The organism is Achromobacter sp. 413638 (genome assembly GCF_043119405.1).
Lineage (GTDB): Bacteria > Pseudomonadota > Gammaproteobacteria > Burkholderiales > Burkholderiaceae_B > Achromobacter.
The window spans coordinates 1-54,175 of sequence record NZ_JBICCO010000030.1 but is presented as its reverse complement, the minus strand read 5'-3'; the positions used below and the strand labels follow the sequence as shown (position 1 = coordinate 54,175).

The window sequence follows — 54,175 nt, the reverse complement described above, 5'->3', positions numbered from 1 at the left end:
ACATCGACTCGGGCTTCGGCTTATTGCAGGGCGAAGTGGCATTTCTCACCGCCACGCTCATCGTCATCGACATGACGATCGCTGGCCTGTATTGGGCCATGAGCCACGCCACCGGCCAGGGCGACGACGTGATCGCCAAGCTGCTGCGCAAGGTGCTCTGTGTCGGCGCGTTCGCCTACATCATCGGCAACTTCAACTGGCTGGCGAGCATCGTGTTCCGCTCGTTCGCCGGCTTGGGAATTACCGCTACCGGCTCGGCCATCACGATGGAGAACTTCCTTCAGCCGGGCCGGCTGGCGAAGACCGGCATCGACGCAGCCGCGCCGATTCTGGAACAGATCGGGGACATGGCTGGGTTCCCCGAGGTGTTCGTGAACATCGACCCTATCGTGGTTCTGTTCATCGCCTGGCTGGTGGTGATCCTCTGCTTCTTCGTGCTGGCCGTACAGCTTTTCATCACGCTGATCGAGTTCAAACTGACTACGCTCGCCGGCTTCGTCTTGATCCCGTTTGCACTCTGGAACAAGACCTCGTTCCTCGCGGAAAAGGTGCTAGGCAACGTGGTGTCGTCAGGCATCAAGGTCTTGGTGCTGGCCGTCATCGTCGGCATCGGTTCAGGCCTGTTCGCCGAGTTCCAGGTGCATCCCGACGAACCATCCATCGACCACGCGCTGGTCGTGATGCTGGCCTCGCTCGCGCTGCTGGCGCTGGGCATTTTCGGCCCCGGTATCGCCACCGGCCTGGTGTCCGGTGCGCCACAGCTTGGTGCGGGCGCGATGGCTGGTGCTGCGGTCGGGGCTGTCGGCACCGGCGTTGCCATCGGCGCCGCCGTAACGGGCGTGGGCGGCGCCGTCATGGCCGGGGCACGAATGGCCCCGGCGGCCGCAAAGCTGGCCGGTGCCGGTGCGCGTGCCGCGACTTCGGCGGCCGGCAGTGCCCGATCGGCGTTCCAGGCCGGTTCCGCTGCGGCCGGCGGCGGTGCCAAGGGCGCGGCGGCTGGCCTCGGCAATGTCGCCAAGACTGGCGCACAAGCCGCAGGCCGCAGCGTCACCTCTGGTGCTTCCGCTGTTGGGCAGAAGGTGGCCGACTCCTTCCGCGCTGGCTGGAACGGCACAGAAGCCGGCAGCGACGGTGCTGGCCCCGGCCAGACCGCAGACGGCACCGCAGGCTCGCAGAAGCAAGAGCAACCGGCCTGGGCCAAGCGGATGCACCGCCGCCAGCAGGCTACCCATGCCGCGACCACTGCCGCCCACACGCTGCGCGGCGGCGACGGCGGCGGCTCCGGGCAAGGCCCGAGCCTGCGGGATTCCGATACCTAACCTTCAAGGAGAACACCCATGCGATTCAAACGACCGCAGGTGCGCTACGCCGATACGCCGCAGCCTGCCACCCCGTATCAAGCCGCCGCCCAGGTGTGGGACGACCGTATCGGCTCCGCCCGCGTGCAGGCGAAGAATTGGCGCCTGATGGCCTTCGGCTGCCTAGTGCTCGCGCTGTTGATGGCCGGCGGCCTGGTGTGGCGCTCGGCGCAGTCCATCGTGACGCCCTATGTCATCGAGGTCGATCAAGCCGGGCAGGTGCGCGCCGTGGGAGAGGCCGCCACGCCGTACCGGCCCGGCGACGCGCAGATCGCGCACCACCTGGCGCGCTTCGTGACGCTGGTTCGCTCGCTGTCCATCGACCCCATCGTGGTGCGGCAGAACTGGCTCGATGCCTACGACTACACCACCGACAAGGGCGCGGCGGTGCTCAACGACTACGCCCGCACCAATGACCCATTCGCCCGCATCGGCAAGGAATCGGTAACGGTGCAAATCACCAGCGTGGTTCGCGCGAGCGACACGTCTTTCAACGTGCGCTGGACAGAGCAGCGCTATGTCAACGGTGCGCCCGCCGGCACCGAACGCTGGAACGCCGTGCTTTCGACCGTCCTGCAAACCCCGCGTACTGAACAGCGCCTGCTCAAGAACCCATTGGGTATCTACGTCAACGGCCTGTCATGGAGCCGCGAACTGGATTCTTCCGAAGGAGCCAAACCATGAAACTTCGTTTCCGCCTTTACGTTGTTCCTTTGACGCTGCTGGCCCTCGCGGGCTGCGCCTCGCAGGGGAAGCCGCCGCCATCCATCTCGCTCGACGAGACGGTGCTGGCCCAGCCGTTGCCCGAACCGCCCAAGCCCGTCGAAGTCGTCGCCGTCCCTGAACCGCTGGCGCTGCCGGCGCAGTTGAAGCCCCTGCCGGAACTCGATGAGGCCCCCGTTGCGCCGGAGCCGGCCGACGAAAAGGTGCGCGTTTCCCGTGCCAATGCAGAAGCGCGTATCGCGCCTACCCGTGAGGGCTACGTCAACGCGATTCAGGTGTGGCCGTTCACCGATGGCGCGCTTTATCAGGTCTATGCGTCGCCGGGGCGCGTGACGGTGGTTTCGCTTCAACCGGGCGAGGAACTGGTAACGGTCGCCGCCGGCGATACCGTGCGCTGGATCGTGGGCGACACGTCCAGCGGCGGCGGGGCCGATCTGCGCGTCAATGTGCTGGTCAAGCCTATCCGCTCCGGTCTGAAAACCAATCTCGTCATCACCACCAGTCGGCGCACCTACCTGCTGGAGCTGACCTCGACCGAGAGGGCATGGATGGCGTCGGTGTCCTGGGACTATCCGAAAGACCGAATGCTCGCGTTGCAGCGCCAGGCGCAGGCAGCGCAGGCAACAACGCCTGTCGATACGGGCCTGTCGCTGGACAAGATCCGCTTCCGCTACGCGGTATCGGGCAGCAACCCGCCGTGGAAGCCTCTGCGCGCCTTCGATGATGGAGAGAAGGTCTATATCCAGTTCCCGCCGGGCATCGCCCAGGGCGAGCTGCCGCCGCTGTTTGTCATCGGCGCGCAGGGCGACGGGCAACTGGTGAACTACCGTTTTCGCTCGCCGTACTACGTCGTGGATCGCCTGTTCGGCGCGGCCGAACTGCGGCTGGGCGGCGATGGCGGCGACGTGGTGCGGATCGAGCGCACCGATGGTGTTGCACGGAGGAACTGACCATGAGCCAGGATGACACTCCCGACCTTGCCGCGCCGCAGGCGGACAAGGTGGCGCCGGAGGCAGTGGCGCTGCGCGCCCAGCCGCGTCCAGTCACACGCCTGAACCGGCGCTCGCTGGCCATCCTTGCCGGCGTCCTAGCGGTCGCCGTGCTCGGCGCGCTGATGTGGTCGCTGCAACCTCATCGACGCAGCACAGGCGAGCAGACCGAGCTTTACAACGTCGATCGCGTGTCAAAGTCGGAAGGACTGGATGCGCTGCCGACGGACTATTCCAAGCTGCCGCCGGCGTTGCTGCCTGCCGTTCCCGAACTAGGGCCACCGCTGCCGGGCGATCTTGGCCCGGCTATCGTGAAGTCGCAGCAACCGGCGACGGCTGCCTACGCGGCCCCCGGTCACGACCCGAACGATGCCCTGCGAAAAGAAGCCGAGGCGGCCGCGGCCTCGTCCGTGTTCTTCCGCTCGGGTGGGCAGAATGCGGCGCCGGTAGCGCAGACACAGGTGGCCGCTGCGCCGGGCTTCGCCGCCAATGCGGCGTTTGACCCGCTGGCGGCCGGGCCGGCCTCCACGGCGGCCCAACCTGCTGACCCGACAGCGGTGCAAAACCGGCAAGACCAGAAAGAGGCTTTCATGAAAGCTGGCCCCACTGAAACCCGTAATTCCGGCAATCTGACTCTGCCAATTTCGCCGTATCAGGTTATGGCCGGAACAGTGGTCGCAGGTGCCTTGGTGACGGGCATCAAGTCGGACTTGCCCGGCGACGTGATCGCCACGGTGACGGAGCCGGTCTATGACACAGCCACCGGGCGCTTCCTGCTGATTCCGCAGGGTTCGCGCATCCTGGGCAAATACAACAGCCAGGTCAGCTACGGGCAGAGCCGCGTTCAAGTCGTCTGGAACCGGATCATCCTGCCGGACACGTCTTCGCTCACGCTCGACAACCTGGCCGGCACCGACCCAGCCGGCTATGCCGGGCTGGAGGACGATGTGGACTACCACTGGGGCCGCATCTTTGCCGGTGCGGCACTCACCACGCTGCTGGGCGTCGGTGCCGAGCTGGCCGCGCCGGAGAACCGGCAGGATGGTGATCGCGTCATCATCGCTGGGCGCGACAGCGCGCAGGACAGCATCAATCAGGTCGGCCAGGAGATGACCCGGCGCAACCTCAACATCCAGCCGACCTTAACGCAACGGCCGGGCCTGCCGGTTCGCATCATCGTCAACCGGGATCTGGTGCTGCGGCCGTACCAGCCGCTGTTCTTCAACCGGGGGACTTCACGATGAGCACGACCAAGAAGCTGCGGCTCGGCCCGCTGCCGAAGACCGAGAGCACCAAGCTGACTTTCGTTTGCCCGACCAGCTTGAAAGTCGACCTCGACCGCTACGCCGCGCTACACGCGCAGGCGTATGGCGAGGCCGTTGATGCGGCGACGCTGATCCCGCATATGCTGGAAGCGTTCATGGCGGGGGATCGAGGATTCAGGAAGGGCACGGCGACCCGCAGCACACCACCGAAGCCGCCATGATTGCACCGCATGCTATTCAACGGCATCCATCGAACGCGCAGCCCAGGCTGCGCGTTCTTCATTCTGGATGCCGCCGAGCCTGTTGGGCTATGATGATGCGACAGGCCCGCCGTTCCTCGGCAATCCAGCACTACACAGTGCGATGCGGCTTTCTCTCCCAACGCTCCTATGTCGCTCCTAGCCGACAACGCCGCTCTTCTTCTAAGCGGCCCCGAAAGGAGCTAACCTACTGTCCCATATACGGTTTCAAGTCCTTCTTGATTTGCGCGAAAGAATTGACACCGGCACTTTTTTGCCTGCGATTTGCGTGCCTTCGGCCCAAGAGGGGGGGGCGAGGCCCCGGCCCGTGCAGGCCGGGATCGCGGGTCGCTCAGCGCGCGCCGGCGACCGCCTTGACGCATTCGCCCACCAGCGCCGGGCCGCGATAGATCAGGCCGGTGTAGAGCTGCACCGCGTCGGCGCCGGCCTGCATCTTTTCCTGGGCCGCTTTGCCGGACAGCACGCCGCCCACGCCGATGATGGCCATGCGGCTTCCCAACTGTTCCTTCAGGCGCCGGATCACCGCCAGCGACAGCTCGTGCACGGGCGCACCCGACAGGCCGCCCGCTTCCTCGGCGTGGGCCATGCCCGCGACCGCATCGCGCGACAGCGTGGTGTTGGTGGCGATGACGCCATCGATGCCGTGGCGCGGCAGCGTGTCGGCGATGGCGTCGATCTGCTCCTGGGTCAGGTCCGGGGCGATCTTCACGGCCATCGGCACGCGGCGCTGATGCTGGTCCTCGAGCGCCTTGCGCTTGTCGGCCAGCTGGGCCAGCAGCGCTGACAGCTCGTCGCCGCCCTGCAGCGCGCGCAGGTTCTTGGTGTTGGGCGAGGAAATATTGACCGTCACGTAGTCGGCGTGCGGATACACGCCTGCCAGGCCGATCAGGTAATCGTCGGCGGCGCGCTCGATGGGCGTGTCGGCGTTCTTGCCGATGTTCAGCCCCAGGATGCCGCCCTGTTTGCGCCACTGGCTGCGCTGTACGTTGGCGAGAAAGGCGTCCAGGCCCTGGTTGTTGAAGCCCAGCCGGTTGATCAGCGCATTGGCGCGCGGCAGGCGGAACATGCGCGGCTTGGGGTTGCCGGGCTGCGCGCGCGGGGTCACGGTGCCGATCTCGATGAAGCCGAAACCCAGGTTGCCGAGCGCGTCGATGTAGGCGCCGTTCTTGTCCAGCCCCGCGGCCAGGCCGATGGGATTGGCCAGCCGCATGCCCATCAGCGTGGTCGGCGCCTGCGGCTGCGCGTGCAGCAGCTTGCGCGTGGCACCGCACTCATAGGCGCGTTGCAGCCCGGACAAGGTGACTTCGTGGGCGGTTTCCGCGTCCATGGCAAACAGCGCCGGGCGGGCCAGGGGATAGGCGTGGAAGAGGATAGACATGAGGCGGGATTGTAATTTGTCTTGAGGCGGCCCGTCCGCCGCCGCCGCTCAGGCCGTCGGCGCCGGCGGGCCGTCCCGCCATTGCCCGTCCACCAGGAACTGCGCGGGGTGGAAGCTGGCCTTGTAGGACATCTTGCGGCTTTCGGCGATCCAGTAGCCCAGGTACAGCCAGGGCAGGTTGAGCGTGCGGCACTGCTCGATCTGCCAAAGGATGCTGTAGGTGCCGAGGCTGCCGGGCACGTCCGGATCGTAGAAGGTGTAGACCGAGGACAGGCCATCGTCCAGCACGTCGATGATGGACACCATCACCAGCGCGCCCGCGGGATCGCGGAATTCCACCAGCCGCGTGTTGACGCGGCTGGTGAGCAGGAACTGTGCATACTGGGTGCGGCTGTCCTCGTCCATGCCGCCGCCGGGATGGCGGCCCTGCTGGTAGCGCGTGTACAGGCGGTAATGCTCGGGCGACCAGGCCAGCTCGGCCACGAAGGACTGCAGCGGCTGGTGGTCGCGCCAGGCGCGGCGCTGGCTGCGGTTGGGTGCGAAGGCCGCGGCGTCCACGCGCACCGGCACACAGGCCTGGCAGTTGTCGCAATGGGGACGGTAGGTGAACAGGCCGCTGCGGCGAAAGCCCTGCTCGACGAGCTGGGAATACGTGCCGGCGTTGATCAGGTGGCCGGGCGCAGCCACTTGCGACCGGGCCTGGCGACCCGGCAGATAGCTGCAAGGGTAGGGAGCGGTCGCGTAGAACTGCAGCGTGGAGAAGGGTAATTCTTTTAGCTGGCTCATGGGATGCCCGGGATGCGCGGGCGGGCCCGCGTGGGACGGCTACATATTAACGCTTAAGCGGCGGATTCCGGCTCGTCCTTGCGGGCGAGCGGATGCAGCATGCCGGCGCTGTCCAGCCAGCCGGGCGTCCAGGCCAGCGACGGCTGCGCGGTGGCGGCGCGCACGTGTTGCAGGAACTTCGAACGCGCGATCGGGCGGGCGCCCAGGCTGGCCAGGTGGCGGGTCTGCTGCTGGCAGTCGATCAGCGCCACGCCTTGCGCCGTCAGGTGTCGCACCAGGTAGGCCAGGGCGATCTTGGAGGCGTCGGTGCTGCGGGTGAACATGGATTCGCCGTAGAACATGCGCCCCAGGCTGATCCCGTACAGGCCGCCGGCCAGTTCGCCGTCGATCCAGGTTTCGATGCTGTGTACGACGCCGGCCTGATGCCAGGCCAGGTAGGCTTCCTGCATCGCGGCGGTGATCCAGGTGCCGGGCTGCCCGTCGCGCGGCGCCGCGCATTGGCGCATGACCTCGGCGAAGGCCGTGTCCACGCGCACCTGCACGCGCGGCGTGGCCGCGTGCTCGTCGCGCGCGATCTGGCGCAGCAGCTTGCGCAGCGAGTGCGAGGGAGAGAAATGCGCGCACTCCAGCACCATGCGCGGATCCGGACTCCACCACAGCACGGGCTCGCCTTCCGAGTACCAGGGGAAGATGCCGCTGGAATAGGCCTGGGTCAGGCGCTGCACCGACAGGTCGGCGCCGGCCGCGAGCAGGCCGTCCGGTTCCGTCAGCGCGAACTCCGCGGGCGGAAACGGCGTGTCTGCGGCGAGCCAGGGCAGCTTCAACGGTGCGATTCTAGGGTGTAGTGATGCGGGCCGAAGGCGCCATGCTTGCGGTCTTCGAAGTAGCGGCGCAGGGTGCTGGACACCGTGCGGAAGGCCAGATCGTCCCAGGGGATCTCGGCCTCGTCGTAGTAGCGCGCTTCCAGGCTCTCGGGGCCGGGATCCAGCTCGGGGCCCAGCGCCTGCGCCAGGTAGAACACATGCACCTGCTCGATCTGCGGCACGTCGATGATGGTGTAGATCTCGCCCAGTTCGATGCGGGCGCCGGATTCTTCCAGCGTTTCGCGCGCCGCGCCCTGCGCGGTGCTTTCGCCCAATTCCATGAAGCCCGCCGGCAGCGTCCAGGTGTTGTAGCGCGGTTCGATCGCGCGCCGGCACAGCAGCACGCGGTTTTCCCAGACCGGAACCGTGCCGACCACCAGCCGGGGGTTCTGGTAGTGGATCGCGCCGCAATGGTCGCAGATGTCGCGCTCGCGGTTGTCGCCTTCGGGCACGCGGCGGTTCACGGGCGAACCGCATTGGCTGCAGAAGCGCGCCCGGCGCGGCGCGGGGAAATACTCGATGGGCGATTTTGCGGTCATGGACAGGATTCTACCGGCTGCGGCGCTTCGCTGCGCCGGGGGCGGGCATCGGGCGGGGCGCGGCGAAACGCGCCTCCAGGTGCTCGACGAAGGAGCGGACTTTTGGGGACAGAAAGCGGCGGTGCGGATACACGGCATACATGGCGATGGAGGTGTTCGTGTAGTCCGTCAGGATCTCGGTGAGGCGGCCGGCGCGCACGTCCTCGCCAACCAGGAACTCCGGTTGCAGGATGACGCCATGCCCGGCCAGCGCGGCGGTGCGCAGCACGTCGCCGTTGTTGGCCCGCAGCGCCGCGTTCACGCGCAGCAGCCTCACCTGTCCGTCCTTCTCGAAATGCCATTCGTTGCCGGTGCTGGCGTAGGCGTAGTGCAGGCAGCGGTGAAGCTTCAGGTCCTCGGGCGTGGCCGGCGTGCTATGCCGGCGCAGGTAGTCGGGCGAGGCGCAGACCAGCAGTCGCTGCGGCGCCAGTGGCCGCGCCACCAGCGAGGAGTCCTGCAATGGGCCGATGCGCACGGCCACGTCGTAGCCGTCTTCCACCAGGTCCACCACGCGGTCGTTCAGGTCCAGGTCGATGACCACGTCCGGGTACTGCTGCAGGTATTCGGCGATGGCCGGCCCCAGGTGCAGGATGCCGAAGGACACGGGGGCGCTGATGCGCAGCCGGCCGCTGGGGCGCTGGCCTTCGGCCTGCAGGGCCTGCTCCAGGTCCGCCACCTCGGCCAGTATCGGGCGCACGCGTTCATAGAAGGCGCGTCCGGCGTCCGTCATGCTGAGCTTGCGGGTAGTGCGGTTGAGCAGCCGCACGCCGTACTTTTGTTCCAGATAGGCGATCTGGCGCGTCACCACGGAGCGGGCCTGGCCCATCTTGTCCGCGGCGGCGGCGAAGGAGCCCAGTTCCACGACCTTGGCGTAGGTCTGCATGGCGGTATGCGTATCCAAGATTGTTTCCTTTTTGGGAACAATAATTTGCGATTTTGCATGTTTATCTTTGTTTTAGGAATCGCAAAAATGGCGCCCATCAAGAATCTTCCCGTCCTGGGCGATTCATGTTCCAGACAAGGAGAACGCAATGATCGATAACCGTACCGCGCCCTATGCGGCGCTGCTGCTGCGCGTGGCGCTGGGCGTCATGTTCCTGGCCCACGGCCTGACCAAGCTGCTGGTGTACACGCTGCCGGGCACGGCGCAGTTCTTCGCCAAGATCGGTTTCGCCGGCTGGCTGGCCTATCCCGTGACCATCTTCGAAGTCGCCGCGGGCGTGCTGCTGATCCTGGGCGTGTGGCCGCGCTGGGTCGCCGCCATCGCGGTGGTGCAGCTGTTCGTCGCGTCGACCGTGCATTTCGGCAATGGCTGGGGGTTCGGCAATACGGGCGGCGGTTGGGAGTACCCGATTTTCCTGACCGTGGTGGCGGCCGTGCTGGCGCTGCTGGGTGACGGCAAGTTCGCGCTCAAGCCGGGCCAGCGAGGCTGAGCGTCAGGCGCGGCTGTGCCCGTGAGAGAGGCGCATCCGGGGTGGCGGCGGGCTGGCTGCCGTTCACCCTGGATCGCCGCCTTGGTCTCAGGCGCAACTGGCTCCAAACGGGCCGCTTTGATCATCGGCGGCAAGATGGTCGATCAGTCCTTGGGACAGGCCGATATCACGCAGGTTGATCATGTGGGGTGGCCTCCGGGTGCTCATGCGGTTGCCGCTACGGGAGCGGCGGGTTCGAAACCGAGGATCCGCGGCAGGTCCGCTCGCGCCGCCATGCGCAGCGGCGCCCGACCATAAGCCGCGCATTCAACCATCAGGGGCGGCTGTCCAGGTGTCAGTTCGGCCAGGGCGTCCAGCAGCATGGCGCCGTCTTGCGCGCGCAATTGGTCCAGCAGCGCCGGCAGATCACGGTCCAGCACGATGCCGGGGCCAGCGGGCGTCACGGCATACAGGCTGCCCGCGTCGTCCAGCCACCAGGCGCTGACCGCCGTGACTGGCTGGTTCGTGTGCGTCAGCAGGGCCCGGCCCGCGTCGTCCAGGCGCAGCACATAAGGCGCCGCGTCCAGCCGCAGGTAGACGCGTTGCGGCCCGTTCTGGAAGAACCAGCGGCCGGCGTCGTCATGCGCGTAGTTGCGGCCGATGAAATCCAGGATCTGGGGATTGGTGATGGATTCGCCGGGGCCGCCCTGCGCGGACAGTCCCTGCGGGTGAAAGCGCCAGCGGCCGCGCGCGTCCAGCGACAGCCAGCCGTGCGCCGCCGGCACGTCGGGCCAGCGGGCGATGGCGTCTTTCACCGATTGATCCATCTCAGGGCCTGATCACGATGGGGGGCGGGTTGATCACGATCGCGGGCGAGACCGGCATCATGGGAACCATGGCCGGCCGCGGCGCGTAGCCATAAGCATAGCCCTGGTCGTCATCGTCATCCCGGCACTTGCGCTTTTCGCTGTAGTCGCCGTTGCGCTTCCATTTGCGCTCGACCTTACAGGCGCCGTCCCAGTACTTTTCTTTGTACTCACCGCGCTTGTAGCGGTGGTGGTGATCGTCGTCGTCGGCCCGGGCCGCCAGGGGCGCCAGGGCGATCAGCGTGGCGGCGGATAGCACCCACAGGATCGCGGCGGGACGGCGGCCCGCCGACGCGCGGGATTCCATATTCTTGAGCATGGTGGTGTCGTCAGTGGAAAACGGCGACACCATAGCAATCATCCGCCTGACCGGAGGTAGGGATGGGTAACCAGATGCTCAGGGGGAAGGGAAAGGATGCTGGAGGCGCAAGCCGGAATCGAACCGACGTACACGGATTTGCAATCCGCTGCATAACCACTCTGCCATTGCGCCAGCACTTGCAAGAAAAAAGGAAGCGCGGGATGGCCGTTGCTTCCTTTTTGTATTTGGAGCGGGAAACGAGACATGCACTAGGGCACTAAGTCGTTGTTTCCCGAACACTTTCTTCGCCGAGGTGGCCAGCGAAGACCTCAATTGTAGCCTTGTTTTTCGCCCTCGGCAACAAGTTCGTCCAAAGAAATCCATCGACGTCCAAAGACGCCCACTCCGCGCACCAGAGCCGCACATTGCACATCACCGTCCGCTTGGCCTCGAACTCGCCACCTGCTCCCCGCTCTCTGCTTCCGCATCTCCACCGCGATGCTCACTGAGCAACAGGCATCGATCTCGGTGCGGGTCGGATGCCGCGGTGAACAGGCACGCATCGCACATCGCGGCGCCCATCTGCGCAAGCCACATCGAAAGAACGCACGCTGTCGCCGTGGTGCGTCTGCGCTCGATTCTTTGTCGGTATATCAGGATGCTGGGATGAGCATGACAGGCGAGAATTCGATGCGTCCTGCTGGACATTGGATGGCGATTGCCATCCCCTTCGCGCCCCTTGAGACCGCTGGCATATCAGGCCATACCTAGACGGTTTTGCAGAAGCCGCAACTTCTTACGACCCTGATAGCGTGAGCGTCACTGTCGAGTCTGCGTCCTGATGCTCGATCTTTTAGTCGATGAATTTTTACACATCGAGCACACGACGGCTACCAGTAGCGCCGACTGGTAAGAGGAACTCAAGCCCAATGACGAAGCCGCCCTCGGGGCTCGCTTCCTGCACAGACAACTCGCTGACCATGAGGTCGGCGGCAAAGGAGTCGGCCATGTAGTTCTTCTCCTGAAAGGAGACGGAGCATGCACGAGAACAAGAATGATGCACCCACATCAAAGGTGTTCTATCGCCCGATCGAAGCGTCCATCCGCTGGGCCGGGCTGCTGCGGTATGAGCAGGTGATCCTGACCTCGATCTCATCGTCACGGAACCTGCCACTCTCGCTGGACTGCCCACGCTGGGGCGAACTGCGGCTGTACACCGAACGCATCTATGACGGCATCCTCAATGGGGAACTGCCCTTCGGGCGGGACGGCATCACGGCGCACGACACCGAACTGATCGACTCTCCCGACCTCACCGTCCGCCACGTCGATCTGAAGCGCTGGATGCGTCAGCACTACCCCGAACAACGACCCGGCTTTCTCTTCTCCCGCAGCGAGCGCATCACCCATCCCTTCATCTCGCTGGAGACAGGGCAAGCCATGCTGGTTGAGCAGCTCGCCCTGAAATCAGCCTTGGAGCAGTCCAAGCGCCAACTTCGCGAGCTGCAGGACAAGCACGATGCGCTGCTCAAGCAGTCCACGGTGATTCCCGCCTGCGCGCAGTGCCCGATCAGCGATCGGGCCGAGGCCACCTACCTGAACATCATCGGGGGCATGCTGGAGCTGATGCTCGGCCAGTCGCCCTCGGGCGCGCCGTACTCCAGCTTCAAGACGCAGGAGGCCGTGGTCAGCGCACTGGTCGCCCATCACCACGGCGTCATGGGGATCGCCGAGCGGACGTTGAACGGCAAGTTCGCCACGGCCAGGCGCCGGCTGCATAGCGCCACGCTCTGAGGATTTCCAGCTTGTATGTGCAGTCGCGGAGATTGCATTTGCAATGTCTTTCCGCAGCCGTGTCTATTGAATAGAGGTCACGCCAACAAACGCCACTGAGCGTTCAGGAGTGACCGCCATGTCGCAAACACCTGTACTGCCACCCAACGAGCGCCGCATTCTGCGCCTGGAAGAAGTCGAAGCGAAGTCCGGCTTCAAGCGTGCCCACATCTACAACCTGATGAAGAAGCGCCAGTTCCCGCAGGCGCTGCGCCTAGGTGTGCGCGCCGTCGGCTGGGATTCCATCGAAATCGATCAGTGGATCGCCGAGCGCGTCAACAACCGGGCCTGACCCGTTCTCCCGCGGACCTTCCATCCTCACACGGAGAACGCCATGCAGGTTGTATCCATCATTTCAACGAAAGGTGGCGTCGGCAAGACCACCACGGCCGCGAACCTGGGCGGGCTCGTCGCCGACGCGGGGCTGCGCGTGCTGCTGCTCGATCTCGACGTGCAGCCCACCTTGTCGTCCTACTACGAACTGGGTCACCGTGCGCCTGGTGGCATCTATGAGCTGCTGGCCTTCAACGAGCGCGACCTCGGCCAGCTCGTGTCCCGCACAATCATTTCGGGCTTGGACCTGGTGCTGTCCAACGACCACCGGGGCGAGTTGAACACCTTGCTGCTGCACGCGCCGGATGGGCGCCTGCGGCTACGGCACCTGCTGCCGGTCCTGGCTCCCCTCTATGACCTGGTGCTGATCGACACCCAGGGCGCGCGCTCGGTGCTGCTGGAGATGGCGGTGCTCGCCTCCGACGTTGCGCTGTCGCCCGTGACCCCGGAAATCCTCGCGGCGCGCGAGCTGCGGCGCGGCACCATGCAGTTGCTCGAAGACATCGCACCGTACCGGCACCTCGGCATCGAGCCGCCACCGCTGCACCTGCTCATCAACCGCGTCCACCCCGTGTCGGCGAACGCCCGACTGATCCAGCAGGCCTTGCGCGACCTGTTCCAGGACCATGCCGGCATCCGCGTGCTGACCACCGACGTGCCGGCCATCGAAGCCTATCCGCGCGCCGCGACGCGCGGCCTGCCAGTGCATCGGGTCGAATACCGCCAGCCACCGGGCAGAGTCGCCCCCGCCGCGCTCGACACCATGCGCGGCCTCGCCGGCGAGCTGTTCCCGCAGTGGCAACACCGATTTGCCGCGGTGTCCGGCCGTTCGCCAGTCCCTCTTGATACCGGGAGGCCCCATGGCGAACGCACATGAACTGGCCCGAGGGCACAAACGGCTGCGCGCCCTGATCGAGTTCGCTGTCGGTGAAGGCTGGCACGTCAAGCGCACGCCGGGCGGCCACCTCAAATTCACCAAGGCAGGCTGTGCCGCGATCTACACCAGTTCGACGGCCAGCGACCACCGGGCCGCCCTCAACGCCCGTGCGCAGATCCGCCGCGCCGAGCGCGAGGCACGATCCCAAGCGCAGGGAGGCCGCCATGGCTGAGATCACCTCCCAGCAAATGGCCGGCAAGCTGCTCGCGGCAGGGTTCGAGCGCAGCGGCCCGGCCGCGTCGGCCTTGAGCGACCCGATCGCCGACACACCCATGGTCGTGACCCTGGACCAGTTACGCCCCTACGACCATGACCCGCGCAAGAAGCGCAATCCGGCCTATGAGGAAATCAAGGCATCCATCCGCGAGCGCGGCTTGGATGCGGCACCGGCCGTCACCCGACGGCCTGGCGAGGATCACTACATCATCCGCAACGGCGGCAACACGCGGCTGGCGATCCTGCGCGAACTGTGGTCGGAGACCAAGGACGAGCAGTTTTTCCGCATATCGTGCCTGTTCCGGCCGTGGCCCAGCCGCGGCGAAGTCGTCATGCTGACCGGCCATCTGGCCGAGAACGAACTGCGCGGCGGCCTTACCTTCATCGAGCGCGCCCTCGGCGTCGAGAAGGCGCGCGAGTTCTACGAGCAGGAAAGCGGCGCCGCCCTGAGCCAGTCCGAACTGGCCCGCCGCCTGGCCGCCGATGGCTTCCCGGTCCAGCAGTCGCACATCAGCCGCATGAACGACGCGGTGCGTTACCTCCTGCCGGCGATCCCCACCGTGCTCTATGGCGGCCTCGGCCGCCACCAGGTCGAACGCCTGTCGGTCATGCGCAAGGCCTGCATGTTCGCGTGGGAGCGCTACGCCAAGGGCCGCACGCTGGTCCAGGACTTCGACGAGTTCTTCCAGGAAGCCTTGTCGCAGTTTGATGTGCAGGCCGACGAGTTCTCCGCGCAGCGCGTACAGGACGAACTGATCGGTCAGATGGCCGAGCTGCTGGGCATCGATTACGACGTGCTCGCGCTGGACATGACCGAATCCGAGAGCCGCCAGCGCGCTCTGGTCAGCGATCCGACGCCATCCTCGACGCCGCCCGCCTTGCCGGAGCCTGGGGTTATCGCGCGCCCACCTGCCAACGCCTCGCCGCCCACCACAGGGCCAGCACCGACAGCGCAGCCTGCAAGCCCTGCGTCTCCCACCTCAACGCGCGAGAGCGACGCAGATGCCAACGAGGCGGGCACGGCCAGTCCGACAGCGGACGACCACCTGCTTCAGAAGCACATCGTCTCACCGGCGCCAACGACCGAACGGCTCCAGTCCATCCAGCGCATGGTCGCCGACCAGTTGGGCGGTGCGCTGCCGCCCGACTTCTCGGCGAACGTCTTGCAGTCCATCCCCGTGCAGGCCGGCGGGCTCTATCCGATCTCTGATGTCTGGTACATCGACGCGAGCCTGGACACGCCCGAGCGCCTGCGCATCCACGTCGCGCAGTTCGCCCGCGAGATCGCGGGCGAGGCCCGCCTGGACGAGTGCATCGATGACCGTCCAGACGGCATCGGTTTCGCCTGCCGTACCCACGCCCAAGACCCGGAGCCGCTGGGCCGTGCCGTCCTGGCACTGCTGGCATGCCTAGCCGGTCAGCAGCCCGCCGACGTCGGCTTGGATAACAGGCAATTCGTCATCGACCTGTCGGCGCTGCTGCACGGACAAGGCGACGCAACCCGGCGACTGAGCGACACCGCACTGGTCAAGCTGTTCCGGCTGCTGCGGCTGGCCCGCCATCTGCTCGACCTGGACGCCGGCGCTGCGGACCCTGGAACGTGACCGAGGGAGACCAGCATGTCCGCACCACACCCACTCAACCAGGCCGTCATCGCCCAGGCCCTCTATGACCTGCGCAATGGGCAACTGCGCCGCTGCAAGCTGATGGGGTTTGGCGAGGAAGAGCTGGACGCCCTCAAGCATCCCGCGCTGATCAGCGTGCTGGCCAACGCCAACGTCTCGTGGTGCTCGGTGACGGTCAACCGCGAAGTGCTCCGGCGTCTGCTCAGGCAGGCGCAGGATGTGGAGAAGGAGATCGCCACGGTCGATCGCATGCTGCGCCTCGGCGCGAGCACCGAAATGGTCAGCCGCTTCTACGGCCTGACCCACCAGGAAGTGGCGCTTCGCCGCGAAATCCTCGGCCTGCCCAAGCGCAAGGGCCGCCACCCCGTGCTGGACGAGAAGCAGGACACGGAGCTGTGGCGGCAATGGAAGGCCGTGACCAGCAGCAGGAACGTCGATCTCGAAGACGAAACCTCCATCCTCGATGCCGCCATGGACTTGGCCGAAGGCATGTCGCTGCCTCTGTCGGTGGTCTGGGCCTCGATCAAGAGCTGGGTCGATCAAGGATTGGGTTGACCATGGCCGTGGACGACACCGCACCACGTCGTGGCCCCATCGCACTCGCAGACCTTTTCGACGCTGCGCTGAAAGACCTTGTGCCCAAGCCCAACGCCGATGCGCCCCCGCCCACACCCACGCCTGTCGCCATGCCCACGGGCGCGGCGTCTGGCGATGCCTTCCTGTTCAGCGGCAACCGGCACGAGACCGTACCGCGGCGGCTGTTCCTCGACCGTCGCCTGACGCCGTTGGAGCGCAACGCCTGGCAGGTCTTCCGTCTGATGCTCAACGACGATGGCGTGACGGCGTTCCCGACGTATGAACAGCTTCGACCCTGGCTGGCGTCGATGCCCTGCGCCGGGCAAGCCTCGCACGAAACCGTGGCGCGAGCGCTGACGCTGCTGCGCCTCACCCGATGGTTGAGCCTGGTGCGGCGCCGCCGCGACCCCAAGACCGGCCGCATCCTCGGCAACCTCTATGTCCTGCACGACGAGCCGCTGACGCCCTTTGAAGCGATGCAGCTCGACGCCGATTACCTGGCGTTGGTCAGCCAGTCCCTCGGCCACTCGGCCAAGGCCGTCCAGATGGTCGGCCTGAACACGCTCAAGGAAATCGCGGAAGACCCGCTGCTGTCCGGCCGCACGCTGCCGTCACGGCTGCAGGTCCTGGCCGAACGCCTCGCCACCCAAGGCATCACGGCGACCGAAAGTTATCCACAAGAGGATGCCACTCACGATTCCGAAGAAGGGCCGACGAGCCTTCTTCGGAATCCCGATGACCCCACTTCGGAATCCGAAGCAGGGCCGAAACCCGCGCCAGACGCCTCTCTTCGGAATCCGAAGCAGGCCCGTACAGTACGTAGTAGTCGTATTAATGAAGTACGTACTACCGCGCACGCACAAGCGCAGGCGCGCGCGCTGGGCGACCTCCAATGGCCCAAACGCTTCGCGGAACTGAAGGCAGAGCAGCAGACAGGTGCGCGGGTGGCGTTGCAGCAGGTCGATGCCTCGCTGAGGCAGGCCGTGCTGGACGAATGGGCCACGCGATGCAGCAGCCACGGCATCCGCAATCCTGCGGGGTATCTGTTCGGCATCATCCAGCGGGCCATCCATGGCGAGTTCAACGCCTGGGCCAAGAAAGACGCGCCGTCGGCACCTGCTCCACCCAATGAGCGGCCACCACCAGCACCGCCACCATCCCAGCCGCAGGGCAAGCCGGTGCCGCCAGAAGTCGCCAGGCAGCACATCGAACGGCTGCGCAACCTGCTCGCCAGCAAGTGAGCGGGCCTGCAAGGCGGTGAAGTGGATGCCAGTGGCTTCCAGTAGAGCTATCCCCAGGGGATAGTTCCACTGACGGCTACACGTCGAACCACTGCACGCCAAGCCCCAATCGCCTGCGGCGGGATCGGCCTTGTCCGCGCTTGATCCGGGCGCGCAGCGTTCCTTGGCGCTCCATGGAACTATCCCCTGGGGATAGTTCCACTGACGGCTACGACGTCGAACCGCTGCACGCCAGGCCTCGATCGCCTGCCGCGGGATCGGCCTTGTCCGCGCTGATCCAGGCGTGCAGCGTTCCTTGGCGCTCCATGGAACTATCCCCTGGGGATAGCTCGCGCCGCATGCGCCCGCCGCGCCGTGAACCGGGGACTGGCGGGTTTCGGTTTGTTGACTGACTGCCTTCCGCTTCCTGCCGAAGCTGGCCGCTCTTTTCCAACAACGAGCGGACACCATGGCAACGACCAACGAACCTCTGCAACTGAATCTCGGCTCCTTGCGCAGCGCGATGTCGCTGACGCTGCACACGCACCACGCCTCTCGCATCTGGCACGGCCGCGCCGCCGCCGAGGGACGACCGGGCATCGTCGGCCTGAACGGCTACATCGCCCAGATGAACAAGATGCGGCGCGGCTCGGAGCAGGACGACCCGTACAGCGACTTCTGGATGCTGCGCATCGAGGACAAGCTCGACCAGACCAAGGCCACGCTGCAATCGCTGCGCGAGCAGGTGGACCAGGCTCTCGCGAGCGTGCCGCCGGCACTCACCCTGGGCGAGAACCTCAACGTACAGCCCGTCAAGCTGCCGCTGTTCGTCAATGCGCAGCTCGGCTTTGCCGCCGTTTATCTGCTCGCCGACTACGACGACATCGCCCGCAAGCTGATCCTCGCGCACCACACTGCGCTGATCGATCGCTCGACGCTCGAACGCTGGCTCAACGAAGGCGCCCATGCACTGCGCAGCCTGTTCTCGCTGGCCCAGCAGTACCGCTACTCGGGCTGCACCCGCGACGACTTCGCCGCGAAGAATGCCGCAGCGCGGGCCGCGCTGGAGAAGTTCGGCGAGCTGCCGCAGGACGTGCTGGAAGGCACGCGCCGCTCGAAGTTCGCGCCGGCCATCGTGCGCCGTGGCCTGCAGCAGCGCGGTGACGGTCCTGCCGCAGCACCATCCGCCAGTGACGAAGCCGCCGCCACCGAGGCCTCCGAAGCGACAGCCGGCGAGGACGAGCAGGCATGAGCGACCCGAATCGCGAAACCCGCTACTTCCGTCCCCTGCAACAGACCGCCTTCATGAGGCTGGAACACGCAGGCTCTCAAAAAGGCCTTTTAAAACCCTTTAAAGGTAAAGGGGACTTGGAGGCCTGGGCCAGCCAGTGCTTCGCCATGCGCGACGAATTGATTGGCTTGGCGCAGCGACAGGTGCTGCCACAGGCCGTCGGGCATCCCTTCCACCTGCTGCCCATCGAGCTGGCCCAGCAGACCACTGGCGCAGGTACGGTGTTTTTGCGCTGGCGCAAGCACGACCGCTCGGTCATGGGCGTGGCCCTGTGGCAGGAGCTGATCGCGAGCACCAGCACGCCGGTCAACCTGCTGGCCGACCTGCACGCGATCGAGCTTCAGCGCATCACGCTGAACATGCAGATCAGCCTGTTGCACACCTTGGGCAGGCAGGCCCAGGAGTGCGCCAGCAAGGCCGCCGAGGCGGAAGACGCCTACCTGCGCCGGCTCAAGTCCACCCCATCTGCCATGCGTGATCGGTGATCGCGCCAAGCACCCGCACGTTCCCGCCGCCGACCAGGTGCGGGTATTTCAACCACCACGGAGATTGCAACATGAGCACGCATTTTTCTGGCGAGGGCAACATCGGTTCGCCCCCCGAGTACCGGGAGTTCCCCAACGGCAACGACGAGCCCAGCCGCCTTCTGCGCCTGAACGTCTATTTCGACAACCCCATTCCCAAGAAGGATGGCACCTTCGAGGATCGCGGCGGCTTCTGGGCGCCGGTGGAAATCTGGCACCGCGACGCCGCGCACTGGAAGGACCTCTACCAGAAGGGCATGCGCGTGCTGGTCGTCGGTCGCATGGAGCGCGAACCCTGGACGGACAACGAGGATCAGCCGCGCGAGACCTGGCAGATCAACGCGCGCAGCGTCGGCATCCTGCCGTTCCGCATCGAGTCCGTGACCCTCAGCCCCAGGCAGCAGGAGACCGCGCAGGACGCGCAGCCGAAACCCCAGGCCGCCCAGGAACCGACCGCGCCGAAGGAGCCGAAGCGCAGGAAGTGACCCGGCATGGGGCGGCCGCAGTCGTCGGTCGCCCCATGTCCTCGCGAGCTATCCCCAGGGGATAGCTCCATCAACGTCCACCGGCTTCCACGCGCTCCCGAAGATCGCGGCTCCCGAACCGCACCCTCCCGGCCGCACGCCGCTCCGGTCCCGCCATTCCATCCCGTGAAAGTGGTCGCCACCGCATGCGGCTTGTTTGCTGCTGCCCCTGGTGGTGCTCGGCATCCTCGATTCCAGCAACTCAATGAACCACGGAATTCGGATGGACGGACATGCGGCTGTTTTTGTGCGAGAAGCCCTCCCAGGGCAAAGACATTGGCCGGATTCTCGGCGCGACGCAGCGCGGTGAAGGCTGTCTCAGCGGCTCCGGCGTCACCGTCACCTGGTGCATCGGCCACCTCGTAGAAGCGGCAGCCCCAGAGATCTATGACGCGGCGCTCAAGCGCTGGTCGCTGGAGCAGTTGCCCATCATTCCCCAGCAATGGCGGGTCGAGGTCAAACCGAAGACCGCCACGCAATTCAAGGTCGTCAAGGCGCTTCTGGCGAAGACGACCCACCTGGTCATCGCGACCGACGCCGATCGCGAGGGCGAGCTGATCGCCCGCGAGATCATCGACCTGTGCGGCTACCGCGGCCCCATCGAGCGGCTATGGCTGTCGGCACTCAACGATGCGTCGATCCGCACCGCGCTCGGCAAGCTCCGGCCGTCTTCCGACACGCTGCCGATGTACTACTCGGCATTGGCGCGCTCGCGCGCCGACTGGCTCGTCGGCATGAACCTCAGCCGGTTGTTCACTGTGCTGGGCCGGCAGGCAGGCTACGACGGCGTGCTGTCGGTCGGGCGCGTCCAGACGCCGACCTTGAAGCTGGTCGTGGACCGCGACCGCGAGATCGCGGCCTTCAAGTCGGTGCCGTTCTGGGCCATCGACGTGTCCCTGTCCGCAGGTGGACAGGCTTTCAGCGCGCAGTGGGTTCCACCCGATGGCTGCACCGACGACGCCGGCCGCTGCCTGCAGCAGCCGGTCGCCCAGCAGGCTGCGCAGCAGATCCGCACTGCGGGCAGCGCCCAGGTCGTGTCGATCGAGACCGAGCGCGTGCGCGAAGGGCCACCGCTGCTGTTCGACCTGGGCACCTTGCAGGAGGTTTGTTCCAAGCAGCTTGGGCTGGACGTGCAGGAGACCCTGGAGATCGCCCAGGCCCTGTACGAGACGCACAAGGCCACCACATACCCGCGTTCCGATTCAGGCTACCTACCCGAAAGCATGTTCACGGAAGTGCCCACGGTCCTGGACAGCTTGCTCAAGACCGATCCCTCGTTGCGCCCGATCATGGGCCAGCTCGACCGCTCGCAGCGCTCTCGCGCTTGGAACGATGGCAAGGTGACGGCGCACCACGGCATCATCCCGACGCTCGAACCCGCGAACCTCTCTGCGATGAGCGAGAAGGAGCTGGCCGTGTACCGGCTCATCCGGGCGCACTACCTGGCGCAGTTCCTCCCTCACCACGAGTTCGACCGCACTGTCGCCGAGCTTTCCTGCGGCCAGCAGAAGCTGGCGGCCACCGGAAAGCAAGTGGTCGTCAGAGGCTGGCGTCTGGTGCTGGCCGAGCCGCAAGCGGACGAGGATGGAGAAGCCACGGCGCGCAGCCAGGTGCTCCCCGCGCTGCGCGAGGGCATGGCGTGCCAGGTGGCCGAAGCCGAGGTCAAGGCGCTCAAGACGATGCCGCCCAAGCCCTACACGCAGGGCGAACTGGTCAAATCCATGAAGGGGGTCGCCAAGCTGGTGACGGACCCGCGCCTGAAGCAGAAGCTCAAGGATACGGTCGGCATCGGCACCGAGGCGACACGGGCCAACATCATCAGTGGGCTGATCACCCGCGGCTACCTCGTGAAGAAAGGACGCTCCATCCGTGCATCGGATGCGGCATTCACGTTGATCGACGCCGTACCCGTGGCGATTGCCGACCCCGGAACCACCGCCGTGTGGGAGCAGGCGCTCGACATGATCGAGGCCGGACAGCTCACCCTGGACGTGTTCATCGGCAAGCAGGCGAGTTGGGTTTCGCAACTGATCGCGCAGTACGGCAGCACCTCGCTGTCCATCAAGGTTCCCCAGGGTCCCGCTTGCCCGCAGTGCGGCGCACCGACGCGCCAGCGCACCGGCAAGACCGGCCCCTTCTGGTCGTGCAGTCGCTACCCCGACTGCAAAGGCACGCTGCCGGTCGATTCCGGCACGTCCAAGCGCGGTGCCTCGCGCCCGCGCAGTAGCGGCCGCAAGGGCTCCTGACCGACCCCACTCCCCGAGAGCCGTGCCCGCCATCGGCGGCGTGGCCCATGTCCCGCACGCCCTGCGGGACGCCCAGCGCGCAACGCCTTCTCTTGTCCGTGTGCGCGTCCCGCTCGGCCGCCCCCGGCCGCGGGGCCTGAAGGTAGCTTCTCCGCGAACCGTGTCCGGGGTTTCCCGGCGTGTTCTGCTGATCTGCATTTTTCCGCCTCTGCGAAGGGTCCCCCGATGGCTTGCCAGGCTGCGAGCCACCCGGAGACCCTTCGTGGTCAGCGGTATTCGATGCCGTGCCCAACGGCGAAAAACTGGGCTCCTTTTGTGCGCGGATGTGCGCCAGAAGATGCCGGCGCCAACCACGATATGCGCCGGGTGTGATTGCTGACAGCAGACGGTTCTAGCGACGACCGGCCTGCAACAGCCCACGGGTGGTTCCGTCCTCCCGAGCCGAAGGCCGCAAGGCCTTCGGCGCCTTTCTCCTGCCGATCAACGTCCGGCCCGGCCACACGGTCCAGGGCCACACGAACAGGAGACCCGACATGAACCCGCAACCTCGCACCCCACGCGGTGCGCCCCAGGCCGCGCCACTGCTGTACGGCAGCGTGTGCAGCGGCATCGAGGCCGTGAGCCTCGCCTGGCAACCGCTCGGCCTCGAAGCCGCGTGGTTCGCCGAGATCGAGCCGTTCCCAAGCGCCGTGCTCGCCCACCGTTACCCCCGCGTGCCCAACCTGGGCGACATGACCGCGATCGCCCGCCAGGTGCGCGCCGGCACCGTGCCGGCGCCCGACATCCTGGTAGGCGGCACGCCGTGCCAGTCGTTCAGCGTTGCAGGTAGCCGTCGCGGGCTGGATGACCCGCGTGGAGCCCTTTCCCTTGCCTATGTGGAGCTTGCCAATGCCATCGACCAAACCCGCCACCAAGACCGCCGCCCGGCGGCCACGCTCGTCTGGGAAAACGTCCCCGGCGTGCTTAACGACCGCAGCAATGCCTTCGGGCATTTCCTGGGGGCACTGGCCGGAGAAAGCCGTGCGCTCCAGCCGCCAGGGGGCCGGTGGGCGCACGCTGGTTGTGTGTCTGGTCCCCGCCGCCGCATCGCCTGGCGCGTGCTCGACGCTCAATATTTCGGTGTCGCCCAACGCCGCAAGCGCGTGTTTCTTGTGGCAAGTGGTGGAGATGACCTCGATCCCGCAGAAGTACTTTTTGAGCGCGCAGGCCTGCTCGGGGATTCTTGTGCGGGCCGCGCGCCGTGGCAAGAAGCTGCCCGCGATGCTGGACCGGGTGCTGAAGCAGCAGGCGCATGCGCAGGACTTGCAGGATTCGCAGGACTGAAGCAGCCCTACGGCAAGGTCACGACGACGTTCGGATTCAGCGGCGGCATTGGCCCCGTCGATGTGGCCGCATGCCTGATGGCCGCAGGCCCCAAGCACGACATTCGCACCGAGACGTTCATGGTGCAGTCGGTCGCCGGCAGCATCGCCCACACCCTCGACACCGCCAACAACGGCAAGGGCAGCAGCGAGGACGGCACCGGCAAGGGCGTTCCGATCATCGCCTTTACCGCCCAGGGCAGCGGCGCGGATGCCACGCTCGACCTGACGCCGACGCTGCGCGCTGGCGGCCATCGCAACAGCCATGCGAACGCCGGGGTCGTGCCCGCCATCGCGTTCGCGCAGAACAACCGCGGTGAAGTGCGCTTCGAGTCGGGCCATGGCCAGGTCGCTTGCACCGTCCTGTCCAACGGCAAGCCGGGCTACGGCGTGCCGATGGTGGCCTGCGTGTCCCTGCGCGGCCGCGAGCAGGGTCTTGCCGCCGAGCTGGGCGGCAGCGTAGCGGGCGCACTGCGCACCAGCGGCGGCGGTGCGGACAAGCCCCATGTCCTGGCCCCCGACTTCGAGGCGCATTTCCGCTACGACTGGAACAACCCGGGCCCTGGCGACTGGTCGCACTGGCGGGTGCGGCGGCTGATGCCCGTGGAGTGCGAACGGCTGCAAGGCATGCCCGACGACTACACGCTGATCACCTACCGCGGCAAGCCCGCCGCCGACGCTCCACGCTACAAGGCGATCGGCAACTCCATGGCCGTCCCGTGCATGGCATGGCTGGGCCAACGCCTCGTGCAATGCCTGCACAAGACGGGCTCGACCGCTTCGGATTGATCGGCGACGCAGCCTGCGGGCCGCGCCATTCTCCCTCCTGCATTGCCGGTGTATCGGCAGCAGCCCGCAGCCAGGGTGTCAAGGCTGCCGTGGGTTCCGCCCACGCCACCCGCCAGTTCGCCTCGGCATCTCACCGGCGAACGCTGCCCACCGGGGCACCGATGCCTCTTTCTCCAACCCACGGGATGGCCGTCACGTCCCGTCAGGGGCATGTCGCCACCCGGTCGATTTCAGGACTTCCCATGGACAACATCACCAAGCAAGACCGCATCACGCTGAAGAACCTCAAGGTGGCAGATTTCGCCAGCGAGGAGACGATGTGCTTCAGCGCCACCGTCGTGTTCGACGGCACTCCCATCGCCGAGGCCCGCAACGATGGCCACGGCGGCTCGACGTTCCTCCACGCGCTCAACGGCAAGGCGGCGCTGCTGGCTCAAGCCGAAGCCTTCGCCAAGGGCCTGCCGCCTGCACCGCTCGACCTCGGCCAGGAGGGTGAAGACCCTCACTACATCGACATGACGCTCGACTTCCTGGTCGATGAACTGGCCGATGCCATGCACGCGGAACGCAAGGTGCGAGCCGCGTTCAACCGCGACATCGGCAACAAGGTGCTGTTTATCAAGGACGGCAAATTGCTGTTCATCAAGGGCATCAAGCTCAAGGCCATCGCCGACCGCAAGGCGTACTTCGCTTCGCTGCGCGCTCGGCAGGCCCAGCCCATCGTCATCCTCGCCGAGCTTCCGCCCGAGCAGGCATTCGACCTGTGGAAGCAGCACGTCCTGGGCGACAAGCCCGACTGACCCAGCACCGACGCACCCTCCTGACAGCCCCGCACTCGATGCGGGGTTTCTTTTTCTCTGCGCGCATCAATCGGGGGTGGGCCGGATGCCGTTTTCCAACTGACGCGACGCGGCCCGCGCACGAAGCTGCCCGCATGTTCGCTGATTCGTCAGCACATGCCAGCAGCCAGGGTTCCAGGCTGCCGCGGGCCTCTCCCGCGTTGCCCACCAGTCCGCATCGCATCAATTCCGCGGACGCGCGTCCTCGTGACGCTGATGCTTTTTATCAACCGCGTGCGGGAGCTGCCATCCCGTGAGGGAACGAGGCCCCGCTTTTCCAAGGAGCCCGTCCATGTCCCTGCAAGCCTCTTTCGGCCAACTGGCCCTGACCTACTGCGGCAAGTTCCTGCCGCTCGAAGTCCTGCAAAGCGCCGCCGGTCACTACATCGGCACGCGCGATACCGAAGGCCCCGTTTCGCGGGAATCCCGCGAGTACTTCCGCAGCTATGCCGCGGCTCAACGTGCCCTCGAAAGAGGCGGCTGGTCCCAGCTCGCCATTCCCTGATCCAACTGGAGGAATCACGTCATGAACCAGCTTCTACCGCAGGAAGTCGTCGATCAGATCATGCGGGAAGAACAGCATTTCGCTGCCGCGCCCCAAGCCTTTTTCGAGGCCTGGAAGCGCGGTGTCGAGATCGCTGGCCCCGAATGGTTTGGCGACGGCACCCGCGAAGGTCTGAACCAGGCCAAGAGCAAGTGGGATCTGCGTCCCAACATGCTGCAGCTCAACGATGCCCTCGGCGTCCTGAGCAGCGGGGAACGCATGTTCCTGTCCGCCATGGTCAGCTTCTACAACGCGCGCGAGGGCGGTGCCATGCTCAAGCGCTGCCACTTCAACGGACTGTCGGACTTCGATGGTCTCGATCTGCAACGCCGCAAGGTCATCGCCGACCTGCTGGTGAACTACAACGGCTGGTGAGCCGTCGCCGGCGCACCACTGCTTTTCGTTCCCCCCCGAGAGGGACATGCGCCCACAAGGCCATGTCCCTCAATTTCTTCTTCATCACCCTGCGGATGCCATCGTCCGCATGGGCTGGCTCCGCTCACTTCTCGAAAGGAGCCACCATGGCGAACAACTACTACGAAGGCACGGGCGTTCTCGTGCTGGAGCGTGTTACCCCCGTCATCAAGGCGCTGTTCGGCGCCTTCGCGCTGGACGAAGGCCATCCCGGCAACGGGCAGGCCTACATCGCCCAGATCGCCGAGACCAATGATCCGCGCTGGACGGATGTGCTGGACGGTCTGGAAGGCCTGGCCGCACAACTCGGCATCCCCATGCCCGACGACGAAGAGTTGTCGATTCCACCTTTGCTCGAACGGCTGGCCGCGCACTTCGGTGCCGAGCAGGACGCGGAGCTGGAGAACATGATCGAGCACCACAAGTTCGAGGACAGTGCCGACCTGGAAGCCTTGCTTCTGATCGCCTCCTGCTTCGATGACGGCCATCGCCTGACCGCCATCCAGTTCGAGGGCTGCTGGTATTGCAGTAAGCCGAGGCTGTTCGAGTTCGGCGGCAACGGCTGCTACCTGAGCCGCGAGGTCGAGGTCTTCAGAACCTCCTCGCAGGCGCTCCAACTCGGCGACCAACTGCGCAAGACGATCCTGGCCGCCGACATCGAAGAAGCCTCGGCATTGATCGCGCTGGAGGCCGCCAACCTGCTCGCAGGCATCAACGACGAGCAGTTCCGCCTGAATGTGCGCCGTCGCGTCGCCGACCGACTGGCCCAGATGCCAACGATCAGCGCCGCCTGACGCATTTTCCATTTTCAACCCACCGGGTCCAATTCCCGGTGGCGGGAATTGGCTCCATTATTCAATCTGGAGAATTCCCATGTCCCAGAAACCCAATCCCTTTCTCCGTGGCTACTGGAATCTGAAAATCGTCCGCACGCTGTCCATCAGCTACGAGGACGGAAGCCCGCATGTCTGGCGAAACATCCACGCGAGCCAAGAGCACCTCTCCGACGAGGAACTGGTTTCATCGTCCTGCATCGTCACCAACGATTTCGCCGTGGTCTGCAATGGCCCCGAAGGCATGAGCGCCGAGGTACTGGCCGAATGCGATGCCGGTGAAGGTGTCAGCGGCGAAGGTGTGATCGGCGCCGTGGTCTATGCCGTTCATGGCGACGACTTTGACGGTCGCCCGGTCCACATCGGTGACAGCTATTCGGCCGAGGCTGCGCGGGAAGTGGTGCAGCGCCTGACTTTCGAGACCGGCTACTACAGCCGGTGCTGGGAGATCAGCCGTGAGCACATCACGGTCGATACCTGGCACTACCTCGCCGACCTGGCGGACATCGCCACGCCGGAGGCCATGCTGTTCATCGCTTTCCGTGTGCCGTACAGCCCGGCAATCGGCATCAAGCTGATCTCCACGCCCTGGACGGACCAGAACCTGGAGCACGCCGAGGGCATCACCGCCGAGCAGCTTCGGCAGGAGCACCGGAACAAGGGCATGCCGGACGACCTGGCGAACATCCTTGAACTGGCCGGCCAGGCCGATGTGCGCATCCTCATCCTCGATGCCGACGCACCCGCGCTGCTGGGCCTGCCGCTGGCCGAGCCCTAGCAGCCGCGCGACACGCCGGCCTTCCTCATTGTCCCCCGATGCCAGCCCGTCTCCCCAGGAGCCGGGCTGGTCCATTTTCATAGGAGCAACCTCATGTTCCCCGACCTCATTTCGCGCACCCCGGACTTCGAGCACCAGCTCGGAGCCTGCGTCAACGCCATGAGCCAGGACGACGCCATCGGCCAGATCCTGGTATTCGAGCGCACGCACGGCACGCTGCACATGCGCCACATCGCCAGCGCCGACCTGGCGGACACCGACATTGACGACTACGAAATGGTCGTGTTCGACGGTGGCAACACCAGCGGGGACACGTGGAAGCATGTCTTCTTCCCGCGTCAGCGCGAGCACTACTTCGTGTACGAAGCCTGACCCAACCAGCCCCTTTCGAGGGGCTTTTTCTTGCCCGCAGCGCAGGAAACCGGGTGCGGCGCAGTGCCGTTTCATGTGAGCGGGTAGCCCGGCCCAGGGCCATCCTTGCCCCATGTTCGTCGGCGTTGCCGACACATGCCCAGGCAGCCGAGACCTTCGAGGCTGCAAGCACGGGAAGCCGTGCTGGTCGTTTCTTCCCACGGACGCACCGCGTCCATCCACCCACAAGGGACCTCTCCCTTGCGGGCGGGGAATCCCTTGTTTTTCCTCAAGGAGATTCCCATGGACCGTTCCCTCATCAAATCCATGATGCCTTCGCTTGTCGCAGGCCATGTGCCCCGCAACGTGCGGTCGTTCAAGTACCGCGTGTTCGATGATCAGCCGCAGTCCTCGACGCTGGGCTTCGCCATCGACCCCCAGCCCTTCGACGGCAAGGTGGTCGCGGCGAACGACGACGCCATCGTCGTCAAGCTCAAGCCCAGCGAGTTCGCGGTGCTCGATCCCCACCTGGTGACCACCGTTCCCAGCGAAGGCGCCAAGGTACATGTCCAACCGTATGCCCGCCGCCGCTTCGACGGCCTGCGCGCGGACACCCCGGAAGTAATCACCGAGAAGACCGCGGACGGTGTTCCCTACACCATCACCAGGCACATCCTCGGCTCCGCGCCTGCCAAGCTGCCCATCCCCGAGCCGCAGTGCATGGAACTGGGACAGCTCATCCAGCAGTTGGAGGAAATGCCGGCTCCCGACGGGTTCCGGCGCATCACCCACATGCTGGTCGATGCGGGCGCCCGCGACTTCACCTGGGTCGATCCGAAGCCGTCCAAGATCATCGAGACGCCGCCGGCGATCAGCTTCACGGTTTCGACCTCGAAGTTCGAGGGCCAGGTGACGATCCTCTACGACCGCGGCGGCGATACCTACGCGGTGGAGCTGCGCCGCGACGGCGAGATGGTCGATCGGCACGACGAGGTGTATTTCGACATGCTCGGTGAAGTGCTGGAGCGGCTTATCGACGACGGGCACTGGCGCCTGATCGACGTGAGCGTCATCGACGCCAAGGCAACCAAGCGACGCTACGGCTGATCGCAGCCTACCGGCGACTTGCCCCCATAGGCCTTCCATCCATTCGGGTGGAGGGCCTTTTTCTTCAGGAGATCAACCATGTCACTGCGATTCAAAGGTTCCGACCTGCGCCCCGTGCTGGCCGAGGCCGTTGCCAACCAATGCCGCGTCGTCCTCGCCAAGGACCAGGGCGTGTACTTCCTCGCCGAGCAGGGAGAGCGCCGTCCCGATGGCCGCGTGAAGCTGCTGGCCTATGCCGTCGGCTGCAACCCGGATACCGACCCGTTTGACGACTGGTGGGAACTGGCGCGCGCCGAGCTGGGTGGCGACGACTTCGGCGAGTTCTTCGACCCGAAGGACCGCGTTTTCACCCGTATTCTGCAAAGCTCGGATGATCTGGAGCTGTCCGCCACCTCGACGCACCTGTCACTGACAGCGGTGGAATCGGCATAGCTAAAAAATCTCTGCATACCCCTCGAAGCCCCCAGTTTGGGGGCTTTCTTTTTGGCAGAACTTGGCGACCCGGACAAAGGGAAACACCCGGATGCCGATTGATTGCTGCCACGCGCGCGAGGCCCGGACATGCTGCCCCCATGCCTGCTGACGTTGTCAGCGACATGCCAGGCAACCATCGGTCTTCGAGGTTGCCGCGCAGTTCCCACTGCGTGACCGAGCCAGCTCGCACCGCATCCATCCGCGAGCGGCCACCAGCCTCTGGTGGCGGATGCTTTCGCCTTATCAACCCACCGCGGGGTTACGCACCTTTCCCCGCATGCGTGGGGCCGGTGTGTCTCCGCTTCATCCCTATGGAGATTCACCATGAGCACCACGTCCAACGAGAAATCGTATTTCGACCTCCACACCTCGGGCATCGGCTACATCCAGCGTGCCCGCGAGGTTCCCGTCCGGGGCGGCCGCCGTGCGCAGCCCTTCCTGGCATGCACCATCGCCGCGCTGGTCGGTTCCGCCAAGGACCCCAGCTACCGCTACTTCGACGTCAAGGTCTCGGGTGCCGAGGCCAAGAAACTGGTCGAGCGCTACATCGGCGTTGACGATCCCAAGCAGCGGCCGCTGGTGCGTTTTCGCCTCGGCGACCTCTGGGGCGATGCGTACATCCGCGACAAGGGTGAGCACAAGGGCCAGGCCGCCGCGTCTCTGAAGGCGCGACTGCTGAAGGCCGAGCCGCTTGACCGGGCCGAACTGGCTTCGATCAAGCAGCACGAGCTGATCACCCGCGGCATCGGCTACCTCAGCCGTCCGAAGGACGTCTCCCCCAAGGATGGCGATCCGTTCCTGTCGTGCTGCGTCGCGGCGCTGGCCGGACCTGTCGGTGAACCGGAATATCGGTACTTCGACACCATCGTCGCCACCCCTGAAGCCGAGCACCTGGTTCGCCGGTGCGTGCAGGCCATCGAAGGGGACCGCAAGGTGCTGATCGCCTTCCGTCTGAACGACATGAAGATCGATCCGTACATCCGCACCAAGGGCGAGCGCGCCGGGGAACCGGGAGCGAGCCTGGAATCGACGCTGGTCCACATCGGTCTCATCAAGATCGACGGCACCCAGGTCTATCCGACGAGCCAGGCGCAAGCCGAGGCGCCGCAAGCCGAGGACGCACCCGCGCCCGAAGCCGAGGTTGCCGCCGAAACCGCTGCCGACCAGCCTGTCGAGCCCGCCGTGCGCGAGCCCGCAGGTGAAGTCGAGGAGCAGGAGCCGGCATTGGCTGCTTCGTTCTGATCCGGCATGGCCCCGCACGGGGCCTTGCCTTTTTCCTATTCCCCAAGGAGAACCATCATGGCAGCCACATCGGCATCCGCAAGGTCAGTCCCACCCATCGTCGTATCTGGTCAGCTTTCGATTCGCACAATCCACGGCCGCAATGGTCCGTTCTGCGTCGGCTACCTCGTCACTCCTATCGGAAACTTCGCGGTGAAGGACGCGGAGCTGGAGCAATACCCCGAAGGCAAGTACGACGGGGAGTTCGTGATCCGCTACATCTTTCCGAATCCGATCCCCATGCGGGGCGGTATCAAGTTCGAGATTCGTTGCAACTTGGATGGCATGACGCTCTTCGGCGTTGACAAACTGAGCCGCGACGATATTCGCAGCTTTTCCACCCAGGACATCGATCCGCTCGATGAAGAACTGGGGGCGCAGCCTGCGGCAACGCCGGCCAAGCCCGCCAAGGCATCCAGACCCGCCAAGCCCGCATCCGTGCAGGCGTCAGCGGACCCGATGGTCGATACCACGCCTTTCGGCGTGGATGCGCCGACGCCCGCTGCGGCTGCTGCCCCCGGCAGCACCGAAGACGGCGACGCCGCGCTGTTCGGGCTGCTCTGGCCGCTGGGTGAGTCCGTGAAACTGGATTCGACCATCGACCGTCGCACCCTGCGCGCGCAGATCGCCCGCCTGGGTGAACTGGGCTACGCGCTGGACTTCAAGACGCAGGAATGGAGCCGCCAGGCCGAACTGCAACCTGCGTAATCGCAGACGCCGTATCCGCGGTGTTCTTCATCCACCCGCCGGGGTTTCTTCCCCATGCGGGGGAGGCTCCGGCTTTCTTCTGGAGGTCTCCATCATGTCCACCATCGCTTGCGATGCACCTCATTCCACGCTGGACGAACCCGCGTGGCGCGCTGTCTGCAAGACGGCCGCCGAGCACGCCCAGCGTGGTTGCGGCCTGTCCTGGGATCACTGGGTCACGCTTTTCAGTTCGGAGATCGACGCGCAAGCCAGTCGGTTGCCGGAAAGCCAGCGGGCTCAGGCCCTGGAAATCGCGACCCAGGAATGGGACTACGCAACACCTGCCGAACGGCAGGAAACGCAGGAGTGGAACGCTGCAAACGGCTACTGCTCCCATGGCATCGAACTGGGCTACTGCCCAGCCGGTTGCGGTTCCTAGTCCGCACCGGACTCCATCGCCGCACGCGCGGCATTCCATCACCCGCTGGGGGCTCTCCCCCACGGGGAGGCCTCCGGCTCGATTCTTCAGGAGGCCTTTCATGGGCTGGTATTTCTCCCCCCAATCGCGGTCTGAACTGATCGCGGAACTGATCGCACCGCAAGAGACCGAGCGCGCCAGCGTCAAGGTCATCGCCCACGTGCTGCGCGGCAACGTCCTGTGGTCCGTCGCGGAAGTGACGGCCAAGGTCGAAGGCGTGCATCGTCATCTGGCGCCGGGTCAATCCCTGCGCTACATCCGTTGCGATCTGCTCGAACGCAGCGGCGGCCAGTGGGGCTACAAGCCGCTGGACGAGTCCATGCACCCGTACTACTACTCGTGCCCGCTGTCCTATCTGGATCTCGCACCGGAGCAGTCCGCCGACTGGCGTGCAGGCGTTCGCGCCTACCACGCGCGCCGGCGCACACCCACGGCATCTGCGGCACCCACCGCAGCGCTGATGGCCTGAGCCAGGAGGAACCGACATGGACCCGATCCTGGCTGCGCTTCCGCCCTCGCTGTTGAAGCTCGTTGAAGGGAGTTTGTCCAACGACGAAGTTTCGTCCGACGAGGAAATGCTGGAGTACTTCATCAGCAACGGCCTCACCGAGGAACAGGCACGGCAGGCACTGACCTACCGCGACCAGTACCTCAACAACATCTACCTGGAGGGCTTCACGCCAATCACTTCGGTAGATGAGGCGCTTCACTTCAACCCGCACACCCGGCAGTTCGAGCCGGACTGAGCGGCTTTCTTCCACCCCCTGGGGCAGTACTTGCCCCAGCGGGCGGTGCTGTACCCGTTCATCCGAGGACACCACCATGCCCGCAAACACTTCTTCCACCACGCTGTATCGGATCGACGAATGCTCCGACGTGATGGCCGACGCTTGCGTCGGCGATGACCAGGGCAATCTGATCTTCCTGTCGATCTGGGCGCGCGACACCGCCGTCCAGCAGTTCCTCGCTCGTCTGACCCTCGGGCGCGACGAGCAGGGCCTGGACCAGTTCCACGTCATCACCGACCAGGGCGGCAGCATCCCGGTGTTCGTCAGCAACGTCGATCGCCTGGAAAAGCGCATGACCCGCGCCTACCGGCGAACGCTGTTCGGATCGCTCTCCAACGTGTGGCTGTTCGACCGCCGCTGCGTCAAGCCCGACAAGGCCAACGCCAGCGCGCTCGCACTGCTGCCACGCGGCAGCGCCCACCGGCTTGACCGCCTGTGGACGCTGGTGCGGGACACCTGCCCGTTGCCCTTGCTCGACCACTGGCGCGAAACCGTGCTGGAACTGCTGCAAACCCGCGAGATGCTGGCCCGCCTTCCGTTCGCCCTCGGGCCGCTGGAAGGCCATCGGCTCGCCATCGACGTGCCGGCGCTGACACTGGCGCTGGGCTCCCTGATCCGCAGTGACGTGCTCACCGCCTATCCGTATCCGGCCAAGATTTGGACGCCGGAAGCGGTAGCGGCTTGACCCGCCCGCGAGAGCACGCCAAGGCGTGCTTTCGCACTCCATCCCCGCCAACCAGGAGACTTCCATGGCCCTCATGTTCCCGCGGCTCGCCCGCAATTTCGCCAAGAACGGGTATTACCCGACCGACGAACCCACGCTCGAAAGAGCCCTCAACGCACTGATGCCCAGCGATGGGCCGATGTGCATCCTCGATCCCTGCGCCGGCGAAGGCGTGGCGATCGCCGAAGCCGCTCATGCCCTCGGGCGCGAGCAGGCCAAGGCTTTCGCCGTCGAGTTCGACGCGGAGCGGGCACGCCATGCCCGCGGCCTGGTCGATCACTGCCTGCACGCGGACCTGATGGACACGATGATCTCCAAGCAGTCGTTCGGGCTGCTCTGGCTCAACCCACCGTATGGCGACCTGTCCAAGGACGTCAACGGCAACATCGGCTACCAGGGCCAGGGCCGTGCCCGCCTCGAAAAGCTGTTCTACCAGCGCAGCCTGTCGCTGTTGCAGTACGGCGGTGTGCTGGTCTTCATCGTCCCCGGCTACGTGCTCGACGCCGAGTTGGTCGGCTGGCTGACGCGCCACTACACCGATCTGCGGATCTACCGAGCGGTGGAGACGCAGTTCAAGCAAGTGGTGATCTTCGGCCGCAGGGTGCGTCAGCGCGAGCTGGCACCCGATGGGCTCAAGGCCGTGCGCAATCTGCTGCTGCAGGTCGGGCTTGGTGAAGTCGAAGCCGAGGAGCTGCCAAGCGAATGGCCGTTCCTGCCGTACATCGTCCCCGCCAGTCCGGCCGAGCCGGAGCACTTTTTCCGCGTGACGATGGAGCCTGAGCAGTTCGCCGATGAAGTCGGCCGGCTGCAAGGCCTCTGGCCGTCGCAGGACACGCACCTGGGGGCCGCGCAGCAGTCGCTGCGTCCACCGGCGCGTGCCTTGTCCCACTGGCATCTCGCCCTGGCCCTGGCCGCGGGCGCGATCTCGGGGGTTGTGCGCTCCAAGACCGGGCGCGTGCTCGTCGTCAAAGGTGACACCCACAAGGACAAGACGCTCCAGCGCGAATTCACCGAACGCGAAGACGGCTCTGTCGCCGAGACCCGCATCCTCACCGACAAGTTCGTGCCCGTCATCCGCGCGTGGGACATGACGCCCGGCTCCGCTACACGGGGCGAGGTTCTGACCATCCGTTAATCCACCGGACGCGCTGCCGTCCTGCTGTACCACCTCGAAGGAGAAACACCCATGTTCTCAAGCCTGTTCAAGCGGCCTGCGCCGCAGAAGCAACCGTTGTTCGCACCAGGTACGTTGCAGTTGAGCGAGAAGGTGCATTGGCTGGCCCGCAAAGGCCTGATCGACCCCTTGGCTCTTGTCCAGCGCCATGTGCGCGGTGACTGGGGCGAGACCGATGAGGCCACCCGTCAAGCCAACGATGTCGCAATCCGTGGGGACGATCCGATGATCTCCCACTTCAGGATCACGCCCGAACTGGTGTTGATCGTCAAAACCAGCGAGGACCACCAGACCACGGTGATCCAGCTTCCCGAAGAACGGGACATGATCTGACAGCACCATCGTCGTCTTCATCCACTTGCCGGAGCCACTTCACTCCGCCAGGGGTGTCGTGGCTCAATGACTCCTCAAGGAGGAGCCCATGGCATCACATCGCATTGAAACCTGCTGCCACAGGCTGGCGTTTCCAATCGGTGCGCTCATCTTCAGCAGAGGCATCGACCGCCTGGTCCGCACGGGTCGCCTCGACCCGATCCCGTACTTCAAGCGCCACACCCGTGGCGACTGGGGCGACGTCAACACCCAGCAATGGCAGGCCAACAGCACTGCACTGCAATCCGGTGCATCGCTGGAATCCCGCTACGTGATCCATCCGGGGCTGGCCATCCGCATCGTCACCGATGCGGAGCGCAGCGCCACCGTCATCGTGCTGCCGTCCGAAGACTGAGCACGATTCACCAGCAGGCCGCCACGGCCGGCAACTTCGACCACCTCGGCCAAGCGCCGATTTCCTTCCCACTGCGGGGCATGCCATTGCCCCGCTGGGGGTGGTGCATGCCCCATTTTTCATTGGAGCATCACCATGTCCCTCGATCTCGAAACCACTGCCGCTGAAGCCGCGCCCGTACAGGGCGAACTGCTCGATGCGGAATCTTCCCCTCTGACCCTGAGCCTTCAGGATTTCGTCGGCGAGTTCGGCGACGAACTGCTCGACGCCCTCAACAGCGCGAATCCGCCGGTCTATAACGGCCAGCCGCAGGCGCACCGGCAACTCGTCGTCGCCAGCCTCAAGCGCAAGCTGTTCCCGGCCCAGGCCGAAGTCGTCCACGCCGCCGCAGAGCTGCTGATCGACCGTGGCGAACGCGCCGCGATCGTCAATGGCGAAATGGGCTGCGGCAAGACGACCGTCGGCATCGCCACGGCCGCTGTGCTCAACGCAGAAGGCTACCGCCGCACCCTGGTTCTTTCGCCGCCGCACCTTGTTTACAAGTGGCGGCGCGAGATCCAGGAGACGGTGGCAGGCGCCAAGGTATGGGTGCTCAACGGGCCGGACACGCTCGTCAAGCTCATCAAGCTGCGCGAGCAGTTGAATGTCCAGCCCACGGGCCAGGAGTTCTTTGTCTTGGGCCGGGTCAGGATGCGGATGGGGTTCCACTGGAAGCCCGTCTTCACCGAGCGGCGTACCCGTCACGGCAACGTGGCGGCGTGCCCAGACTGCGGCACGGTCATCACCGACCTCGACGGCGAGCCGGTCAACCCGGTCGCGCTCCAAGCCGAGGAATACCGCAGGAAGTGCAGCCATTGCGCCGCACCCCTGTGGACACTGATCCGCCCGCGCAGCCTGTCCGGCAGCGACCAGTCCTCGGCCGTGCTGAAAGCCTTGAAGCGCATCCCGACGATCGGGGAAGTCACCGCGCAGAAGCTGATGCAGAAGTTCGGCGACGGGTTCCTGGCGTCGATGCTGGGCGACAACATCCACGAGTTCATCAACTTGATGGATGGAAACGGCGAACTGGTCTTCTCTGACCGCCAGGCGCATCGCATGGAAAGAGCGATGGCGAACATGGAGTTCGGCTTCGGCGAAGGCGGCTACCAGCCGTCCGAGTTCATCAAGCGCTACCTGCCTCAAGGCACGTTCGACCTGTGCATCGCGGACGAGGCCCACGAGTACAAGAACGGTGGCAGTGCCCAGGGCCAGGCCATGGGCGTGCTGGCGGCGAAGGCTCGCAAGACCTTGCTGCTGACAGGCACGTTGATGGGCGGCTACGGGGACGACCTGTTCTACCTGCTGTTCCGAGCCCTGCCTGGGCGGATGATCGAAGACGGCTACCGCCCGACCACGAGCGGCAGCATGACCTCGGCGGCCATGGCGTTCATGAGGGACCACGGGGTTCTGAAGGACATCTACTCTGAAAGCACCGGCACGGCGCACAAGACGGCCAGGGGCACCAAGGTATCGGTGCGCACGGTCAAGGCTCCCGGCTTCGGGCCGAAGGGGGTCTTGCGGTGCATCCTGCCGTTCACGATCTTCCTCAAGCTCAAGGACATCGGCGGCAACGTCCTGCCGCCGTATGACGAGGAGTTCCGTGAAGTCGCAATGGACGTGGCGCAAGCCGCGGCCTACCGCGACCTGGCGGGTCGGCTGACCGCGGAGCTGAAACAGGCTCTGGCGCGACGCGATACGACGCTGCTGGGTGTGGTGCTCAACGTGCTGCTGGCCTGGCCGGACTGCTGCTTCCGGTCGGAAACCGTGGTGCATCCGCGCACGCGCAACACCTTGGCGTTCGTCCCGGCTCAGTTCAACGAGTTCGAGGTGACGCCGAAAGAGCGCGAGCTGATCGACATCTGCAAGGAAGAGAAGGCACAGGGCCGCAAGGTCCTGGCCTACACGGTCTATACCGGCACGCGCGACACCACGTCGCGCCTGAAGGTACTGCTGGAGCAGGAAGGCTTTCGGGTGGCGGTGCTGCGCGCAAGCGTGGACGCCAGCCGCCGCGAAGACTGGATCGCCGAGCAACTCGACCGTGGCATCGACGTGCTCATCACCAACCCCGAGCTGGTCAAGACGGGCTTGGACCTGTTGGACTTCCCGACGATCGCTTTCATGCAGTCGGGCTACAACGTGTACTCGCTCCAGCAGGCGGCACGCCGCTCCTGGCGCATCGGACAGAAACAGCCGGTGCGCGTGATCTACCTCGGCTACGCCGGTTCCTCGCAGATGACCTGCCTGGAGCTGATGGCCAAGAAGATCATGGTCTCGCAGTCCACCTCGGGCGACGTGCCCGAATCGGGCCTGGATGTGCTCAACCAAGACGGTGATTCCGTCGAGGTCGCGCTGGCCCGGCAACTGGTCGCCGCCTGATCCCCACGCCAACGCCGGCCTCGCGCCGCCGGCTTTCCATTGTTCCCACCTTGCAGCCACGCCCACGGTCTCCGTGGACGTGGCTGCGCATTTTTCACCCCAAGGAGATTTCCATGAACGCTACTACCCAAGCCACGCCCGAAACCGTCAATGCGCGCCTGACGCTGGACGTGACCTATCTGCTCAACGGCGAGGCCGCACCGGAATTGCTGGCACGGCTGGAACGCATGTGCGAACTCGCCATCGGCGAGGGTCTGCTGACCGGCGAGACCGCCGCGGAAGTGGACACCTGGTCGATCGATGTGTCCGAGGTGCCCTCGGCGGCCGACCGCGAAACGCTCGAAGCCGAGATCGCCGCCTTCATGCAGCAGCGCATCGAGGACGGCAACCTCAGTGCAGAGGACATTCCCTTGCGCCTGGCGCGCTATGGCCTGATGGCCCCCGAGGCATTCGCCGACGAGATGCGCGAGCGCATGGGCATGGACGACGACGCCCCCACGGGCCGAGCCGTCATCCCCTCGACCGAACCTGCCGACGGCAGCGAGATCGAGATGCAAGTCGCGGTCGCCTGCATCGGAGGCTCCGGCAGCCCCGACGTGCCGGTCTTCAAGGTCAGGATCACGCAAGAGGAATACGACCTCGGTATCCATTACGACAAGGCCAGGGACTTGGCCGAGGACGCACGCTACGAAGGGCCGTTCGTCTGCTTCGACGCCGCCGAATATGGCCCCATCCTGTCGGCCGCCCGAGAACTGGGCCTTGTTCCGCAGGTCGTCGTGGTCGATATGACCGAAGGCCAGATCCACTCCATCCGCTGCGACAGCGGCGAGATCAAGGTCATCTGCTACGACACCAGCGACACCGAAGAGTATTCGGCGGCGGTGGCGAACCGGCCGCTCGGCGAGAACGGGCAGTTCGTGCGCTGCTGGTCGCACACCCAACTGGCACAGGTCGATCCCGGCCTGAAGCTGGCTCGGGATTGATCGGGCGAAGCTCGATGCGTTTTCACTGGCCCCTTCGGGGGCCTATTTCTTTGGAGCGAGGCTGCCGGGAAATCGGGCGCTGCCTGGTTCGCATTGTTTGCTGCCGCTCGTGGCCCGAGCGGCGATGGTGAGGGCTCGATGTTTCAGGACGACGCGCCATGTGCCCCTCTCCACCTTGGTTTCACCATCCCGAACGCCGCCTGCTGGCGGGTTTTCTCGGCCTGCTTTGGTCGGTGCTGGCTGGCGGCTGCGCGACGACGAGCGCGCCGGTCGCGCCCGACACCATCGAGGAAGTCTCAGCCGCGCCCGCACCCGAGGCGCCCGAGTACATCCCCGTCGTGCGCTACGGCCGCTACACCCTCGTGGAACTGGCACCGACAGCAGCGCAGCGCGACCTGCTGTTGCAGACCATCGACGTTTCGATGCCCGAGGATGCCCGCGCCACGGTCGGCGACGGGCTACGGCATGTGCTCAAGCGCAGCGGTTACGGCTTGTGCCAGACGGCGCACGCGGTGATCGAGCTGTACGCACTGCCGCTGCCGGCGGCGCACCTGCACCTCGGCCCCATGAGCCTGCGCGATGCGCTGCTCACGCTGGCTGGTCCGGCCTGGGAACTGCACGCGGATGACCGCGCGCGGCAAATCTGCTTCGAGCGGCCCGGCGACAGCATGACCGCCGACAACGTACCCGCGCCGCCCGCCACCGAGGCGGTGCAGACGTTCCCGCTGGCGCCCGCGGCATCGGGAGGCCAGCCATGAACGGCCCGCAGCCCGCCCATCGTTCAACGGCCGCCGTGGTGGTGCAGAGCCTGATGTGGCTCTGGCTGATCGGCCTCAGTGTTCTGGTGGCCCTGGGCTACCAGGCCATGAACGACCAGGCCGACCAGGATCGCCTCGATTCCCGCCTGCAACGCCTCGAAGCGCAGGCAACAGGCCTGGCCGAGACCGTCGAGGCCATCCAGCAGCGGCCGGCCGTCGCCACGGCGGCAGACCTCAAAGACACCCGCCAAATCCTGGAAGCACGCGCGGCCCAGGTCGAGAAATCGCTGAGCGCCTATGCCGCCGCCGACGACCTTCAGGCACTGCGCGCCGAAGTCGAGCAAATCAAGGCGCGGCAGACCGCTGCGCGCGCCGCTGCACCCGCCCAGCCGCACACCAGGAACAAGCCCACCGCCAAGCCCGAACCGCCGCCGCTCCCGTTCCGCATCGTCGGTGCCGAACTGCGTGCCGGCGAGCGCAGCGTGTCCGTCGCGCCGAGCAATGGCGACTTCACGCCCGACCAGCTTCAGGTGCTGCTACCCGGCGATGCGGTCGGCCCGTGGCGCTTGCAGGCCGTCGAGGGCAACACCGCGGTGTTCCAGGCCGGCGACCAGACCCGCCGCGTGGCGATTCCCTGACCGGAGCAGATCGCATGAAGCCGTCGATCATCCTTTCCGCGCTCCTGCTGGCGTCCGCCCAGTGGCCCGCCTGGGCGCAGCAGCCGCCTGCGGCTCCCGCCCGCAATACACAGAGCCAGGAGCGCCCGCTGGTCGCTCGCGTTCTGGACGACCGGGTGGCGAGCGACTGGGGCCTGCAACCGCAGGAGTGGGCGCGCTACCGCGAACTGATGGACGGGCCGCTGGGCATCTACTCGCCCAACCTGGACCCGTTGTCGGCTTTGGGCATCGAGGCCCGCACCGACGAGGAACGGCGCCGCTACGCAGAACTGCAGGTGCAGGTCGAGGCGCGCCGCGTCGAGAAGCTGCTTGCCTATCAGCGCGCCTACGACGAGGCCTGGCAGCGCCTGAACCCCGGCATGCAGCGCGTGAACCTGCCGGACGACAAGCCGGTCGCCGACGCCACGCGCGGCTCCGGCCGCACGGCAGTGTTCGTCAAGGACGGCTGCGTGGCCTGCGGCCAGCTCGTGCAGCGCCTGCAATCGGCGGGCGCCGAATTCGACCTGTACATGGTCGGTAGCCGCCAGGACGACGCGCGCATCCGCGACTGGGCCAAGCGCGCGAACGTCGATCCGGCGCGCGTGCGCAGCGGCAGCATCACGCTCAACCACGACGGCGGCCGCTGGCTAACCTTGGGGGTGCCCGGCGACCTGCCGGCGGTCGTGCGCGAGGTGAACGGCCAATGGCAGCGTCAGCCGTAGCCGCTTTCCTGCGCGCACTGGCGCTCGCCGCTGGCCTGTGCGCCTGCGTCGTCCAGGCCCAGGAGGTGCCGCCACCGGCCTACCAGCTCGCCGCGCAGCGCGCAGGCATCCCCTCGACGGTGCTCTACGCCGTGGCCTTGCAGGAGAGCGGCATCCGCCGCAACGGGCGCATCGTCCCGTGGCCGTGGTCCCTCAATGTCGCCGGCCAGTCGCACCGCTACGCGTCCCGCGCCGACGCCTGCGCGGGCTTGCAGCGGGCAATGCGCTCCACGCCGCACACGCGCATCGACGCAGGCCTGGGCCAGATCAACCTCGGCTACCACCAGCAGCGCTACGCCAGCGCCTGCGACTTGCTCGACCCGTACCGCAACCTCGCCATCGCCGCCGAGATCCTGCGGGAGCAGCACACCCCCGGCGAGGACTGGTTGCTGGCGATCGGCCGCTACCACCGTCCTGCCGGGGGTGAGCCTGCCGCCCGCTACCGGCGCAGCGTATCCCGCCACCTTGCCCGCGTGCAGGGCGCGCGCCCAACCGCCGCGGTCCTCGCCGCGCGCCAGGAGACATCCCCATGACGACATCCCATCTGGCCTTACGGGGCCTGCTCGTGCTGCTGGCGGGTCTGCCGCTGGCCTCGCTTGCCGGCGAGCCGCTGGTCGTGGTCGAAGACCGCGGCGGCACGTCGGCGCTGCCGTACTACGAAGCCCTGAACCTCCAGCCGCGCGCCAACGCGCCGGCCCGGCCGCCGATCCCGACGCCCCAGGTTCCCGCCACGCCGGCGGACGAGGCCGCGATGCTGCCGGTGCGCAGCGCCAAGCTCACGCCCGGCACCGTCGCGCGGCGGGTCATCGAGGCTCCGGGCCTGCGGCCTTTCGTGGTCGTCGGCGACGACGAAACTTCCCGGGCCTGGCTGCGCCGCCAGGCGGCAGCGCTGCGCGAGCGCGGCGCGGTCGGCCTGGTGGTCAACGTCGAGACCGTGCAGGGCTTGGCGCGGCTGCGCGCCCTGGTGCCCGGCGTACCCCTCGCGCCCGTGTCCGGCGACGACCTGGCCGAGCGCCTGGGCCTGCGGCACTACCCGGTGCTGGTCACGGCCACCGGCATCGAGCAATGAAGCCATGTCGGGGAAACAGCCGGTCGAGGTGCTGCTTCGCCCAGCGGTGGAGCTATATACCGTCGCGGCGTGTGCAGGCGCCGCGTTTCTGTCCCTGGTGTCACCCTGGTCGCTCGCGCTGAGCCCGTCGATGGGCGTCGGCGGTGCGCTGGCGTTCGGCGCCTACGGCGCCATCCGCTACCGCGATGCCCGCGTCATCCTGCGCTACCGGCGCAACATCCGCAGGCTGCCGCGCTACGTGATGACCAGCAAGGACGTGCCGGTCAGCCAGCAGCGGCTATTCGTGGGGCGCGGGTTCCTGTGGGAGCAGAAGCACACCCATAGGCTGATGCAGACGTACCGGCCGGAGTTCCGCCGCTACGTCGAACCGACACCCGCGTACCGGCTGGCGCGACGGCTGGAAGAACGGCTGGAGTTCGCGCCGTTCCCGCTGTCCCGGCTGTCGAAACTCACCGGCTGGGACGTGCCTTTCAACCCGGTGCGGCCGCTGCCGCCTGTGGGCGGCCTGCCGCGCCTGCAGGGCATCGAACCCGAGGAGGTGGACGTCAGCCTGCCGCTGGGCGAGCGCGTCGGCCACTCACTGGTACTGGGCACCACGCGCGTCGGCAAGACCCGGCTGGCCGAACTGTTCGTGACCCAGGACATCCGGCGCGTGAACGCCGCCGGCGAGCACGAGGTGGTGATCGTCATTGACCCCAAGGGCGATGCCGATCTCCTGAAGCGGATGTACGTCGAAGCCCTGCGTGCCGGCCGCGAAGGCGAGTTCTATGTGTTCCACCTGGGTTGGCCGGACATCTCCGCACGCTACAACGCCGTGGGCCGCTTCGGCCGCATCAGCGAGGTGGCCACCCGCGTCGCGGGGCAGCTTTCCGGCGAAGGCAACTCAGCCGCCTTCCGAGAGTTTGCGTGGCGATTCGTCAACATCATCGCCCGCGCCCTGGTGGAGCTGGGACAGCGGCCCGACTACATGCTGATCCAGCGGCACGTCATCAACATCGACGCGCTGTTCATCGAGTACGCCCAGCACTACTTCGCCAAGACGGAGCCCAAGGCCTGGGAGGTGATCGTCCAGATCGAGGCCAAGCTCAACGAGAAGAACATCCCGCGCAACATGATCGGGCGCGAGAAGCGCGTGGTAGCGCTGGAGCAGTACCTCTCGCAGGCGCGCAACTACGACCCGGTACTGGATGGCCTGCGCTCGGCGGTTCGCTACGACAAGACGTACTTCGACAAGATCGTCGCGTCGCTGCTGCCGCTGCTGGAGAAGCTCACCAGCGGCAAGATCGCGCAGCTCCTGGCCCCGAACTACTCCGACCTGGCCGACCCGCGCCCGATCTTCGACTGGATGCAGATCATCCGTAAGAGGGCCATCGTCTATGTGGGCCTGGATGCGCTCTCCGACGCCGAGGTCGCCGCAGCGGTCGGCAACTCGATGTTCAGCGATCTCGTCTCTGTGGCCGGGCACATCTACAAGCACGGGATCGACGATGGCTTGCCGGGCGCATCGGCCGGTGCGCGCGTGCCGATCAATGTCCACGCCGACGAATTCAACGAGTTGATGGGCGACGAGTTCATCCCGCTGATCAACAAAGGCGGCGGTGCCGGCCTGCAAGTCACCGCGTACACGCAGACCCTCTCCGACATCGAAGCCCGCATCGGCAACCGCGCCAAGGCCGGTCAGGTCATCGGGAATTTCAACAACCTGTTCATGCTGCGCGTGCGCGAGACCGCGACCGCCGAACTGCTGACCCGGCAATTGCCGAAGGTCGAGGTCTATACGACCACCATCGTCAGCGGTGCGACCGACAGCTCGGACATTCGCGGGGCGACGGATTTCACGTCGAACACCCAGGACCGCATCAGCATGTCCAGCGTGCCGATGATCGAGCCGTCGCACGTCGTCGGCCTGCCGAAAGGCCAGTGCTTCGCGCTGCTGCAGGGCGGTCAGCTTTGGAAAGTGCGCATGCCGCTGCCGGCGCCGGACCCGGACGAGGTGATGCCGGCGGACTTGCAGCAACTGGCCGGGTACATGCGCCAGAGCTACAGCGAAGCGACGCAGTGGTGGGAGTTCACCAGCTCCCCGGCCTTGCAGGACACGGGCCTGCCCGACGACCTGCTGGATGACGCCGCTGCGGCCGAACCTTCCGCAGTGGCCACCACCACCGGCGATGGTTCCAGCAACGAGGCCTCGCCATGAAGGACGCCGCCTCGACGGCGCAGCGGGAGCAGAACCAGCGCCAGGGCCTGATCGTCGGCACCATCACCTTGCCGTTCCGGCTGCTCGGGGTGCTGATCGGCTCGCTGCTGTTCTCGATCGTCGTGGAGTGCGTCGGCATGCACCTGTTCTGGAAGGACCAGGGCTGGCGGCACTCGCAGCAGATGTTGCAGTACGAACTGGGGCACCTGTCCAGCCACTTCACGCGCAGCGTCGTCGTGCAGGAGCCGGGGCGCACCGCGCACGAACTGGTGGATACCGGCTACGAATGGGTATTCGTTCGCTCCGGGCTGCTGGAGCGCATGAGCCAGACCGCCGAGCGCGCCCGCGCACCCAGCCACGGGCAGACGCGCAACTTCCGCTACTACATCAGCCAGGTCTATGTCTGGGCCGAGAGCTACCTGATCGCCGTGGCCTTCACGACGCTGACCTTCCTAGTGCGCCTGCTGGTCCTGGTGCTCACGTTGCCGCTGATCTTCACTGCGGCGTTCGTCGGCCTGATCGACGGCCTGGTGCGCCGGGACGTGCGCCGGTTCGGCGCAGGCCGGGAATCCGGCTTCATCTACCACCGCGCGAAGGCGAGCCTGATGCCGCTGGCAGTGCTGCCGTGGGTCACGTACCTGGCCTTGCCGATCTCGGTGCATCCACTGCTGATCCTGCTGCCCAGCGCCGCCTTGCTGGGACTGGCCGTGAGCCTGACCGCAGGCAGCTTCAAGAAGTACCTCTAGGCCATCAATCCGGGCATGCGCGAGTTCCTATTGTTTGCGGCCTAAAAGCCCCTCGCTGCCCACGATCAAGCCATTGCTGATCACACAGGAATGGCGCGATGTTGGCTCCGATCTGGCAGCGCGCCGCGCATCGCGGCGTGCCCATTTTTCTCGTGACGGCCCTCCTGCTGGGTCAGTCCCCGATGGCGTTGGCCGAGTCCCCCGCACAGCGCCAGGAGCTGGTCGCCGCGCTACGCCAACTCGACGCGCTGGAGCGCACCGTCGCCGACAGCGCCGCGTATGCCCCCGTCCAGCCGGGCGAGCGCTACCACTTCGACTACCCGCGGCTGCTGGCTGACCTAGCGCGCGTGCGCGCCGGCATCCAGGCCCATCTCACACCGTCGCGTGCCCAGCCGCGCGACCCCTCCGAATTGGCCGGCGACTACCGCACCGAGCGAGCCGCTTTGCCATCGCCGAAGACGACTGCGGAGGGCAAGCCATGAACGGCGCCCAGGTCTCGGCATTTCAGGCCAACAGCGGCATCGCGCCTTCGGCGATGGCGACCGTCCTGGTAGGCGTCGTGTTCGCGGTCCTGCTCGTCTGGGGCGTCTGGGCCATCCGAACGGCCTACGTGGGGTGGTCCGAGAGCCGCCTCAACCAGCGCCAGTTCCTCGGCGTCTGCATCCGTTTCGTCGCGATGTACCTCGTCCTGAGCTTCTTCCTCCTCTCCTGACCTGAAAGGCACGACCATGCAAAACCGCATCCTCCATTCCCGTCTTGCCCAGCGCGCCGCTGTGGCACTGGGCGCCGCCGCACTGCCCGCGCTGTCGTTGGCGCAGGGACTTCCGCAGTTGGAGAACCCGACCCGCGGCACCGGCAACGGCATCATGGAAACGATCAGGAACTACGGCTACGACATCATCATGCTCGTGGCCCTCCTGGTCGTGGCGTCGATGTTTATCGGCGTCTGCTACCACGCCTACGGCACCTACGCGGAAATCCACACCGGCCGCAAGACCTGGGGCCAGTTCGGCCTGACGGTCGCGATCGGTGCCGTGCTGCTCGTGATCGGCATCTGGCTGCTCACCGAAGCCACCGGCATTCTGTAAGGCGAGGCCGGTATGTCCGAGCAGCAGCATGTCCGTGCGGACGGGACGGTCACGTTCCTTCCGCACCGGCTCAACCGCCATCCCGTTGTCGTGCGCGGCCTCACCGCCGACGAACTGTGGATCTGCTGCGGCCTGTCCGGCGCCGCCGGCCTGCTGGTCGGCGCGCCGCTGTCCTGGGTGTTCCGCACGATCGCCATCGCGCCGACGTTCGTCGTCCTGGGCGTGGCCCTGGGCGTCTTCATCGGCGGCGGCATCCTGCGCCGGCTCAAGCGCGGGCGTCCCGATACCTGGCTGTACCGGCAACTGCAATGGCGCATCGCCACGCGCCATCCGCTGATGGCGGGCTGGGTAGGCGGGCACGTGCTGATCTCGCGCTCCGGCTTCTGGTCCACCCGAAGGAGCGCACGATGAGCCGCTTCAAGAACGAGATCACCCACCTGCAGGCGCACATCAAGACGCTTCGCCTGGGTGCTGGCGCGCTGGTCATCGTCGCCCTGGTCATGGGCGGTGGCTGGTGGAGCGCGCCGCGCGACCTGACCATCCACGTCCCGCCCGACCTGCGCTCCGGCAGTACCCGCAAGTGGTGGGAAGTGCCGCCCGAATCGGTCTATGCGTTCACGTTCTACGTGTTCCAGGCCCTCAACCGCTGGCCGACGAACGGCGAAGAGGACTATCCGCGCAACCTCCACACGCTCTCGCCGTACTTCACCCCCTCGTGCCAGGCCTTCCTGCGGGCGGACTACGACTACCGCCGCAGCACGGGCGAGCTGCGCCAGCGCGTGCGCGGCATCTACGAAATCCCCGGCCGCGGCTACGGCGACGACCCCACGGCGCGCGTGCGCGTGGTCTCCGACCGCGACTGGGTGGTGACGCTCGACATCACCGCCGACGAGTACTACGGCGCCGAGCAGGTCAAGCGCGCGCTCGTGCGCTACCCGGTGAAGGTCACGCGAGTGGACGTCGATCCCGCCCGCAACCCGTTCGGCCTGGCGCTGGACTGCTACGACGGTGCGCCCCAGCGCATCAGCGCCCCGGAGCCGACGCGCCCGGCACCTGGCGGCCTGTCTCCGCAAGCGCCCCAAGGAGGAAACACCCCATGAAGCATCCTGTACTCGTGCTGCTGGGGCTGCTGGCCGCGGCCGCGGCACCCGTCTCCCATGCTGTGGAGATTCTGCGCTGGGAACGCATGCCGCTCGCGGTGCCGCTGAAGGTGGGCCAGGAGCGCATCGTGTTCATCGACCGGAACGTCCGCGTGGGCGTGCCCGCAGGCGTGGGCGAACGCCTGCGCGTGCAGAGCGCGGGTGGCGCGGTGTACCTGCGCGCCAGCGAGCCGATCGAGCCCACCCGGCTGCAATTGCAGGACGCCGACACGGGCGCGCTGATCCTGCTCGACATTGCGGCCGAGCCGCCCAAGGATGGCGAAGCCGAGCTGGAGCCGGTGCGCATCGTCGAGGGCAGCAGCACCCCGGCGCGCTATGGCGATCAGGCCGGCGGTGCCGATGAGGCCCCCGCGCGCGCCCAGGACCAGGTAGGCGCTCGTGCGGCGCGGCGCGAAACCCCAGTTCCGGTCGTCCTGACGCGCTTTGCCGCGCAGAACCTCTACGCGCCGCTGCGCACCGTGGAGCCGCTGCCGGGCGTCATGCGGGTGAACCTGCGCCGTGGCCTCGACCTCGGCACGCTGATGCCGACGCTGCCCGTGCGCGCGGTCGCGCTCGCGTCGTGGCGTCTGGAAGACCAGTGGGTCACCGCCGTGCGTCTGACCAACAGCAGCAGCGGCTGGGTCACGCTCGACCCGCGCGTGCTGCAAGGCGATTTCCTCACCGCCACCTTCCAGCACGAAGCGCTCGGCCCCCGCGGGACGCCCGAGGACACGACCGTCCTGTACCTGGTGACACGCGGACGCGGCCTCGCGCAATCGCTGCTGCCGGCGATCCACCGCTTCGACCCGGCTGCGCACCTGCCGCAGCCGGAAGCGGAAGCCGAGGACGGCAAGGAGGCCCGCCATGCGCAGTAACGGCTTGCTCAAGTGGCTGATGATCCCGGTCGCCTTGCTGGTGCTGTTCGTTGCCATCCGACTGTTCTCCGGCGGAAGCACGTCGGCACCGCCCGCCGCGGATGCCGGTTCCAAGCTCACGCCCGAGGAAATGAAGGCGTTGGGCATCGAAGGCGATACCCCGCGCGATACCGTGGCAACGCTCGTCGCCCAGGTGAAGCAGTTGCGCACCGAGCTTCAGACCGCGCTGACCGACAACAAGTCGCAGCGCGAGGAAAACCAGCGCCTGCGCCAGCGCGAGAACTCCATCGATCAGCGCATCAATTCGGCCCTCGAATCCGAACGCTCGAACCTGCGCCGCGACCAGGAACAGGCGGCCAGTGCGCGCCAGCAGACCGAAGGGCTGCTCGCCGACCTGCAGCGGCGTCTGGACAGCATCGGCGGGCGCGGCGGCGGCCATGCCGATCTGCCCGTGGGCCTGGGGCTGCGCGACGGCGACGAGGCCGGCATGGAAGGCGGCATGCGCTGGGTCGAACCGGACGACGCGAAGAAGGCCGAGGGACGCAACGGCAGTCGTGGCGCGGGCAGCGGCATGAGCTTCCCGACGAGCTTCGGCCCGGCGCAAAGCACGCTGGAAACGACCGCGGAAACCGTGGCGAACGCCGGCGCACGTGCGGCAGGCGTCAAGAGCGCCAAGCCGGTCTATACCGTGCCAACCAACTCGACGCTGATGGGGTCGGTCGCGATGACGGCGCTGATCGGCCGCGTGCCGATCGACGGGACGGTGAACGACCCGTATCCGTTCAAAATCCTGGTCGGCCCAGACAACCTGACCGCGAACGGGATTGACATCCCGGACGTGGCCGGCGCCGTGTTCTCCGGCACCGCATCGGGCGACTGGACGCTTTCGTGCGTGCGCGGTCAGGTGCGCAGCATCACCTTCGTCTTCCACGACGGCACGATCCGCACCATCCCCGAAGACCGCGACGGCAACCAGCAAAACAACCAGCAGCAGAACTCTCAAAGTGGAGGCCTGGGCTGGATCAGCGATCCGTATGGCATCCCTTGCGTCAGCGGCGAGCGGCGCAGCAACGCCCAGCAGTACCTCGGCTCGCAGGCCCTGATCACCGCGGCCGGTGCCGGCGTGGCCTCGCTGATCGACAGCGACAGCGGCCAGATGTCCTACGTCGGCGCCGACGGTTCCATCGGCAGCGTCGGCATCTCGGGCAACGAGGCCGTGGGCCGCATCCTGGCCGGTGGCGTGCGCGACATGGCGGACTGGGTGAACAAGCTGTACGGGCAGGCGTTCGCGGCCGTCTATGTCCAGCCCGGCGCGAAGGTCGCCGTCCACCTCGAAAAGCCGCTCGCCATCGACTTCGATCCCGAAGGCCGCAAGGTCGATCACCGCGCAGGAGAAAGCCATGCTCTCGAACTTGAATAGGGGCCTGGCGCTGGCCCTCGCCGTCGCGGTGCTCGGCGGCTGCGCCACCAGCAAGGAAAAGCTGCTGCCCCACGGCGACAGCACGATGATGGACATCTGGCAGCAGAACGCCGGCGACGGCGGCGGGAGCGCCGGCCAGGCGGCACGCCGGCAGTTGCTCGATGCCCGCCAGAGCCTGCGCCGGCCGCTGACCGAGGCCGACGTGCAGGCCGCGCCCGCCGAGCAGATGCGCTACACGCGCACCGCACGCAACGAGGTCTATCGCCAGTTCCACCGGCTGCCGAATCCCGATCTCGTCATGTACGTGTATCCACACTTGGCGGGCTCGGACCCTGTACCTGTGCCGGGCTACACGACGGTCTTCCCCCTCTATCAGCGCGTGCAGTACGCCATGCCGGGCGAGCGCGTGGAGGACTACTGATGCGCTGGAAACTTCCCTGGCCTAAGCCGGCCGCGCCGAAGCTGGCCGCATCCGGCATCGGCGACGAAGAGAAGCCGGACGGCTGGCAGCGCCATGTCCAGGCCTTGCACCAAGCCGGCATCCCCGAACCCGGCGCAGCGGTCCAGGGCCGCAGGCCAGCGACGGTAGCCGACGAGCAGGCGCTGTACGACGTCGCGCCGTCGTTCGCGGAACTGCTGCCTTGGGTGGAGTTCCTGCCGCAGTCGAAGTCCATGCTGCTGGAGGATGGGCAGTCGGTCGCTGCCTTCTACGAGCTGGTGCCGCTGGGCACCGAGGGGCGGGAACCCGGCTGGCTCGCACATGCCCGCGATGCCTTGGAGAACGCGCTCCAGGACTCTTTCGATGAGCTGGACGAAAACCCCTGGGTGCTCCAGCTCTACGCCCAGGACGAGCCCAGCTTCGACCAGTACATGCAGACCCTGCGCGACTACGTGCAGCCGCGCGCCCGCGATACCACGTTCACCGAGTTCTACCTGCGCTTCTTCGGCCACCACCTGCGCGCGGTCGCCAAGCCGGGCGGCCTGTTCGAGGACACGGTGGTCACGCGGCTGCGCTGGCGCGGCCAGACGCGGCGGGTGCGCATGGTGATCTATCGCCGTGCCACCGGGCAGGCAAGCCGCCGCGGCCAGACGCCCGAGCAGATGCTGAACATCGTCTGCGACCGCCTGTGCGGCGGCTTGGGGAACGCCGGCATCCAGGCACGGCGCATGGTCGCGGCCGACGTCCACGACTGGCTGCTGCGGTGGTTCAATCCGCGCCCCGCGATGCTTGGGCCGAGTGCAGAGGACCGGGAGCGCTTCTACGCGATGGCGCGCTACCCCGACGAGGCCGAGGACGGCGAAATCGAGCTGGCGAGCGGGCGGGATTTCAGCCAGCGGTTGTTCTTCGGCCAGCCACGCTCCGACGTGGAGCATGGCACCTGGTACTTCGATGGCATGCCGCACCGCGTGCTGATCACCGACCGGCTGCGCATGCCGCCCGGCACCGGACACCTGACCGGCGAGACCCGCAAAGGGGATGCCATCAACACGCTGTTCGACCAGATGCCGGAAGACACCTTGCTTTGTCTCACGATGGTCGCCACGCCGCAGGATGTCCTGGAAGCGGATCTCAACCACCTGGCGAAGAAGGCGGTGGGCGAGACGCTGGCGTCGGAGCAGACGCTCAAGGACGTGCAGGAAGCCCGCTCCCTCATCGGCAGCGCGCACAAGCTCTACCGGGGGACGCTGGCGTTCTACCTGCGCGGACGCGACGAAGCGGAACTGGACCGGCGCGGCCTCGACCTGGCGAACGTGATGCTCAACGCCGGCTTGCAGCCGGTGCGCGAGGACGACGAGGTGGCACCGCTCAACAGCTACTTGCGCTGGCTGCCGTGCTGCTACAACCCCGGCCAAGATCGGCGCAGGTGGTACACCCAACTGATGTTCGCGCAGCACATCGCGAACGTGTCCCCGGTGTGGGGCCGCGCCCAGGGCACGGGGCACCCCGGCATCACGATGTTCAACCGTGGTGGCGGCCCGATCACCTTCGATCCGCTCAATCGCCTGGATCGGCAGATGAACGCCCACCTGTTCCTGTTCGGCCCTACCGGCTCGGGCAAGTCAGCGACGCTCAACAACCTCTTGAACCAGGTCACGGCGATATACCGCCCGCGGCTGTTCATCGTGGAGGCCGGCAACAGCTTCGGCCTGTTCAGCGATTTCGCCAAGCGCCTGGGTCTGACCGTGAACCGGGTCAAGCTGGCCCCTGGCTCGGGCATCAGCCTCGCGCCGTTCGCCGATGCGCGCCGGCTGATCGAAACGCCGAGCGACGTGCAGACCCTCGATGCCGACGCGCTGGACGAAGACCTGCCACCGGATGCCTCGGCCATGGAGGCGGACGAGCAGCGCGACGTGCTGGGCGAACTGGAGATCACGGCGCGGCTGATGATCACGGGCGGCGAGGACAAGGAGGAAGCCCGGATGACGCGGGCCGATCGCTCGTTGATCCGGCAGTGCATCCTCGACGCCGCCGAGCACTGTGTGGCCGAGAAGCGCACGGTGCTCACGCGCGATGTGCGCAACGCGCTGCGCACCCGCGGCCAGGACCCGACGCTGCCCGAGATGCGGCGCGTGCGGCTGCTGGAGATGGCGGACGCGATGGATATGTTCTGCCAAGGCACGGACGGCGAGATGTTCGACCGCGACGGCACGCCGTGGCCCGAAGCCGACATCACCCTGGTCGATCTGGCGACCTACGCCCGCGAGGGCTACAACGCCCAGCTCTCCATCGCCTACATCAGCCTGATCAGCACGGTGAACAACATCGCCGAGCGCGACCAGTACCTGGGCCGCCCGATCATCAACGTCACCGACGAAGGCCACATCATCACGAAGAATCCGCTGCTCGCGCCCTACGTCGTGAAAATTACAAAGATGTGGAGAAAGTTGGGGGCCTGGTTCTGGCTCGCGACGCAGAACATCGACGACCTGCCGCGCGCCGCGGAGCCCATGCTCAACATGATCGAGTGGTGGATCTGTCTCAGCATGCCGCCCGATGAAGTCGAGAAGATCGCGCGGTTCCGCGAACTCTCGCCCGCGCAGAAGGCGCTGATGCTTTCGGCGCGCAAGGAAGCGGGGAAATTCACCGAAGGCGTCATTCTCTCCAAGAGCATGGAAGTGCTGTTCCGCGCCGTGCCACCGAGCCTGTACCTCGCCCTCGCGCAGACAGAACCCGAGGAGAAGGCCGAACGCTACCAGCTCATGCAGCAGTACGGCTGCACCGAACTGGAAGCGGCTTTCAAGGTGGCCGAGAAGATCGACCAGGCCCGCGGCATCGAGTCGCCGGCCTTGGAACTGTCGTAAACCGGAGAACGCCATGGAACAGAAACGTCCTTCCATTCCGATGCAGGTCCAGGCGTTCCGCCGTCGTCGCTGGCGGCCTCGCTGGCCCTGGGTATTGGCTGCCGCGCTGGTCGCGCTGCTGCTGATCTGGCTGGTGTCCCGGACGCCCGGCGAATCCTCAGCGCCGTCGCCCGCGCCGGTCAGCACGGCGCAGGTCGCTGGGCCACCCTGGCAGATGGGCAACCCGGAAGGCCGTTTCACGCTGACGCTCTATGCCGACCTGGAATGCCCGTTCTGCCGGGAATACTTCCCGCAACTCAAGCGGTGGGTCGGCAACAACACCGACGTGGCGCTGCAATGGCATCACCAGCCGCTGGCCGCGCATGAGCCTGCCGCGTCGGCCGAGGCACGTCTGGCCGAGTGCGCCGCCGAAGCGAGCGGGCATGCGGCGTTCTGGCAGGCGGTCGAATGGGTCTATGCCCACACGCGCAGCGATGGCCAGGGCTTGCCCGATGGCTTGCGTTACCCCGAAACAACGTCAGCCATCGAGCAGTGCATGGCGAGCGAGCGGCCCAACGCGGCCATCCGCGCCCAGGCCGCAGAAGCCACCAAGAGCGGCGTGACCGCCACGCCGTCGCTGCGACTGCTCGATCGCCAGACGGGCCAGGCCATCCTGCTGCAGGGGCCGATCGAGGGCGATGCCTTGCTGTCGGCCATGGACATGCTGGCGGCCGGGGACATGGCCAGCGACGCGGCGGCTTCACCCGCCACCCCCACATCCGAAATGCCCGCCGACGTTATCGGCGACATGCCCAGGTAGCCCTCGGTCTTGGAGGCTACGGCGCGGCTTGCCGCGCTGACCGCTACCCGTTCGCTTTCGCATCCTGGCCGCGAACAATCACCGCCGCGCGGTGATGGATGCACCTTGTTCTGCTGTTTCCATCCCCAGGAGGGCTTGCCCTCCCAGGGTGGCGCCCTCCGCTCACTTTCTGGAGGTCCGCCATGTCTCTCGTTGCCAACGACTCCTGCATGGAGCCACGTTTTTCCCCCGCGTCCCAATCCGATGACTGGATCATCCGGCAAGCCATCGCGCTGCTGGAGCAGCGGGTCTTCAAGAAGGGGCCGTCCCTGGAGAGGCCTGCGGCCGTCAAGGACTACCTGCGCCTGAAACTGGCCGCCGAGCCCAATGAAATCTTCGCCATCGTGTTCCTCAACAGCATGCACGAGGTGCTGGCCTACGAGCCGATGTTCAGAGGCACGATCCATTCGACCTCGGTGCATGCGCGTCCGATCGTGCAGCGTGCCTTGGAACTGAATGCGGCAGCGGTCATTT

General features: G+C 66.4%; 63 protein-coding genes and 1 tRNA gene (1 of these 64 cut by a window edge). 55 read left to right on the top strand and 9 right to left on the bottom strand.

Annotated elements, in window-relative coordinates:
* The 5 genes in view from trbL to ACEU5R_RS14460 are tightly spaced (at most 18 nt apart) and all read left to right on the top strand, a layout consistent with a single transcriptional unit that may run on beyond the window.
* Positions 1–1,319, top strand: the 3' portion of a protein-coding gene (gene trbL / locus ACEU5R_RS14480; RefSeq protein ID WP_001000746.1) for a P-type conjugative transfer protein TrbL. It extends 49 nt beyond the left edge of the window; the window shows 1,319 of its 1,368 coding nt (coding positions 50–1,368); its start codon lies beyond the left edge, outside the window; it ends in the stop codon at positions 1,317–1,319.
* Positions 1,320–1,337: 18 nt separating this feature from the next.
* Positions 1,338–2,042: a conjugal transfer protein TrbF gene (trbF, locus tag ACEU5R_RS14475; RefSeq protein WP_001211312.1), complete on the top strand. Its 705-nt coding sequence runs from the start codon at positions 1,338–1,340 to the stop codon at positions 2,040–2,042.
* The gene (gene trbG, locus ACEU5R_RS14470; protein WP_000776560.1) at positions 2,039–3,031 is read left to right on the top strand and encodes a P-type conjugative transfer protein TrbG; all 993 of its coding nucleotides are present in this window, start codon (positions 2,039–2,041) and stop codon (positions 3,029–3,031) included. Before trbF ends, trbG begins: the two co-directional genes overlap by 4 nt.
* A gap of 2 nt (positions 3,032–3,033) precedes the next feature.
* A complete protein-coding gene (locus ACEU5R_RS14465; RefSeq protein ID WP_003092274.1) occupies positions 3,034–4,314 on the top strand; it encodes a TrbI/VirB10 family protein in 1,281 nt (426 codons plus the stop codon).
* Positions 4,311–4,556: a DUF2274 domain-containing protein gene (locus ACEU5R_RS14460; protein ID WP_000108283.1), complete on the top strand. Its 246-nt coding sequence runs from the start codon at positions 4,311–4,313 to the stop codon at positions 4,554–4,556. The genes ACEU5R_RS14465 and ACEU5R_RS14460 overlap by 4 nt, the downstream gene beginning before the upstream one ends.
* Positions 4,557–4,926: 370 nt before the next feature.
* Here the strand turns inward: ACEU5R_RS14460 and ACEU5R_RS14455 are convergent, their stop codons facing one another.
* The 5 genes from ACEU5R_RS14455 to ACEU5R_RS14435 are packed head-to-tail and all read right to left on the bottom strand — an operon-like array spanning position 4,927 to position 9,101.
* Positions 4,927–5,973: a quinone-dependent dihydroorotate dehydrogenase gene (locus ACEU5R_RS14455; RefSeq protein ID WP_392410644.1), complete on the bottom strand. Its 1,047-nt coding sequence runs from the start codon at positions 5,971–5,973 to the stop codon at positions 4,927–4,929.
* 48 nt (positions 5,974–6,021) lie between these two features.
* Positions 6,022–6,759 (bottom strand): arginyltransferase, encoded by a 738-nt coding sequence (locus ACEU5R_RS14450; protein WP_103272698.1) that lies wholly within the window; start codon positions 6,757–6,759, stop codon positions 6,022–6,024.
* Between the two features lie 53 nt (positions 6,760–6,812).
* Positions 6,813–7,583, bottom strand: coding sequence for a leucyl/phenylalanyl-tRNA--protein transferase (gene aat, locus ACEU5R_RS14445; protein WP_392410643.1), 771 nt, complete (start codon positions 7,581–7,583; stop codon positions 6,813–6,815).
* Complete coding sequence (locus ACEU5R_RS14440) at positions 7,580–8,161, bottom strand: NUDIX hydrolase (RefSeq protein ID WP_103272700.1); 582 nt, start codon at positions 8,159–8,161, stop codon at positions 7,580–7,582. Before ACEU5R_RS14440 ends, aat begins: the two co-directional genes overlap by 4 nt.
* Positions 8,162–8,171: 10 nt before the next feature.
* Positions 8,172–9,101: a LysR family transcriptional regulator gene (locus ACEU5R_RS14435; RefSeq protein ID WP_392410642.1), complete on the bottom strand. Its 930-nt coding sequence runs from the start codon at positions 9,099–9,101 to the stop codon at positions 8,172–8,174.
* A 130-nt stretch (positions 9,102–9,231) separates the two neighbouring features.
* Between ACEU5R_RS14435 and ACEU5R_RS14430 the strand changes: the two genes are divergently transcribed.
* Positions 9,232–9,633, top strand: a complete 402-nt coding sequence (locus ACEU5R_RS14430) for a DoxX family protein (protein ID WP_392410641.1) — start codon at positions 9,232–9,234, stop codon at positions 9,631–9,633.
* A 203-nt stretch (positions 9,634–9,836) separates the two neighbouring features.
* On the opposite strand, the gene ACEU5R_RS14425 is transcribed toward ACEU5R_RS14430, so the two are convergent.
* From ACEU5R_RS14425 to ACEU5R_RS14410, 4 genes are all read right to left on the bottom strand, one after another.
* The gene (locus tag ACEU5R_RS14425) at positions 9,837–10,439 is read right to left on the bottom strand and encodes a DUF2946 family protein (protein WP_392410640.1); all 603 of its coding nucleotides are present in this window, start codon (positions 10,437–10,439) and stop codon (positions 9,837–9,839) included.
* 1 nt (position 10,440) lies between these two features.
* The gene (locus ACEU5R_RS14420) at positions 10,441–10,797 is read right to left on the bottom strand and encodes a hypothetical protein (protein WP_392410639.1); all 357 of its coding nucleotides are present in this window, start codon (positions 10,795–10,797) and stop codon (positions 10,441–10,443) included.
* A gap of 100 nt (positions 10,798–10,897) precedes the next feature.
* Positions 10,898–10,971: transfer RNA gene (locus tag ACEU5R_RS14415), tRNA-Cys, on the bottom strand.
* 676 nt (positions 10,972–11,647) lie between these two features.
* Positions 11,648–11,788 carry a hypothetical protein gene (locus ACEU5R_RS14410; protein ID WP_167670042.1) on the bottom strand — a complete coding sequence of 47 codons (141 nt, stop codon included), beginning with the start codon at positions 11,786–11,788 and terminating at the stop codon, positions 11,648–11,650.
* Between the two features lie 29 nt (positions 11,789–11,817).
* Between ACEU5R_RS14410 and ACEU5R_RS14405 the strand changes: the two genes are divergently transcribed.
* From ACEU5R_RS14405 to ACEU5R_RS14165, 49 genes are all read left to right on the top strand, one after another.
* Positions 11,818–12,573, top strand: coding sequence for a hypothetical protein (locus ACEU5R_RS14405; protein WP_392410638.1), 756 nt, complete (start codon positions 11,818–11,820; stop codon positions 12,571–12,573).
* Between the two features lie 118 nt (positions 12,574–12,691).
* Positions 12,692–12,904 (top strand): AlpA family transcriptional regulator, encoded by a 213-nt coding sequence (locus ACEU5R_RS14400; protein WP_011347600.1) that lies wholly within the window; start codon positions 12,692–12,694, stop codon positions 12,902–12,904.
* 42 nt (positions 12,905–12,946) lie between these two features.
* The gene (locus ACEU5R_RS14395) at positions 12,947–13,822 is read left to right on the top strand and encodes a ParA family protein (RefSeq protein WP_392410637.1); all 876 of its coding nucleotides are present in this window, start codon (positions 12,947–12,949) and stop codon (positions 13,820–13,822) included.
* A complete protein-coding gene (locus ACEU5R_RS14390) occupies positions 13,806–14,054 on the top strand; it encodes a type II toxin-antitoxin system HicA family toxin (protein ID WP_392410636.1) in 249 nt (82 codons plus the stop codon). The genes ACEU5R_RS14395 and ACEU5R_RS14390 overlap by 17 nt, the downstream gene beginning before the upstream one ends.
* A complete protein-coding gene (locus ACEU5R_RS14385; protein ID WP_392410635.1) occupies positions 14,047–15,702 on the top strand; it encodes a ParB family protein in 1,656 nt (551 codons plus the stop codon). The genes ACEU5R_RS14390 and ACEU5R_RS14385 overlap by 8 nt, the downstream gene beginning before the upstream one ends.
* 15 nt (positions 15,703–15,717) lie before the next feature.
* On the top strand, positions 15,718–16,278 hold the full coding sequence (locus ACEU5R_RS14380; RefSeq protein WP_003821054.1) for a DUF2857 domain-containing protein: 561 nt from the start codon (positions 15,718–15,720) through the stop codon (positions 16,276–16,278).
* 2 nt (positions 16,279–16,280) lie between these two features.
* The gene (locus tag ACEU5R_RS14375; RefSeq protein ID WP_392410634.1) at positions 16,281–17,540 is read left to right on the top strand and encodes an STY4528 family pathogenicity island replication protein; all 1,260 of its coding nucleotides are present in this window, start codon (positions 16,281–16,283) and stop codon (positions 17,538–17,540) included.
* Between the two features lie 448 nt (positions 17,541–17,988).
* Positions 17,989–18,771 (top strand): PFL_4669 family integrating conjugative element protein, encoded by a 783-nt coding sequence (locus tag ACEU5R_RS14370; RefSeq protein ID WP_392410633.1) that lies wholly within the window; start codon positions 17,989–17,991, stop codon positions 18,769–18,771.
* Entirely contained in the window at positions 18,768–19,295 is a 528-nt protein-coding gene (locus tag ACEU5R_RS14365; protein ID WP_392410632.1) for a DUF3158 family protein, read from the top strand. The genes ACEU5R_RS14370 and ACEU5R_RS14365 overlap by 4 nt, the downstream gene beginning before the upstream one ends.
* 71 nt (positions 19,296–19,366) lie before the next feature.
* Positions 19,367–19,819, top strand: coding sequence for a single-stranded DNA-binding protein (locus ACEU5R_RS14360; RefSeq protein ID WP_124014545.1), 453 nt, complete (start codon positions 19,367–19,369; stop codon positions 19,817–19,819).
* A 272-nt stretch (positions 19,820–20,091) separates the two neighbouring features.
* Positions 20,092–22,104, top strand: a complete 2,013-nt coding sequence (locus ACEU5R_RS14355) for a DNA topoisomerase III (protein ID WP_392410631.1) — start codon at positions 20,092–20,094, stop codon at positions 22,102–22,104.
* 533 nt (positions 22,105–22,637) lie between these two features.
* Positions 22,638–24,254: a DNA cytosine methyltransferase gene (locus ACEU5R_RS14350; RefSeq protein ID WP_392410630.1), complete on the top strand. Its 1,617-nt coding sequence runs from the start codon at positions 22,638–22,640 to the stop codon at positions 24,252–24,254.
* 242 nt (positions 24,255–24,496) lie between these two features.
* Entirely contained in the window at positions 24,497–25,054 is a 558-nt protein-coding gene (locus ACEU5R_RS14345) for a hypothetical protein (protein WP_392410629.1), read from the top strand.
* A 331-nt stretch (positions 25,055–25,385) separates the two neighbouring features.
* Complete coding sequence (locus tag ACEU5R_RS14340; protein WP_392410628.1) at positions 25,386–25,598, top strand: hypothetical protein; 213 nt, start codon at positions 25,386–25,388, stop codon at positions 25,596–25,598.
* A 21-nt stretch (positions 25,599–25,619) separates the two neighbouring features.
* Positions 25,620–26,012 carry a hypothetical protein gene (locus tag ACEU5R_RS14335; RefSeq protein ID WP_392410627.1) on the top strand — a complete coding sequence of 131 codons (393 nt, stop codon included), beginning with the start codon at positions 25,620–25,622 and terminating at the stop codon, positions 26,010–26,012.
* Positions 26,013–26,158: 146 nt separating this feature from the next.
* Complete coding sequence (locus ACEU5R_RS14330) at positions 26,159–26,845, top strand: hypothetical protein (protein WP_392410626.1); 687 nt, start codon at positions 26,159–26,161, stop codon at positions 26,843–26,845.
* A 79-nt stretch (positions 26,846–26,924) separates the two neighbouring features.
* Positions 26,925–27,662 carry an ABC transporter substrate-binding protein gene (locus ACEU5R_RS14325; protein WP_392410625.1) on the top strand — a complete coding sequence of 246 codons (738 nt, stop codon included), beginning with the start codon at positions 26,925–26,927 and terminating at the stop codon, positions 27,660–27,662.
* A gap of 93 nt (positions 27,663–27,755) precedes the next feature.
* Entirely contained in the window at positions 27,756–28,034 is a 279-nt protein-coding gene (locus ACEU5R_RS14320; RefSeq protein ID WP_392410624.1) for a uridylate kinase, read from the top strand.
* Positions 28,035–28,316: 282 nt separating this feature from the next.
* Positions 28,317–29,120 carry a GTPase gene (locus ACEU5R_RS14315; protein ID WP_392410623.1) on the top strand — a complete coding sequence of 268 codons (804 nt, stop codon included), beginning with the start codon at positions 28,317–28,319 and terminating at the stop codon, positions 29,118–29,120.
* Between the two features lie 78 nt (positions 29,121–29,198).
* Positions 29,199–29,552 (top strand): DUF3085 domain-containing protein, encoded by a 354-nt coding sequence (locus ACEU5R_RS14310; protein ID WP_392410622.1) that lies wholly within the window; start codon positions 29,199–29,201, stop codon positions 29,550–29,552.
* Positions 29,553–29,918: 366 nt separating this feature from the next.
* Positions 29,919–30,836 (top strand): DUF3577 domain-containing protein, encoded by a 918-nt coding sequence (locus ACEU5R_RS14305; RefSeq protein ID WP_392410621.1) that lies wholly within the window; start codon positions 29,919–29,921, stop codon positions 30,834–30,836.
* A gap of 57 nt (positions 30,837–30,893) precedes the next feature.
* The gene (locus ACEU5R_RS14300) at positions 30,894–31,583 is read left to right on the top strand and encodes a DUF3275 family protein (protein ID WP_392410620.1); all 690 of its coding nucleotides are present in this window, start codon (positions 30,894–30,896) and stop codon (positions 31,581–31,583) included.
* 94 nt (positions 31,584–31,677) lie between these two features.
* Entirely contained in the window at positions 31,678–32,001 is a 324-nt protein-coding gene (locus ACEU5R_RS14295; protein ID WP_010894230.1) for a hypothetical protein, read from the top strand.
* Positions 32,002–32,101: 100 nt separating this feature from the next.
* Positions 32,102–32,509, top strand: coding sequence for a hypothetical protein (locus tag ACEU5R_RS14290; RefSeq protein WP_392410619.1), 408 nt, complete (start codon positions 32,102–32,104; stop codon positions 32,507–32,509).
* Positions 32,510–32,525: 16 nt separating this feature from the next.
* The gene (locus tag ACEU5R_RS14285; protein WP_011347578.1) at positions 32,526–32,786 is read left to right on the top strand and encodes a hypothetical protein; all 261 of its coding nucleotides are present in this window, start codon (positions 32,526–32,528) and stop codon (positions 32,784–32,786) included.
* Positions 32,787–32,862: 76 nt separating this feature from the next.
* Entirely contained in the window at positions 32,863–33,513 is a 651-nt protein-coding gene (locus ACEU5R_RS14280; RefSeq protein WP_392410618.1) for a hypothetical protein, read from the top strand.
* A gap of 40 nt (positions 33,514–33,553) precedes the next feature.
* On the top strand, positions 33,554–34,687 hold the full coding sequence (locus tag ACEU5R_RS14275) for a DUF6094 domain-containing protein (RefSeq protein WP_392410646.1): 1,134 nt from the start codon (positions 33,554–33,556) through the stop codon (positions 34,685–34,687).
* A 51-nt stretch (positions 34,688–34,738) separates the two neighbouring features.
* Entirely contained in the window at positions 34,739–35,059 is a 321-nt protein-coding gene (locus ACEU5R_RS14270; protein ID WP_033448821.1) for a hypothetical protein, read from the top strand.
* 88 nt (positions 35,060–35,147) lie between these two features.
* A complete protein-coding gene (locus tag ACEU5R_RS14265) occupies positions 35,148–35,453 on the top strand; it encodes a hypothetical protein (protein WP_392410617.1) in 306 nt (101 codons plus the stop codon).
* 135 nt (positions 35,454–35,588) lie between these two features.
* Entirely contained in the window at positions 35,589–37,868 is a 2,280-nt protein-coding gene (locus ACEU5R_RS14260; protein ID WP_392410616.1) for a helicase-related protein, read from the top strand.
* Between the two features lie 113 nt (positions 37,869–37,981).
* Positions 37,982–38,851 (top strand): hypothetical protein, encoded by an 870-nt coding sequence (locus tag ACEU5R_RS14255; protein ID WP_392410615.1) that lies wholly within the window; start codon positions 37,982–37,984, stop codon positions 38,849–38,851.
* Positions 38,852–39,009: 158 nt separating this feature from the next.
* Positions 39,010–39,609, top strand: coding sequence for a PilL N-terminal domain-containing protein (locus ACEU5R_RS14250; protein WP_392410614.1), 600 nt, complete (start codon positions 39,010–39,012; stop codon positions 39,607–39,609).
* Positions 39,606–40,247: a hypothetical protein gene (locus ACEU5R_RS14245; RefSeq protein ID WP_392410613.1), complete on the top strand. Its 642-nt coding sequence runs from the start codon at positions 39,606–39,608 to the stop codon at positions 40,245–40,247. The genes ACEU5R_RS14250 and ACEU5R_RS14245 overlap by 4 nt, the downstream gene beginning before the upstream one ends.
* Positions 40,248–40,261: 14 nt before the next feature.
* Positions 40,262–40,987: a TIGR03759 family integrating conjugative element protein gene (locus ACEU5R_RS14240; RefSeq protein WP_392410612.1), complete on the top strand. Its 726-nt coding sequence runs from the start codon at positions 40,262–40,264 to the stop codon at positions 40,985–40,987.
* Positions 40,969–41,559 (top strand): transglycosylase SLT domain-containing protein, encoded by a 591-nt coding sequence (locus ACEU5R_RS14235; RefSeq protein WP_392410611.1) that lies wholly within the window; start codon positions 40,969–40,971, stop codon positions 41,557–41,559. The genes ACEU5R_RS14240 and ACEU5R_RS14235 overlap by 19 nt, the downstream gene beginning before the upstream one ends.
* Positions 41,556–42,095, top strand: coding sequence for an integrating conjugative element protein (locus tag ACEU5R_RS14230; RefSeq protein WP_392410610.1), 540 nt, complete (start codon positions 41,556–41,558; stop codon positions 42,093–42,095). The genes ACEU5R_RS14235 and ACEU5R_RS14230 overlap by 4 nt, the downstream gene beginning before the upstream one ends.
* Before the next feature lie 4 nt (positions 42,096–42,099).
* Entirely contained in the window at positions 42,100–44,292 is a 2,193-nt protein-coding gene (traD, locus tag ACEU5R_RS14225) for a type IV conjugative transfer system coupling protein TraD (RefSeq protein ID WP_392410609.1), read from the top strand.
* Entirely contained in the window at positions 44,289–45,038 is a 750-nt protein-coding gene (locus tag ACEU5R_RS14220) for a TIGR03747 family integrating conjugative element membrane protein (protein WP_392410608.1), read from the top strand. The genes traD and ACEU5R_RS14220 overlap by 4 nt, the downstream gene beginning before the upstream one ends.
* A 98-nt stretch (positions 45,039–45,136) precedes the next feature.
* Positions 45,137–45,520: an RAQPRD family integrative conjugative element protein gene (locus ACEU5R_RS14215; RefSeq protein WP_392410607.1), complete on the top strand. Its 384-nt coding sequence runs from the start codon at positions 45,137–45,139 to the stop codon at positions 45,518–45,520.
* A complete protein-coding gene (locus ACEU5R_RS14210) occupies positions 45,517–45,750 on the top strand; it encodes a TIGR03758 family integrating conjugative element protein (protein WP_003050225.1) in 234 nt (77 codons plus the stop codon). The genes ACEU5R_RS14215 and ACEU5R_RS14210 overlap by 4 nt, the downstream gene beginning before the upstream one ends.
* Before the next feature lie 16 nt (positions 45,751–45,766).
* On the top strand, positions 45,767–46,126 hold the full coding sequence (locus ACEU5R_RS14205; RefSeq protein ID WP_392410606.1) for a TIGR03745 family integrating conjugative element membrane protein: 360 nt from the start codon (positions 45,767–45,769) through the stop codon (positions 46,124–46,126).
* 12 nt (positions 46,127–46,138) lie between these two features.
* Entirely contained in the window at positions 46,139–46,537 is a 399-nt protein-coding gene (locus ACEU5R_RS14200) for a TIGR03750 family conjugal transfer protein (protein ID WP_023082303.1), read from the top strand.
* Complete coding sequence (locus ACEU5R_RS14195; RefSeq protein ID WP_392410605.1) at positions 46,534–47,226, top strand: PFL_4703 family integrating conjugative element protein; 693 nt, start codon at positions 46,534–46,536, stop codon at positions 47,224–47,226. Before ACEU5R_RS14200 ends, ACEU5R_RS14195 begins: the two co-directional genes overlap by 4 nt.
* Positions 47,223–48,140 carry a TIGR03749 family integrating conjugative element protein gene (locus tag ACEU5R_RS14190; protein ID WP_392410604.1) on the top strand — a complete coding sequence of 306 codons (918 nt, stop codon included), beginning with the start codon at positions 47,223–47,225 and terminating at the stop codon, positions 48,138–48,140. Before ACEU5R_RS14195 ends, ACEU5R_RS14190 begins: the two co-directional genes overlap by 4 nt.
* Positions 48,130–49,560 carry a TIGR03752 family integrating conjugative element protein gene (locus ACEU5R_RS14185; RefSeq protein ID WP_392410603.1) on the top strand — a complete coding sequence of 477 codons (1,431 nt, stop codon included), beginning with the start codon at positions 48,130–48,132 and terminating at the stop codon, positions 49,558–49,560. The genes ACEU5R_RS14190 and ACEU5R_RS14185 overlap by 11 nt, the downstream gene beginning before the upstream one ends.
* On the top strand, positions 49,541–49,981 hold the full coding sequence (locus ACEU5R_RS14180; RefSeq protein WP_033448780.1) for a TIGR03751 family conjugal transfer lipoprotein: 441 nt from the start codon (positions 49,541–49,543) through the stop codon (positions 49,979–49,981). Before ACEU5R_RS14185 ends, ACEU5R_RS14180 begins: the two co-directional genes overlap by 20 nt.
* Positions 49,981–52,863, top strand: coding sequence for a conjugative transfer ATPase (locus ACEU5R_RS14175; protein WP_392410602.1), 2,883 nt, complete (start codon positions 49,981–49,983; stop codon positions 52,861–52,863). Before ACEU5R_RS14180 ends, ACEU5R_RS14175 begins: the two co-directional genes overlap by 1 nt.
* Before the next feature lie 13 nt (positions 52,864–52,876).
* Positions 52,877–53,662 carry a DsbA family protein gene (locus ACEU5R_RS14170; protein ID WP_392410601.1) on the top strand — a complete coding sequence of 262 codons (786 nt, stop codon included), beginning with the start codon at positions 52,877–52,879 and terminating at the stop codon, positions 53,660–53,662.
* Between the two features lie 182 nt (positions 53,663–53,844).
* Positions 53,845–54,175 (top strand): JAB domain-containing protein (locus tag ACEU5R_RS14165; protein ID WP_392410600.1); only part of this gene is annotated, 331 nt, incomplete at its 3' end.

Bases quoted from the DNA above. Each gene is read 5' to 3' on its own strand.
- trbF (WP_001211312.1), top strand. From the start codon at position 1,338: ATGCGATTCAAACGACCGCAGGTGCGCTACGCCGATACGCCGCAGCCT.
- trbG (WP_000776560.1), top strand. From the start codon at position 2,039: ATGAAACTTCGTTTCCGCCTTTACGTTGTTCCTTTGACGCTGCTGGCC.
- ACEU5R_RS14465 (WP_003092274.1), top strand. From the start codon at position 3,034: ATGAGCCAGGATGACACTCCCGACCTTGCCGCGCCGCAGGCGGACAAG.
- ACEU5R_RS14460 (WP_000108283.1), top strand. From the start codon at position 4,311: ATGAGCACGACCAAGAAGCTGCGGCTCGGCCCGCTGCCGAAGACCGAG.
- ACEU5R_RS14455 (WP_392410644.1), bottom strand. From the start codon at position 5,973: ATGTCTATCCTCTTCCACGCCTATCCCCTGGCCCGCCCGGCGCTGTTT.
- ACEU5R_RS14450 (WP_103272698.1), bottom strand. From the start codon at position 6,759: ATGAGCCAGCTAAAAGAATTACCCTTCTCCACGCTGCAGTTCTACGCG.
- ACEU5R_RS14440 (WP_103272700.1), bottom strand. From the start codon at position 8,161: ATGACCGCAAAATCGCCCATCGAGTATTTCCCCGCGCCGCGCCGGGCG.
- ACEU5R_RS14430 (WP_392410641.1), top strand. From the start codon at position 9,232: ATGATCGATAACCGTACCGCGCCCTATGCGGCGCTGCTGCTGCGCGTG.
- ACEU5R_RS14425 (WP_392410640.1), bottom strand. From the start codon at position 10,439: ATGGATCAATCGGTGAAAGACGCCATCGCCCGCTGGCCCGACGTGCCG.
- ACEU5R_RS14420 (WP_392410639.1), bottom strand. From the start codon at position 10,797: ATGCTCAAGAATATGGAATCCCGCGCGTCGGCGGGCCGCCGTCCCGCC.
- ACEU5R_RS14410 (WP_167670042.1), bottom strand. From the start codon at position 11,788: ATGGCCGACTCCTTTGCCGCCGACCTCATGGTCAGCGAGTTGTCTGTG.
- ACEU5R_RS14405 (WP_392410638.1), top strand. From the start codon at position 11,818: ATGCACGAGAACAAGAATGATGCACCCACATCAAAGGTGTTCTATCGC.
- ACEU5R_RS14400 (WP_011347600.1), top strand. From the start codon at position 12,692: ATGTCGCAAACACCTGTACTGCCACCCAACGAGCGCCGCATTCTGCGC.
- ACEU5R_RS14395 (WP_392410637.1), top strand. From the start codon at position 12,947: ATGCAGGTTGTATCCATCATTTCAACGAAAGGTGGCGTCGGCAAGACC.
- ACEU5R_RS14390 (WP_392410636.1), top strand. From the start codon at position 13,806: ATGGCGAACGCACATGAACTGGCCCGAGGGCACAAACGGCTGCGCGCC.
- ACEU5R_RS14385 (WP_392410635.1), top strand. From the start codon at position 14,047: ATGGCTGAGATCACCTCCCAGCAAATGGCCGGCAAGCTGCTCGCGGCA.
- ACEU5R_RS14380 (WP_003821054.1), top strand. From the start codon at position 15,718: ATGTCCGCACCACACCCACTCAACCAGGCCGTCATCGCCCAGGCCCTC.
- ACEU5R_RS14375 (WP_392410634.1), top strand. From the start codon at position 16,281: ATGGCCGTGGACGACACCGCACCACGTCGTGGCCCCATCGCACTCGCA.
- ACEU5R_RS14370 (WP_392410633.1), top strand. From the start codon at position 17,989: ATGGCAACGACCAACGAACCTCTGCAACTGAATCTCGGCTCCTTGCGC.
- ACEU5R_RS14365 (WP_392410632.1), top strand. From the start codon at position 18,768: ATGAGCGACCCGAATCGCGAAACCCGCTACTTCCGTCCCCTGCAACAG.
- ACEU5R_RS14360 (WP_124014545.1), top strand. From the start codon at position 19,367: ATGAGCACGCATTTTTCTGGCGAGGGCAACATCGGTTCGCCCCCCGAG.
- ACEU5R_RS14355 (WP_392410631.1), top strand. From the start codon at position 20,092: ATGCGGCTGTTTTTGTGCGAGAAGCCCTCCCAGGGCAAAGACATTGGC.
- ACEU5R_RS14350 (WP_392410630.1), top strand. From the start codon at position 22,638: ATGAACCCGCAACCTCGCACCCCACGCGGTGCGCCCCAGGCCGCGCCA.
- ACEU5R_RS14345 (WP_392410629.1), top strand. From the start codon at position 24,497: ATGGACAACATCACCAAGCAAGACCGCATCACGCTGAAGAACCTCAAG.
- ACEU5R_RS14340 (WP_392410628.1), top strand. From the start codon at position 25,386: ATGTCCCTGCAAGCCTCTTTCGGCCAACTGGCCCTGACCTACTGCGGC.
- ACEU5R_RS14335 (WP_392410627.1), top strand. From the start codon at position 25,620: ATGAACCAGCTTCTACCGCAGGAAGTCGTCGATCAGATCATGCGGGAA.
- ACEU5R_RS14330 (WP_392410626.1), top strand. From the start codon at position 26,159: ATGGCGAACAACTACTACGAAGGCACGGGCGTTCTCGTGCTGGAGCGT.
- ACEU5R_RS14325 (WP_392410625.1), top strand. From the start codon at position 26,925: ATGTCCCAGAAACCCAATCCCTTTCTCCGTGGCTACTGGAATCTGAAA.
- ACEU5R_RS14320 (WP_392410624.1), top strand. From the start codon at position 27,756: ATGTTCCCCGACCTCATTTCGCGCACCCCGGACTTCGAGCACCAGCTC.
- ACEU5R_RS14315 (WP_392410623.1), top strand. From the start codon at position 28,317: ATGGACCGTTCCCTCATCAAATCCATGATGCCTTCGCTTGTCGCAGGC.
- ACEU5R_RS14310 (WP_392410622.1), top strand. From the start codon at position 29,199: ATGTCACTGCGATTCAAAGGTTCCGACCTGCGCCCCGTGCTGGCCGAG.
- ACEU5R_RS14305 (WP_392410621.1), top strand. From the start codon at position 29,919: ATGAGCACCACGTCCAACGAGAAATCGTATTTCGACCTCCACACCTCG.
- ACEU5R_RS14300 (WP_392410620.1), top strand. From the start codon at position 30,894: ATGGCAGCCACATCGGCATCCGCAAGGTCAGTCCCACCCATCGTCGTA.
- ACEU5R_RS14295 (WP_010894230.1), top strand. From the start codon at position 31,678: ATGTCCACCATCGCTTGCGATGCACCTCATTCCACGCTGGACGAACCC.
- ACEU5R_RS14290 (WP_392410619.1), top strand. From the start codon at position 32,102: ATGGGCTGGTATTTCTCCCCCCAATCGCGGTCTGAACTGATCGCGGAA.
- ACEU5R_RS14285 (WP_011347578.1), top strand. From the start codon at position 32,526: ATGGACCCGATCCTGGCTGCGCTTCCGCCCTCGCTGTTGAAGCTCGTT.
- ACEU5R_RS14280 (WP_392410618.1), top strand. From the start codon at position 32,863: ATGCCCGCAAACACTTCTTCCACCACGCTGTATCGGATCGACGAATGC.
- ACEU5R_RS14270 (WP_033448821.1), top strand. From the start codon at position 34,739: ATGTTCTCAAGCCTGTTCAAGCGGCCTGCGCCGCAGAAGCAACCGTTG.
- ACEU5R_RS14265 (WP_392410617.1), top strand. From the start codon at position 35,148: ATGGCATCACATCGCATTGAAACCTGCTGCCACAGGCTGGCGTTTCCA.
- ACEU5R_RS14260 (WP_392410616.1), top strand. From the start codon at position 35,589: ATGTCCCTCGATCTCGAAACCACTGCCGCTGAAGCCGCGCCCGTACAG.
- ACEU5R_RS14255 (WP_392410615.1), top strand. From the start codon at position 37,982: ATGAACGCTACTACCCAAGCCACGCCCGAAACCGTCAATGCGCGCCTG.
- ACEU5R_RS14250 (WP_392410614.1), top strand. From the start codon at position 39,010: ATGTGCCCCTCTCCACCTTGGTTTCACCATCCCGAACGCCGCCTGCTG.
- ACEU5R_RS14245 (WP_392410613.1), top strand. From the start codon at position 39,606: ATGAACGGCCCGCAGCCCGCCCATCGTTCAACGGCCGCCGTGGTGGTG.
- ACEU5R_RS14240 (WP_392410612.1), top strand. From the start codon at position 40,262: ATGAAGCCGTCGATCATCCTTTCCGCGCTCCTGCTGGCGTCCGCCCAG.
- ACEU5R_RS14235 (WP_392410611.1), top strand. From the start codon at position 40,969: ATGGCAGCGTCAGCCGTAGCCGCTTTCCTGCGCGCACTGGCGCTCGCC.
- ACEU5R_RS14230 (WP_392410610.1), top strand. From the start codon at position 41,556: ATGACGACATCCCATCTGGCCTTACGGGGCCTGCTCGTGCTGCTGGCG.
- traD (WP_392410609.1), top strand. From the start codon at position 42,100: ATGTCGGGGAAACAGCCGGTCGAGGTGCTGCTTCGCCCAGCGGTGGAG.
- ACEU5R_RS14220 (WP_392410608.1), top strand. From the start codon at position 44,289: ATGAAGGACGCCGCCTCGACGGCGCAGCGGGAGCAGAACCAGCGCCAG.
- ACEU5R_RS14215 (WP_392410607.1), top strand. From the start codon at position 45,137: ATGTTGGCTCCGATCTGGCAGCGCGCCGCGCATCGCGGCGTGCCCATT.
- ACEU5R_RS14210 (WP_003050225.1), top strand. From the start codon at position 45,517: ATGAACGGCGCCCAGGTCTCGGCATTTCAGGCCAACAGCGGCATCGCG.
- ACEU5R_RS14205 (WP_392410606.1), top strand. From the start codon at position 45,767: ATGCAAAACCGCATCCTCCATTCCCGTCTTGCCCAGCGCGCCGCTGTG.
- ACEU5R_RS14200 (WP_023082303.1), top strand. From the start codon at position 46,139: ATGTCCGAGCAGCAGCATGTCCGTGCGGACGGGACGGTCACGTTCCTT.
- ACEU5R_RS14195 (WP_392410605.1), top strand. From the start codon at position 46,534: ATGAGCCGCTTCAAGAACGAGATCACCCACCTGCAGGCGCACATCAAG.
- ACEU5R_RS14190 (WP_392410604.1), top strand. From the start codon at position 47,223: ATGAAGCATCCTGTACTCGTGCTGCTGGGGCTGCTGGCCGCGGCCGCG.
- ACEU5R_RS14185 (WP_392410603.1), top strand. From the start codon at position 48,130: ATGCGCAGTAACGGCTTGCTCAAGTGGCTGATGATCCCGGTCGCCTTG.
- ACEU5R_RS14180 (WP_033448780.1), top strand. From the start codon at position 49,541: ATGCTCTCGAACTTGAATAGGGGCCTGGCGCTGGCCCTCGCCGTCGCG.
- ACEU5R_RS14175 (WP_392410602.1), top strand. From the start codon at position 49,981: ATGCGCTGGAAACTTCCCTGGCCTAAGCCGGCCGCGCCGAAGCTGGCC.
- ACEU5R_RS14170 (WP_392410601.1), top strand. From the start codon at position 52,877: ATGGAACAGAAACGTCCTTCCATTCCGATGCAGGTCCAGGCGTTCCGC.